The sequence below is a fragment of the Herbaspirillum sp. RV1423 genome (assembly GCF_000577615.1).
Classification (GTDB): domain Bacteria; phylum Pseudomonadota; class Gammaproteobacteria; order Burkholderiales; family Burkholderiaceae_D; genus Herbaspirillum.
In genome coordinates this window covers 1-56882 of record NZ_CBXX010000034.1, presented here as the reverse complement: position 1 = coordinate 56882, position 56882 = coordinate 1, and the positions used below count along the sequence as shown (strand labels likewise).

Below are 56882 nucleotides of genomic sequence, written 5' to 3'. Positions count from 1 at the left end.
TTCGTTGGATACCTGGACGCGGCGGGTGATATCCCGCACGGTTGCGATGATGATTTTCCTGCCGTCGGAATGGAGAGAACTGAGATAAACCTCGACCGGCAGGTGTACGCCGTCCTTGCGCAGATAGACGCATTCATGCGTCATGGATTTGCCGTCGCTTTGAAGCTGCGCGTAGGCGCCCTTCGCCACCGCGTCCTCGTCCAGATCCAGGCGAAGATCCTGCACGCTCAGCGACAGAAGTTCATCGTATCGGTAACCCAATATCCTTGACGCGGTGGCATTGGCGTCAAGAATACGCATGTCGTCGGGATTGAAGAGCAGGATGGCATCGACCGAACTGTTCAAGGCCGTGCGGAAGCGGCGCATTTTTTCCTGTGCAAGGATATGCTCCGTGACATCCTGTATCGTCAACAGCAGGATATGCGCCCCCGCCATCCTCGTGCGCGCGACATGGAATTCAAAGTGGCGCGTGGCGGCATTGATCGACAACGGCACGGGCAGTTTATGCAGCGGCGACCCGGTGACGAGGACCTGTTTCAGCCGGTCAAACAAGTCGCTGCTATCGATCAACGCGGAAAGCGGTTTGGCCAGCGGCGTATCCCCACCCCGCAAACCAAGCATCGCCATCGCCAGGGAATTAACCGACAAGACATGAAAATTTGCATCCACCACGATCAAGCTGGTCGGAAGGCCCATGATGAGCTGTTCACAATGATTCATATCTTGCTGCCTGTTAAGCATGGGTGAAGGAAATCGCGGAACGATCCGAGCCATTCTGAAAGATGGCGCTACGCGATAAACACCGCACCCTCCCCCTGATCTGTTTTTGCCGCTACCCCCGGGAATTCATCGTTGAATAAGTTGCCGTTTTCGTGTCGCAGCTTATGTCAATATTTTTCTCAGGATAAATTGATTTGCCTCATGTGGGTATCAGACTCTGCTGATTCTGAGCAGGAAAAATCTGACAAAGCCGGCCACAAAAAATCAGGCGGCGGACCGGGAAGCGAGGCCATTCCGAAAACGCCCGGGAACGCTCTATGCGACGGTGCTTTTGGGCAATCGTCCTTGCGACCGCCATCACCTCCGCCCATCCGTCTCTCCCCCGCCACAAAATTGATAAACGATTTTCAGCAACCGGCCATGAGCACCACTCACCCATGCGCCCCGAAGCCAGCCCGCCCCTCAGGAGTATGATCACGCCATACATCCCGATTTGCGGCTTTTCACGGAAATCGGGTACGGTATAAAAACAATATCGAGACACTGCAAACAACACAGGCGACATGCCGGTCTCGGATCTTCAAGCGGGGTGGGGTTATATTGCAGCAGCCGGCGTTACCAGACGGAACTGCGCTCCATATCAATGTCAGTCATCACATCGCATGGAAAGGAAGAGTCATCATGGCGACGAACACAATCCGGCTTCATCGCGTGCTCCGCGCACCCCAGGAGAGAATCTACCGGGCGTTTCTTGACGCCGACGCACTGACGAAATGGCTTCCGCCGCACGGCTTCACCTGCAAGGTCCACCATATCGACGCCAGGGTGGGCGGCACCTACAAGATGTCGTTTACCAACTTCTCGACGAAAAACAGTCATTCCTTCGAAGGCAAGTATCTCGAACTCATCCCCGCCCAACGCATCCGGCATACGGACAAATTCGACGATCCCAACCTGGCGGGTGAAATGCAGACGACAATTACTTTGCAGAAAGTCTCCTGCGGCACGGAAGTCAACATCGTGCAGGAAGGCATACCGGAAGCCATTCCGCCCGAGGCTTGCTATCTTGGATGGCAGGAGTCGCTGGTGCTTCTCGGGCAACTGGTGGAGGCCGAGATTCCTGGTTGATGGATTGGCGAGTTGAGGCCTAATCCTGAAATCCAGCGAACGGTTGGCGATTCAGTTTTCATATTTTTTTACCTCAATTCATGTGCGAAATTTAGGTCTCACGTGTGCCATCTTTGGCGATATCTTTGTTTGGATATCCTGGAAAATATTTCTGACTTCACTCAGATTTATCAACGCCGTGCAGGCGAGATTTTTCCGTTCATAGAATTGGCATACATTGACCAACCCGGTACATGTCTCAGCCAGTATGGCTGAATCGCCTCTCTGGATATCAATACCCAGCCGTTCGAAATGAAGCAGCAGATTCGACAGGAGCAGACATTTTCTTGATACCTCCTGGTCTTCATCCCGCAAACCATCACCGTATTGACGAAGGGCGCCGCCAATGCGGCCGGTAAATCTCATCAGCCTTGCCAGATCCAAAGTTAAATCTATGTGTTCGTTCATTTATCCTCTTTAATTTGGTTGAATGGTAAGAAACGGCGTAATTAACTGAGCGAACACAATAGAACATTAAGCGCCTATACTAGGCATATCGAGATATTACATAAATCTGTGCTGTGAGACAGCATAAGTTGCTTCAAATATGCAAATTAGCCCTAGTCCCATGAGCAACGATATTGCGGTTCGAATTGGTAGAAATATTGCATCTGCACGCAAGGCGCAGCAACGCACTCAGGCCGATGTCGCAGAAGCGGTAGGAGTCGATACGGTATCGCTGTCACGTATAGAGCGCGGAGTAGTTACTGCGGGAATTCCTACGTTGGACAAGATTGCGGACGAATTGGGCGTGCCGCTGGGGAGATTGTTTGACGGGGCATCTGCCAATTCTTCTGCCTTGGCAGACAACATCATTGCGCAGTTGGAGCCGTTGAAAGACGCGGATCGGCTGTTCTTGGTGGAGCAGTTTCAGGTATGGGCGAAGAAGCTGGCCAGCAAAAAGTGAGTTCGCTCCGCAACTCAACCGCTCATCGTACGCTTGGGACGCTTCTGCTTGAGAATGCCGCTTCTATTTCCTGGAACCACAAGCCGCCGCAAAAAGTATCCTCTATCGACAGCACACCTCAGCCCTCACGCCCCCGGACGATCGACCGAAACGAAAAACTCGCTCGGCGGAAGTCCGAAGTGCTTTTTGAAGGCGACGGCATACGCGCTATGACTCTCATACCCGCTGCTTAACGCGACCTGCGTAATGGGCGCGCCTTTGAGGAGAAGGGTCATGGAGGACATCAGTCGCATCTGCTGGCGCCACCGTCCGAATGTCAGTCCCGTGCTTTTCTGAAAGTGGCGATGGAATGTCTTGGCGCTCATGGCCAGCGTCGCCGCCCAATCGTCTGCCATGGCAGGATGGGCGGGATCGTGAACCAGCGTGCGGCACACCCGCTGAATTTGTGCGTCGGACGGCCAGGGCAGATGAAATGGCAAAGGACGTTGCAAGCCCAATTCCTCTCTGAACAACTCTCCCAGAAGTTTTTCGCGTGTTGAATGCGCGGATTTGAGATCCAGGGAGGTCAACGCGCCGATCAGCTCCCGCAACAAGGGAGAGACATGGAGAACACTGTCCTGCGCCGGCAGGTGCTTCGCTGAATCTTCGTGGATGAAGATGCCGTGGACCTCCGCGGAAACCGGTACGACCAGGCGATGCGGTATGCCAGGCCGCAACCAGACGGCAGCCGTGGGGGGAACGAGCCAGCGTCCCGTGGCGGCCTCCACCAGCAGGACGCCTTCGGCGGCATAAAGCAGATGCCCCCGGCGGTGCGAATGCTCAGGCACCACATGGCCCGCCGGGTATCGTGTCACCACGCCAGTAACGGCCAGGTCGGCAGATTCGTGATCGTTGAGGTCGAGTGCGCGCGCACCTTCCGCCGGAGAAGCGAATCCCATGACGAGTCAAATGTCCATTTTGATAAAGAATATGTCCATTGTTATGTAGATGGACATCGTGGTCAAGCCTATACTCCCATCAGAACATCATGTCTTACGACCCGCTCATGCGCACTTCCCTGCTTCTTTCGCGACTGCCGCTACGTCTGATGCCCGGTCGGGGTCCGGACGCATTCGACTGCGTCGCGACCCATCCTGATTCCCCCTGACCCCGACCTCGGCCAGCTTCCTCCAAGCAGGGGAATCAGGTGTTTTTAATCCCCTATTCGAGGTTTATATGCTGGCAAATCCCTCCGCCAAATATCGTGCGTTTCCGATCATCGACATGCCGGATCGGCAATGGCCGTCGCGCACATTGAGCAAGGCCCCCATCTGGCTTTCGACCGATCTGCGAGACGGCAATCAGGCTCTGTTTGAGCCGATGAATCGCGAGCGCAAGCTGCGCTTGTTCGACGAACTGGTGCGCATCGGTTTCAAGGAAATCGAGGTGGGCTTCCCCGCTGCGTCCAGAACCGACTTCGAAGTCGTGCGTCATTTGATCGACGCCAATCTCATACCGGATGACGTGACCCCCATGGTCATGACCCAATTGCGCGAAGACCTGATCGAGGAAACCGTACGCAGTGTCCACGGTGCGCGCCGAGTGATCGTACATTTCTACAATGCCATCGCACCGGCATGGCGTGAAATCGTCTTCGGCATGAGCGTGCCGCAGATCATCGAGATGGTCGAACACCATATCGCCCTGTTCAAAAAACTGATCGCCCAATATCCGCAAACGGAATGGGTGCTCCAATATTCTCCCGAGACCTTCTGCATGGCGGAGCTGGAAGTGTCGCTCGCCGTGTGCAATGCCGCCATCCGGGCATGGGATGCCGGACCGCAACGGCCCATGATCGTCAATCTCCCCACGACGGTCGAGGTTTCCACGCCCAATGTCTTTGCGGATCAAATCGAATGGATGCATCGCCAACTGGAGCGCCGTGAGCATATCGTGCTGTCCGTGCATCCGCATAACGACCGCGGGACGGGCATAGCATGCGCCGAGCAGGCGATGCTGGCGGGCGCGCAGCGGGTCGAAGGCTGCCTGTTCGGCAATGGCGAGCGTAGCGGCAACCTGGATGTCGTGACGCTGGCGCTGAATCTGTATACGCAGGGCATCGCGCCGGGACTGGATTTCTCCGACATTGCCGCGGTCGCGCGCATTGCCGAGGAATGCACCGCCCTGCCTATTCATCCGCGCCATCCCTACGTCGGCGATCTGGTGTTTACCGCGTTCTCAGGTTCGCATCAGGATGCCATCGCCAAAGGCTTTGCCGCACAAGACCCCGACGGGATCTGGCGCGTTCCCTATCTGCCGCTTGACCCGCACGACCTGGGACGCACCTACGACAGCATCGTGCGCGTCAACAGCCAGTCAGGCAAAGGCGGCATTGCGTTTCTCCTGCAACGCGAACACGGCGTCGCGATGCCGCGCCGCATGCAGATCGAATTCAGCGCCATCGTTCAGCGATTGGCCGATGCCAGCGAGACTGAACTGACCAGCGAGCAGATCTGGGCGGTCTTCGAAAAAACCTATCTTGTCCGTGCCGAGGACGGGAGAGGCTATGCCTATCGGCACCATCGTCTGTTCGATATGCCTGATGGCCAGGGCATTGAACTGGAACTGGCGTTGCCGGATGGAACCGTGCATACGCGCCAGGGCGTCGGCAATGGCCCCATCGCGGCAACGGTAGCAGCCCTTGGCCTGCCATTGCGGATCGACAGCTACGAGGAGCGCAGCCTCAGCACGGGTGCAGATGCTTCGGCAATGGCGATCGTGGAAGCGGTGTGGCCCGGTGTGCCGGGTTCCCGTTTCGGCGTGGGAAAACATCCGAACATCATTACCGCGTCAGTACTTGCGGTACTCAGTGCCACGGCGAGATTTTCCGACGCGGTCGAAACGGGTGCGGATCGCTGATCGGGTGCATCCTTCAACATGCGTTCAGCATGCCGACTGTCGCTTAGGCATAGCCGGAGCAGACTCAAAAGCCATACCGGCTTTGCCTTGTCGACGGCGGTAGCTGGCGTCAATCACGCACTTTTCCGCGCATCGACTTGATCTCGCCGCGCTGTGTCTTGGTTTGCAGCCGTCTGCGCTGCGAACCACGGGTGGGACGGGTCGGCCTGCGCACTACCGGCACCCGGGCGACAACCGCTACCATTTCGTGCAAACGCTGCAAGGCGTCCGCCTTGTTTTTTTCCTGACTGCGGTGCGCCTGGGCCTTGATGATGATCACCCCCTCCTTGCTGACGCGATGATCCCGCAGCGCCAGCAGGCGCTGCTTCACATCGTCCGGCAAGGACGAAGCGCGGATATCGAAGCGCAGGTGTATCGCGCTCGATACCTTGTTGACGTTCTGCCCGCCCGCGCCTTGTGCGCGGATGGCAGTCAGTTCGACTTCTTCGTCGGCGATGAAGAGTGTGAGAATGGCAGCGGCCCGTTGTGGCAAAGCGCTATTTTAACGGCTGGCGCGATGACGGCATGCGAATATGGCGTGCATCACCTCGCACGCATCACCTCGCGCTTTCGCCGGCATGCCGGAAATCATATTGATGACCTTATGTCGATGAAAGAGTCTTCATCCTTCTTTGCCCCAATTCATGTACGAAATTTAGGTGTCATGTGGGCCATCTTTGGCGATATTTTTAGCTGGATATCCCGGAAAATATCCCGTGCTTCGCTCAAATTTATCAACGCTGTGCAGCCGGGATTTTTCCGTTCATAGAATTGGCACACATTGACCAACCCGGTACATGTCTCAGCCAGTATGGCCGAGTCGCCTCTCTGGATATCGATACCCAGCAGTTCGAAATGAAGCAGCAGATTCGACAGGAGCAGACATTTTCTTGATACCTCCTGATCTTCATTCCGCAAACCATCACCGTATTGACGAAGGGCGCCGCCAATGCGCCCGGTAAATCTCATCAGCCTTGCCAGGTCCAAAGTTAAATCTATGTGTTCGTCCATTTATCCCTCCTATAATTTAGAACAGTTTCAATGTGAAGATCGCCAAATTTTTCCTCCCGCGAATTTTTCGTCGCAAGAAGTGTTGACCACAGTTTTGTGTTTCCCCAGATCACCAGTACACTTCCATCGTTACGTTTTTAGGACTGACGCTGAGTCACGATCCCTCATTCTTACGTAACTCGATTTCCCTGCGTTATGTTCTTAAAGTGTTCCAAAAACGTTCCAATGTTGTTCTCTTTCATTTTAGTTGTCAATAACACAATATTGCCAGTATGAAAAAAATTGCCAGCGTCACCGAACGCATCCATCAGCTACTTAGGGAACATGGCGTCGCAGAACGTGAGCACATTAAAACTGTCGCTCAGATCATCGGACTTCAGTACATCAGCACGCAGCAAAAATTCAGCGGTAGAAAGTCATGGACGACTGAACAGCTAACAAGAATTTGTCATTATTTTGACGAGCCACTGACAGCATTGATCGAGCACGATCCGTCAATTTCAGCGCACAGAGCCGTGCTATTGGGCAAAGGGGCTCCACAACGATGCTTGGTCAGGCTGGGTAAAACTCTCGCTAAGCCCGCCCTCGAAAATCTGGCGATTACAAAAAATGACGACGAATGGTATGTGCTACCGGGGAAAGACGTCCCCGAGGGAAAATTAAGCTATGCCGTGTTGAATATGGAAGTGCTGCCACCACCCTGCGTGGCACTGTTGGACGACGAAGAAGACAGCATGCTAGCCCTCGCCAGCATATTTGAAGACCACGGCATTGAAACGCGATTGTTTCAAAAACCGACAGAAATATTGGCTGCTTCTCAAAAGCAAGTCTTCGATGCCTACCTGTTGGATTGGGTTCTTGGCGCGGGTAAAACGGCGGAAGAAGTCGTCAGCAAAATTCGTGAACTCTCCAAAGAATTGCTGATTGTGATTCTCACCGGAGAAATCAGAACCGGCGTCGTCAAAGACTCTGAGCTTGCTTACATGATGCGCGCGTATGACGTCACGGTGTGTGAGAAGCCTGCCCTGTCAGAAATTCTGGTGACGATATTTTTTAAACGTCTGTTTTTTTCTTAGTCAAGAAACCTACGGGAATCTGCACAGTGAAGGTCGTGCCCTTACCTTCCTTGCTTCTCACAGAAATATCTCCCTTTAACAAGGTGGTCATTTGTTTCACCATCGTCAGCCCGAGGCCGCTTCCGGCATTGTTTAGATTGTTATTGATCTGAAAAAACGGATCAAATATCTTGGACAAATCAGAGACACCAATGCCCACGCCCGTATCAGCAATATCGAACACAAGCACATCACGTCCATTCTTTTTCCCGGTCATCGCCGATACGACAATTTCTCCCTCGTTGGTAAATTTAATGGCATTCCCAATCAGGAGCGCCAATATCTGTTGAATGTGCAATCGATCAGCATTGACCTCGTCCTCATCGCAAGCATTCTTGACATTAAAATCGATGCCCTTTGCGGTGGCGGCATGAGAAAAATTTTTTGATGCGTCATCGAGAAGATCAGACACCAGGAATTTTTCATTCGAGGTCTCTATTTTGTTGATTTCCAGTCGCGAGTAGTCACCAAATTCCCGCATCTTCAAAACGATCTTCTCGGTCGCACGATTCAGAATGTCAATGAGTACGGTGTCCTTTTCGCTTACCTTCATCGACAAGGCTTTTGCTGCATGGACCAATGATTGAATCGGTGGGCGCAACTCATGATTGACGGCGGAAACGAAGAGGTTTTTCATTCGCACAGTCTCGGCCGACTCTTTCGCAATCTGCTTATAGCGCATGCCTACGAATAGCAATATCCCCGAACATATGACGGTCACAACATAGATCGCCAATGCCATCGCCCTGTTCCAGAACAGATGATTAAGTGTTCCCTGGTATTGATTTATTTGCGTCTCATACGCCACATTGCTTAAATTGAGCATCCTCCCTCGCATGGCCAATATCTCTTCAATGATCTTAGTTTTTTCTTCCGCTGTGACGCTTCCCAAGGGACTCATATTTTTCTGGAAAAATTCCACATCCTGAATAAGTGCAGCCATCACGTCCCGATATGCTTTGCCCTTTAGAAAATCGTGGCTGCGCGGAGACTCGTAGGCCTGGAGCACGAATTTTGAGTAAAAGATGTCGAACTTTTCTTGAATGTCTCGTTTGTCTTTTTCTTGTCCACTGGCCATTGCGAAGAAAAATTGCTCAAGCGTGACGTGCATTTGGTGAATCGCAGAATAGTTATCTAATTCCGGCAGAGACTTCGTTGCAGATAAAAGATTGATGAGCACGACAAATATCGTGCTGGAGATGGCCGCAAACAGGCAATAAACAACGACAACGCTTTTCTTCTTAAGAAAATTAAAGATCATTTGATGATGATTTGTGCCGCATACCGATGCATAACAATACGCCAGAACAAACAACCGCGGCAATGTAAATAGCCAACGCCAACCTGTTCCAAAATAAGTGATCGAGCGTCTTTTGATATTGCTCTATTTGTATCTCGTACACGATATTGCTCAGATTGAACATCATGCTTCGCATGCCTAACATCTTCTCAATGATCTGTGATTTTTCTGGTACTGCAAGGTCTCTTAACGTCGCAATATTTTTTTGGAAAAAATCCACATCCTGAATAAGCGTCGCCATTACGTCGCGATACTCTTTGCTTTTCATAAAGTCGTGACTGCGTGGAGAATCGTAGGCATGAAGCGCGAATCTCGAGTAAAAAATGTTGAACTTGGTTTCAATCTCTTGCTTGTCTTTTTCTCGGTCACTGACTACGGCAAAGAAAAATTGCTCAAGCGGGAGATGCATCTGCTCAATCGTCGAATAGCTATCCAATGAAGGGAAGAATTTTGTGGCCGAACAAAAATTGACAAGCACGACAAATACCGTACTGATCGTGAATAGGTAGTAAGCAGCAACGATGCCTTTTTTCTTGAAGAGATTAAGTGTCATTTGACGATGATTTTCGATACTTGCCAGGTGAATTTTGCATCGGTGGCGGCATTATTTAATTCTGCCGGATATTGATCTTTGGGATAGATCAATCCAAGCGGCCCCAATTCTTTGACGCCCATACGCTTTCCTTGACGTTCATACGCAAGAATGAGCTTGTAGCGCGCGACGTCCGAAACAGGAATCGTGTATTGATAGCCGTCCAGGCAATGGATTTCCAGGTTGCTGCCAGTTGCACCAACCTTGTCCAATAGATCTGCAAGCAAGAACCCGTCAAACTTTTCGACACCAGTCCAGTTCGTGGAAGTGCGAATACTGTATTTCTTCATGGAGAGCAGATCACGCTCGTTGAAATGGTAGAGCTTGCTTTTTTGATCGGTGTAATTCGTTATTTTTCCCGACACATCCAAAACCAGCTCTGCACCAAAGGCAAGACTAGAACTGAAAGCCAACAATATAGCGGCGATGAAGTGCTTCATGATGAACGGCCCTGTTCTACGCAAGAGAAGCGAATGTCGTAAATCTCTGGTGTAACGGTGGGCTGTAATTTTCGGAAGGTGAATTTATTCAAGGGCATTTCTGGTGGGAGAAATTAATGAAGGAGAAAGCTGTTTCATGTAATGCGCGGCGGACAAAAATTATACCGGGTAGAGATGCACATTTGTACACAAGCTGGGCATCCAGTTGCGTAGTATGTGCGACGCTTTAACATGAAGCGCATACACTTGATCAAGTCCATTGAGGACATTTCATTCGTACTATGGGCACACAATAGCAATGAATTTTCTGGTACCCAATAGACTCGAATCAAGACTGTCGCGATACAAAAGAGACCCGTTCGATTGCCACTTATTTTCCCTCGCTGATTCTCGCACTTCACATCGCTATATGATGAGCTTCAAGAGAATAGCGTTGTGATAAAGAATGAATGCTGAAAAAATTGAATTGTTTATTTTCTTCTTCTACTTGCCTTACAATCTTTCCTTGCAAAATGCTTTTACGCTTTTCACCTCCGGACACCACAGAAAAAGCGGTCATAACCAGAGGAATCTAACAATAACCAAAACTATCGAAAGGTCGTGCATATGTTGGAAGCATTAGGGAATGTATTAGGGAACGCTCATTTTGAAGCTTATGTCGGCGGTCCATTAGTTGGTTTTATTGTCGCAGTCATTTTCTCTAGTTTAGGGAAGAGACTGCCACCAGACAGCGGAATTAGTCGTAAGTCACCCAAGGAAATTTGGGATCGACTGGAGCGCCCTACTCGTGATATTCACCACCATCACTATCATGCTCCACAGTCGTCGAAATCAAACGGCAGCTCAGGAGAACTACTGATCTTCGGCGGCATTTTTCTGCTTGTCGTGTTATTTTTGTTCTCAGCCTTTTTACCTCAAATTGCGAATTTACTCTCCTTCTTCATCTTAGCTGTTGCAATGTTTTCTGTGACAGCGTCAATCCTTGCCGTCGTTACAGGACAATTCACAAATCAACAATGGTGGTTGCATGCCATTTTTCCATCGCTAGTATCTATAATTTGCTTTTGGTTGACGGATATGGCCTACAGAGCAATCAATCCAACCGTCGTTAAATATGCCCATGATTTATTGGATAATGGCCCGTTGAGTTTGAATCTCGTTCTTACAGGAGCGTTTTCATTTTTTAAGGCATTGGGCAATGAATATGTGTCTTGGCTCTTGTTTGATATGACTGCGTTTTTATGTATTTTAATTTGCTCAGTAATTTCTCTATTGCAGTGCGTCTTCTATGTGTCACTTTCCAATACACGAAATGCTGACGGTCGATTTTGGATGAGATTAGCATTAATCACAGAACGTTTTAGCACTATAGGAAATACATTTTTTGTCATTTTTTTCCTCGGATTGGGATGGGCATTTTCTTCCGGTTATCTCTACAAATTAATCCATTAAACAAAAGTAGTGTGAAATATACATATTTCACAAAGATTGAAAATTCGCAGATTGAAAATTAATTGGGGGAAATATGCAACTAACATCCGTAAGTATCCATAATTTTCGCTCTATTAAATATGAGCACATTCAATTTACACAGGATCGAGCTCGAGTACTCGTCGGCATAAATGAATCAGGAAAATCTAATGTCCTGAAAGCACTAGCACTTCTTTCCAAGGAAGAAAAAATTGACGTCGCAGATAAACGAGTTGAAAAAAATGATGAAGAACCAATACAAGATAGTGATGTCTTTTTTAGGTTTAGTTTAACGGAAGAAGAGATTAGAAAAGTTTACGAACTTGTTGCCATAAAATTTAACACCAAGGATTTGGTCAATCCTATTATTATTTTTGAAGGAAGAACTCTGACGCTTAAGGAGTTCTGTGATCTAAAAAGCGGGGATGGTCTCTATTTAGTTGATATTATTAATTCAAAGAGATACAGCTCGTTCTACTCTACTTACAATTCGGAAATTAAAATTCATGATGGCTGGAGGAAGAGAAATACTACTTCGGACAATGACAGTACACTCGAAAATTCTCCCATTTTCTTTCATTCGAAATCTGAACTAGCCTCTCCGACCGAATTCACTGATTTGTTATTCGACGATATTGAAACAGAGATCGGTCGTGAAATTGGGAAAATGGTAGCGGCTCAATTGCCTGAGTGTTTATATTGGCGTTATGAAGAACAGAATCTCCTTCCTGGCCAAGTCGATATGGAATCGTTTCAATCGAATCCAGATAGTTGCATCCCGCTAAAAAATTGTTTTGAAATGGCTGGCTACGCAAATCCTGGCGAAGTACTACAAAAAGCCAGGCAAAAAACTCGACAAAATTTACTAAATCTGCTGCAAAATGTTAGCCAAAAAACTACCTCATATGTTCGCTCTGTTTGGAAGGATCACAAGGATATATCTATTGAATTTCATCCAGATGGAGGATTGATTCTTCCGATAGTAAAAGATCAAAAAATCAACTTTGATTTCTTGCAAAGAAGCGAAGCGTTTAAACGATTCATCAGTTTCTTGTTGCTAATTTCAACTAAAGTAAGCACAAAGAAAATATCAAATACATTAATTCTTATTGACGAACCAGAAATCGGTTTGCACCCCACTGGCGCCAGAAATCTTATGGGAGAATTGATAAAAATCTCTCAATCGAATTATGTAGTGTATAGCACTCACTCAATCTTTATGATTGATAAAGAAAACATTGGTAGACATTTGATAGTCGAGAAAAAAGAAGAAATTACTACACTAAGTGATGCTGAAACATCGAAAATCCAGGACGAGGAAGTCATATACAAAGCTATCGGATTTTCATTGATGGAAATTCTTAAGCCAAAAAATTTGCTGTTTGAAGGCTGGAGAGATAAAAAATTATTTCAAATTTCAAAAGAGAAATATTTGAAACAGCACGCTAGTAACAAAGACATCCTTGAAGCCGATAAAAATATCAGCATCTGCCATGCCGAGGGTGTAAAGGATGTTCGAAATATAGCTCCGCTTATTGAGCTTGCACTACGAAAACTGCTAATAGTTACCGACTCCGATGCTCCTGCGAAAGAGCAAAAGAAGAGACATATGGAAGCTAAGATGTATGGAGAATGGTTAACTTATGAAGACCTAACTGGAAACTCTAGTTTTATAACGTCTGAAGATTTTATAAATTCAGAAATTATTATAGAAAAATTGAAAATACTAAAGAATGAATTTCCAAATTTGCCAGAACTAACACTACAAGATTTATCCGATCGAAAAGGGAAGCTACATGCCATTGAGAAATGGATTAATTCAAAAGTCCAACTCGAAGAAAAACCCCGTGTTTTAAACCAAAGTAAAGCACTTCTTTTCGACAATCTACTGGCCAGCGAAATTTTAGATGAATACCAACTTGTATTGGATCATATATATAAGTTGGCACACGCATAATCGTATTCTCTGGAAGTTCGTGATGTAGTTATATGAAGCACAGGAATTAACAATGGATGATTTTCGAGTGCGGGCACAACATGGTTATGGGCTCATTAATCTATTTGATGCCTGCATGTGATTTCCTTCGTGACCGTGGAGGGGGGGTACCATCATCGAGAAATCTGGAATTGACAACAAAGTATTCTGGTTATTGATTTTATATTTGACCAAGGTTTCAACGAGGTAATTTCTATCTGGGCTAATATAAAAAACATAAGTTTATGAAAAGTAGATCTCAAATTTCAAACAAAGGGGATATATGGATATTTCATTTGGGAAGCATGCGAGAAAATCTGTCGAAGAAGTGATAATTCAAGACCCTAAATATGTATTGTGAGTTGCCGATCCATCTGCCATTCGAAGAGAAACAGGATTCTTGGCGTTTTCTAGTTTTATGAGTTGACTGTCGGAAATGACGGAAGTCTTGGCTAGATATATAGACAGCTTTTCTTTGCGCCTAAGGACTTGTTGCATTTCCCCCTCCATAATATGAATCCGTCAGTACCAACGATTCATTTCTTTTTTGTATTATTACTTACTTAATAAAAAAATAAATACAATAAAAAAGATACCGGCGCGTACGTTTCACGTCGGAAAAACAAAACGATATGAACGTTTGCGTTGTAGCTGAAAGTACATCGCCAACTTTATTTTCAATGGCGCACGGCCATACCAGTAACGCCCCCAGCAATTTCCAACGTCAGAAATAACCACCCGTAACCCGGTATAATCCGTACCCAACGCGGGTGTAGCTCAATGGTAGAGCAGAAGCTTCCCAAGCTTACGACGAGGGTTCGATCCCCTTCACCCGCTCCAGAGTGCTAAGGCGCCGGGCGATTTCCCGGCTGCCTTACTGACACTCCATAACAACACATTCCGCCTCCCGATTCACCGCTTCAGAGTCATTCATGTCAGAAAACAAGTCCGGCAAACCGCTTTTTTACGATCCGACCGAACATCGCATCCGCAGCTTCGTCACGCGTGCCGGGCGCTTGTCCGGGGCGCAGGCGCGCGCCATTGAGGAGCTCGGTCCGCAGTTCCTGTTGCCGTATGCGAAGGAGACGCTGGATATCGATGCGGCTTTCGGACGCGCTGCGCCGACGGTGTTCGAGATCGGTTTCGGCATGGGCGACACCAGTGCGAAGATTGCGGCGGACATGCCGGAGAAGAATTTCATCGGCGTCGAAGTACACACGCCGGGCGTGGGCAGTCTGCTCAAGCAGATCGGCGAGCAGAGCCTGACCAATATGCGCCTGATCCAGCATGACGCGGTGGAAGTGCTGACCAACATGATCGCGCCGGGATCGTTGGCGGGCGTGCATGTGTTCTTCCCCGATCCCTGGCACAAGGCGCGCCACAACAAGCGCCGCCTGATCCAGGGGCCGCTGGTGAGCTTGCTGGCGTCGCGCATTGCGCCGGGCGGTTATCTGCATTGCGCGACCGATTGGGAAGAGTATGCGGTGCAGATGCTGGAGGTGCTGAGCGCGGAGCCGGCTTTGAAGAATACGGCGGACGCCGCCGAGGGGTATGCGCCGCGTCCCGATTACCGTCCTGTGACCAAGTTCGAGAACCGCGGCCTGCGGCTGGGCCACGGCGTGTGGGATCTGGTGTTCACCAAAATCTGATCATAGCGCCGCCTGCTGCAGAGCAGGTCACGCGGACAATTCCTGAATCAGGCTGATGATCTCGGCGCCGTAGGTGTCGAGTTTCTTTTCGCCAACGCCGGTCACGCCGCGCAGGTCGTCGAGCGACGACGGTCTGGCCTTGGCGATTTCGCGCATGGTGGCGTCGTGGAAGATGACGTAGGCCGGCACGTTGTGCTTGCGCGCGGTCTCGACGCGCCACCAGCGCAGTTTGTCGAAGATGACTTGTTCTTCGGCGGTGAGGCCGGTTTCGACGTAGTTGGACCTGGACGAAGTGCGCTTTTGCTTGACCGGCTTCTGGTACTGGCGCAACTGGATCTTTTGTTCGCCGCGCAGCACCGGACGCGCTTCTTCGGTCAGCTTGAGCGCGCTGTAGTTCTCATGGTCGACGGTGAGCAGGCCGAGCGCGATGACCTGGCGCAGCACCGCACGCCATTCGGCTTCGCCCTGCTCGCTGCCGATGCCGAAGACCGACAACTGGTCGTGGCGCCATTGCTTGACCTTGTCGGTATCGATGCCGCGCAATACTTCCAGCACATGACCAGGCGCGAAGCGCTGCTCGACGCGATAGACGGTGGACAGCAGCTTTTGCACCATGACCGTGCCGTCGAACGATACCGGTGGGGTCAGGCAGATGTCGCAGTTGCCGCAGGCCGTTTGTCCGTGCTGGCCGAAATAGTCGAGCAGGCGCACGCGCCGGCAATGCAGGGTTTCGCACAGGCCGAGCATGGCGTCGAGCTTGACGCCGAGCACGCGCTTGAAGGTGTCGTCGGCTTCCGACTCGGCGATCATGCGGCGCTGCTGCACCACGTCCTGCAAGCCGTAGGCCATCCAGGCGTTGGCGGGGAGGCCGTCGCGGCCGGCGCGGCCGGTTTCCTGGTAATAGCCTTCGATGCTCTTGGGCAGGTCGAGGTGGGCGACGAAGCGCACGTCGGGCTTGTCGATGCCCATGCCGAAGGCGATGGTGGCGACCATGACGATCTTGTCTTCGCGCAGGAAGCGCGCCTGGTTGGCGCTGCGCTTGGCGTAGTCCATGCCGGCGTGATACGGCAGCGCGTTGATGCCGTTCTGCACGAGGAATTCAGCGGTCTCTTCGACCTTCTTGCGCGACAGGCAGTAGACGACGCCCGCGTCGTCGGCATGCTCGCTCTCGATGAAGTCGAGCAGTTGCTTGCGGCCGTTGGCTTTTTCGACGATCTGGTAGCGGATGTTGGGGCGGTCGAACGAGGAGACGAACTGGCGCGCGTCTTCGAGCTGCAGGCGGCGGATGATTTCTTCGCGGGTCTGCTGGTCGGCGGTCGCGGTCAGCGCGATGCGCGGCACGTCGGGGAAGCGCTCGTGCAGCACCGACAGCTTGATGTATTCAGGACGGAAGTCGTGGCCCCATTGCGATACGCAATGCGCCTCGTCGATGGCGAACAGCGCGATGTGGGCGGCTTCCAGCAACTCCAGGCAACGCGGCGTCATCAGGCGTTCCGGCGCGACGTACAGCACGTCGAGGTCGCCGCTGCGCACGCGCCGTTCGATCTGCATCGCTTCGTCGAAGGTCTGGGTGGAATTGAGGAAGGCGGCGCGCACGCCGACTTCGGCCAGCGCGTCGACCTGGTCCTGCATCAGGGCGATCAGCGGCGACACCACCACGCCGACGCCGTCGCGCACCAGCGCTGGCACCTGGTAGCAGAGCGACTTGCCGCCGCCGGTCGGCATCAGCACCAGTGCGTCGCCGCCCTGCACCACATGCTGGACGATGTCGGCCTGCTGGCCGCGGAACGAGGAGTAGCCGAATACGGTTTCGAGTATGTGCAGTGCCTTGCCCTGCTGCCCCTGAACGCGCTCTGACACGATTTTTGACATTTATTGCAGGTATCCCTTGCTGACCGCGACCAGCAAAAACACGCCGAGCGCGGCGCGGTAGACGATGAAAGGCCAGGTCGAGAAACGTTCGAGGAATTTCATCAAACCCCAGATCGCGCAAAATGCCGACACGCTCGCCACCACCAGGCCGAACAGCAGCAGCGACCAGGCTTGCAAGGGGATATGCGCATGCAGCAGCACCGCCAGTTCTTTCAGCCCGGCCAGCGCGATCGCCGGCAAACCCAGCAGGAAGGAAAAGCGCGCGGCTTCTTCGCGCTTGAAATTGAGGAACAGCGCCGCCGTCAGCGTCGATCCCGAGCGCGACACGCCGGGGATCAACGCGCCGACCTGGGCGATGCCGACGATCAGCGCGTCGCGCAAGCGCATGTCGCCGACGCTGCGGCGGTGGCGGCAGGCCAGTTCGGCGATCGCCAGCAGGATCGCCATGGCGATGCACGACCAGCCGATCACCGACAGGCCGCGCAGCGGCGAACCGCAGGCGTTCAATACATGCGACAGGGCGAGTCCGGCGATGCCGATCGGAATGGTCGCCAGCACGATGGCGACCGCGAGGCGGAACATGGGGTTGTTGAAATCGCGCCGTTTCCACGCGGCGATACTGCCGCCGGTCACCGCGCTGACGTCGCGCCAGAAGTAGCTGACCACGGCGGCCAGCGCCGCCAGTTGCATCGCCGCCGAAAACGCCGAGCCCGGATCGTGCCAGCCCAGCACCGCCGGCACGATGCGCATGTGCGCGGTCGATGAAATCGGCAACAGTTCGGTGATGCCCTGGATGATGCCGAGGAAACCGATCTGCAAGTAGTCGAGAGACGCGAAACCGATATCCAGACCGGCGCTGCATGCATTTGCCATGATTGTTCCTTTGACTTATTCCACCCAGGCGACCACGCCGGTGTAGGCGGTGCCGAGGATCACCAGGCCGAACAGGATACGGTACCAGGCAAACACGGTGAAGTCATGCGAGCTGATGTAGCGCAGCAGCCAGCGTACGCACAGGAAAGCCGAGACGAAAGCGGCCGCGGTGCCGACCGTGAACAAGGGTGCGTCGGCGGCGCTCAGCAGGGCGCGCTCCTTGTACAGCGAATAAATAGTGGCGGCGAACAGCGTCGGGATCGCCAGGAAGAACGAAAACTCGGTGGCTGCCTTGCGCGACAGGCCGAACATCATGCCGCCGATGATCGTCGCGCCGGAACGGCTGGTGCCGGGGATCAGCGCGAATGCCTGGGCGCAGCCGACCTTGAAGGCGTCCAGCGGCGTCATGTCGTCGACCGAGTCGATGCGCGTGTAGGAAAAGCTCATGCGGTCTTTGTTGTGGCGTTCCACCCAGAGGATGATCAGGCCGCCGACGATGAAGGCGATCGCCACCGGTACGGGGGCGAACAGCACCGCCTTGATCTTTTTGCTGAACAGGAAGCCGAGCACCGCCGCCGGCAGGAAGGCGATGATCAGGTTGATCACCAGGCGTTGCGCCTTGCGGTCGGAAAACAGGCCGGCCAGCACCGCGGCGATGCGCGCGCGGTATTCCCAGCAGACGGCGAGGATGGCGCCGGCCTGGATGACGATCTCGAAAACGTCGACTTTCTCTTTGGGGAAGGTGGGGCCGGCGAAGCTGAGCAGGCTGCCGGCGAGAATCAGGTGTCCGGTGGAAGAAATTGGCAGAAATTCGGTCAGGCCTTCTACGATGCCCATGATGAGCGCTTTGAGCGCGAGAATTGTGTCCATGCTGAGGGAGTAAGTGTGTCAAAACCAGTGGCTGCCGGCTGCGAGGCCGGACGAAGTCAGCATTTTACTGGCTTGGCGGGGAAGATGGCGTTTTTTGCGTCAAAGTCCTCACCTCACTCAGGGATATCATGGTGGGCCATGAAGAAACGCCGTCCGTGGCTGGAATGCCGTTCTGTTCAGACAATTCCTCTCGATCGCCGTCGTCCCGGTGCGTGCCGGGGTCCGGTGTCCTGGCACGGCCGCCAAGACGCTGGGTCCTGACTTGCGTCAGGACGACAGACAATTTGGCGACGACGTCCTTGAGTTTGGCAGCGTCGGTGCCGCACACTTCGGTCGGCGCGATATAGACCTCGAAGAAATCGCGCAGGTCAGCCAATTTCTCTCCCCTCATCGTCGTCCCGGCGCACGCTGGGACCCAGCGTCTTGAAACGGCCGCCAAGACACCGGGTCCTGACTCGCGTCAGGACGACAGACAATTTGGCGACGACGTCCTTGAGTTTGGCAGCGTCGGTGCCGCACACTTCGGTCGGCGCGATATAGACCTCGAAGAAATCGCGCAGGTCAGCCAATTCCTCCTCCCTCATCGTCGTCCCAGCGCACGCTGGGACCCAGCGTCTTGAAACGGCCGCCAAGACACTGGGTCCTGACTTGCGTCAGGACGACAGACAATTTGGCGGCGGCGTCCTTGAGTTTGGCGGCGTCGGCGTCGCACACTTCAGTCGGCGCGATATACACCTCGAAGAAATCGCGCAGGTCAGCCAATTTCTCTCCCCTCATCGTCGTCCCAGCGCACGCTGGGACCCAGCGTCTTGAAACGGCCGCCAAGACGCTGGGTCCTGACTTGCGTCAGGACGACAGACAATTTGGCGACGGCGTCCTTGAGTTTGGCGGCAGCGTCGCACACTTCGGTCGGCGCGATATAGACCTCGAAGAAATCGCGCAGGTCAACCAACTCCTCCCCTTCATCGTCGTCCCGGCGCACGCTGGGACCCAGCGTCTTGAAACGGTCGCCAAGACACTGGATCCTGACTTGCGTCAGGACGACAGACAATTTGGCGGTGGCGTCCTTGAGTTTGGCGGCGTCGGCGTCGCACACTTCAGTCGGCGCGATATACACCTCAAAGAAATCGCGCAGGTCAGCCAATTTCTCTCCCATCATCGTCGTCCCAGCGCACACTGGGACCCAGCGTCTTGAAACGGCCGCCAAGACGCCGGGTCCTGACTTGCGTCAGGACGACAGACAATTTGGCGGTGGCGTCCTTGAGTTTGGCGGCGTCGGCGTCGCACACTTCAGTCGGCGCGATATACACCTCGAAGAAATCGCGCAGGTCAGCCAATTTCTCTCCCCTCATCGTCGTCCCGGCGCACGCTGGGACCCAGCGTCTTGAAACGGCCGCCAAGACACCGGGTCCTGACTCGCGTCAGGACGACAGACAATTTGGCGACGGCGTCCTTGAGTTTGGCGGCAGCGTCGCACACTTCGGTCGGCGCGATATAGACCTCGAAGAAATCGCGCAGGTCAACCAACTCCTCCCCTTCATCGTCGTCCCGGCGCACGCTGGGACCCAGCGTCTTGAAACGGTCGCCAAGACACTGGATCCTGACTTGCGTCAGGACGACAGACAATTTGGCGGTGGCGTCCTTGAGTTTGGCGGCGTCGGCGTCGCACACTTCAGTCGGCGCGATATACACCTCGAAGAAATCGCGCAGGTCAGCCAATTTCTCTCCCCTCATCGTCGCCCCAGCGCACGCTGGGACCCAGCGTCTTGAAACGGTCGCCAAGACACTGGATCCTGACTCGCGTCAGGACGACAGACGTAACAGGGATGGCATCAGACCGACGTCGACAACGGCTTGTCCAGATCGATACCCAGTGTGGCGGCGGCGTCCTTGAGTCTGGCGGCGTCGGCGCCGAACACTTCGGTCAGCGCGGTGTAAGCAATCCAGCGCGCATCGACCTCGAAGAAGTCGCGCAGGTTGGCGCGCGTGTCGCTGCGGCCGAAACCGTCGGTGCCGAGCGTGACGTAGCGCGCCGGGACGTGGGCGCGGATGCTTTCGGACAAGGCGCGCACGTAGTCGCTGACGGCGATGACCGGGGCCTGGCTCGATTGCAGTTGCTGCGTCGCGTACGGCAGGCGCGTGGTCTCGCCGGGATGGAGGCGATGATGGCGTTCCGCGGCGATACCGTCGCGCGCCAGTTCGGTGAAGCTGGTGACGCTCCAGACTTCGGCCGTCACGCCGAACTGCTCCTGCAATGTGCGGGCGGCGGACAGCGCTTCCTTGAGCATCGGACCGGCGGCCAGCAGGCGCACCTGCGCGCCGGCTTTCGCTTCGAGGCAGTACATGCCGCGCAGGATGCCTTCCTTCACGTCGCCGCTTTGCGGCATGCTCGGCTGCGCTTCGTTTTCGTTGGTGACGGTAATGTAATAGAACACGTCTTCGTTGCGCTCCAGCATGCGGCGCATGCCGTCGTCGACGATCACCGCCATCTCGTAGGCGTAGGCCGGGTCGTAGGACACGCAGTTGGGAATGCCGGCGGCGATGATGTGGCTGCTGCCGTCCTGGTGTTGCAGGCCTTCGCCGCCGAGCGTGGTGCGGCCGGAGGTGGCGCCGATCAGGAAACCGCGCGCGCGCTGGTCGGCCGCCGCCCAGATCAGGTCGCCGATGCGCTGGAAGCCGAACATCGAGTAATAGATGTAGAACGGCAGCATCGGCAGGCCGTGCACCGAATAGCTGGTCGCCGCCGCCGTCCACGACGAGATCGCACCGGCTTCGGTGATGCCTTCTTCCAGTATCTGGCCGTCCTTGGCTTCGCGGTAGGACAGGATGGAGCCGATGTCTTCCGGTTCGTACAACTGGCCTTGCGAGGAATAGATGCCGACCTGGCGGAACAGGTTGGCCATGCCGAAGGTGCGCGCTTCGTCGGCGACGATGGGCACCACGTATTTGCCGAAGTCGGCGTCCTTGAGCATGCTGCTGAGCATGCGCACCAGCGCCATGGTGCTCGACATTTCCTTGCCTTCGGCGTCGAGCGCGAATGTGGCGTGGGTCTCGATGGCCGGCACGCTGAGCCTGGCTTCGTCCGCGACGCTGGAAATCCTGCGCGGCATGCGGCCGCCGAGCGCGGCGCGGCGCGCCAGCAGGTGCTTCATCTCGGCGCTGTCGGCGGCCGGCTTGTAGAAGGCCAGGTTCTTGCATTGCTCGTCGCTGATCGGCAGCTTGAAGCGGTTGCGGAAGGCGATCAGCACTTCTTCGTCGAGTTTCTTTTGCTGGTGCGTGGTCATCTTGCCTTCGCCGGCGGCGCCCATGCCGTAGCCCTTCTTGGTCTGCGCCAGGATCACGGTCGGCTGGCCGCGATGGTTGGCGGCGGCGTAGTAGGCGGCATGGATCTTCTTCATGTCGTGGCCGCCGCGGCGCAGGCGGTTGATCTCTTCGTCGGTGAGCGTCTCGGCGATCTTGCGGGTACCCGGCGTCTGGCCGAAGAAGCGTTCGCGGTTGAAGGCGCCGTCGTTGGCGGCGAAGGTCTGCAACTGGCCGTCGACGGTGCGGTTGAGCGCGTCCAACAATTCGCCATCCTTGTCGCGGGCGAACAGGCCATCCCAGTCCGAGCCCCACAGCAGCTTGACGACGTTCCAGCCGGCGCCGGCGAACAGGGTTTCCAGTTCGTCGACGATGTGGCCGTTGCCGCGCACCGGACCGTCCAGGCGTTGCAGGTTGCAGTTGACCACGAAGATCAGGTTGTCGAGTTTTTCGCGCGAGGCCAGGCTCAATGCCGCCAGCGATTCCGGCTCGTCCATTTCGCCGTCGCCGAACACGCCCCACACCTTGCGGTCCTGGTCTTGCAGCAGGCCGCGATGTTCAAGGTAGCGCAGGAAGCGCGCCTGATAGATCGCATTGATCGGGCCGATGCCCATCGAGCCGGTCGGGAATTGCCAGAAGTCCGGCATCAGCCACGGATGCGGATACGAGGACAGGCCTTGCTTGCCGTGTTTCTTGGCTTCGATCTCGCGGCGATAGAAGCCGAGGTCGTCCTCGGTCAGCGCGCCTTCGAGGAAAGCGCGCGCATAGATGCCCGGCGCCGAGTGCGGCTGGAAGTACACCAGATCGCCGGCGAACTTGTCGTCGCGCGCGCGGAAGAAATGGTTGAAGCCGACTTCAAACAGATCGGCGGCGGAGGCGTAGCTGGCGATGTGGCCGCCGAGTTCGCCATAGGCGCGGTTGGCGCGCACCACCATCGCCAGCGCGTTCCAGCGCATCACGGAAGCCAGGTGTTCTTCGATCGCCTGGGCGTCGGAGCCGCCCGGGAAAGGCGGTTCCTGCTCGGGACGGATGGTGTTGATGTAGGGCGTGTTGCGGGCGTCGCGCCAGTTGATGCCCCACTGCTGGGCGGCAGCGGACAGGCGCGACAGCAGGAAGCGCGCGCGGTCCGGGCCGACTTCCTGCAATACGCCCTGCAGCGCCTGCAGCCATTCCTGGGTCTCTTGCGCATCGATATCGATGTCTTTGGCAATGCCGCTGGCTGATGACATATCCACTTTCCGGTCTCCTCCTGGTCAATCTCATGAATGTACGCCGGATGGCGCGGCATGAGTTACTGAAATGCGAGGTTTGGCCTACAATGAGCAGCAGAATATACCGTCAATGAAAATTTAACGGAGATAAATTTCGCATATGGAACTCGACGCCATCGATTTACGTATCCTGAAGATGCTGCAGCAAAACAGCGCCATCAGCAACCTGGAGCTTTCCGCCAAGATCAACCTGTCGCCGTCACCGACGCTGGCGCGCGTCAAACGGCTGGAAAACGAGGGCATCATTTCGCGCTATGTCGCGCTCGGCAATCCGCATCTGCTCGGGTTGAAAGTCAATGTCTTCATCAAGGTCAGCCTGGAGAAACAGGAGTCGGCGGCGCTGGCGCGGTTTGAAACAGCGGTCAGCGCGTTTGACGAAGTGATGGAGGTTTACCTGATGACCGGCGACGAGGATTATCTGCTGCGCGTGGTGGTGCCCGACTTGCAGGCGCTGGAGCATTTCGTGCTCGATCACCTGACCAAGATTCCCGGCATCAAGAACATCCGCTCCAGCTTTGCGCTCAAGCAAGTCAAATACAAGACCGCGCTGCCGATCGACAACATGCCGCACTGATCGCGCCAGACGGGCAAGCACGGACCGCAAAAAAAAAGCGGCCCGCATTGCTGCGAACCGCCTGAACGCCTGCGCTCATCACGCCGGCTAATGAGGCCATACTGCACCTCGTTCCCTCACCCCACTACCACTACCCCTCTAACAAATTCATCCTCAGCTTTTTCCGGTACTTCAATCTGATGAACGGATTCTCCGGTAAATCAGACTGCGCGAATATCGGGGTTTTCCTGATGAGATGAATCGACATGTTTTTGCCGTGAGGCAAGCATGCCGTGCCAGGTTCTCGCGAACCGGCGTGCTATCGGGGAATGGGGCGGCGGGAGCATTCCCCGCCTAAATCAGCTAAGTCAGAACCGCTGCGCGCTGAACGGCGCCAGATCGATCTCGGGAGCTTGCCGCGCCAACAGTTGCCCGACCAGCCGGCCGGTGCGAGCAGACGAGCCCAACCCGATGTGGCCGTGTCCGAACGCGTGGATGATGTCGGGACTGCGCGTCGACGGGCCGATGCATGGCAAGCCGTCGGGTGTGCTGGGACGGCGCCCCAGCCAGTAGCGCACGCGGCTGGCCGGAAGGTCGCGCGGCAGCGCGGGGAACAACTGCAAGGCGATGTCGCGCATGATCTCGGCGCGGCGCCAGTCCGGCGCCGCTTCGAACGAGGCGATCTCGACCTGGCCGGCAACGCGCAATCCCTGTTCGGTCTGGGTCGCGATGACCTTGCGGTCCATGATCATCATCGGCGTGCGCGGACGGCCTTCCGGCGCCAGCACCATGGCGTGATAGCCGCGCTCGGCTTCCAGCGACACCTTGTCGCCGGCTTGCGCGGCCAGTGCTTTCGACTGTGCGCCCGCAGCGATGACGGCGGCGTCGCAGGCGATGTCGCCGCCATCGGTCAGCACGGCTGCAAGCCGTTGTTGCTCAAAACGAAAACCGCTGGCGGTGGCCGTCGTCAGCCGGGCGCCGCGCGCGCAGGCATGCGCCGCCAGCGCCGCGATGTAAGCGCCGGGATTGCGGCAATGTCCCGCCTCCGGGATCAGCACGCCGAAACCGTAGCCCGGGTCCAGGTCCGGTTCGCGCTCACGCAACTCCTGCGCCGACAATTCCTGCCAGGCGATGCCCAGATCGCGGCGGATGCGCCAGCCTCTGGCGTCCGCTTCAAAATGCCGGCGCGAGCGATAGACGTGCAGCAAACCGCCGAGATCGATCAGATGGGAGATCCCGGCCTGTTCCGCCATCCGCTGATGGAGCTGCGCGGCGCCGTGAAGCAGGGTACGCAGCGCCGCGGCGGTGGCGGTGATGCGCGCTTCGGTGGAGCCTGCAACCAGATAGCGCATGAGCCAAGGCAAGGTGCGCGGCAGATAGCGCCAGCGGATGGACAAGGGGCCGAGCGGATCGGCCAGGAAACCGGGGATTTTTTTCCACACGCCCGGCTCCGAAGGCGGCAGCACCGAGTGCGACGACAGCCAGCCGGCGTTGCCGTAACTCGATGCATGTTCGCCGCCGGGCTGGCCGGGATCGACAATGGTGACTTGCAGGCCCTGGTCGAGGGCGTTCAGTGCGCTCATCAGGCCGATGGCGCCGGCGCCGATGACGACAACGTGACGGGAGGCGGAGGAAGGGGAAGTTTGGGAGGTCATGCCCTCAAGTATAAGAGCTTCGCGGCACATTCACACCGACAGATAGGCGTGGCGCACCGCTGCGTCTGCCGCCAGTTCGTCCATCGTGCCCTGATAGCGGACGTGGCCGTTCTCCAGCACATAGGCGCGGTCGCTGACCAGTTCGGCGAAATGAAGATTCTGTTCGGACAGCAGGATCGACATGCCTTCGCGCTTGAGCGTCATGATCATGTCGGCCATCTGCTCGACGATCACCGGCGCCACGCCTTCGGACGGCTCGTCCAGCAACACCAGATAGGGATTGCCCATCAGCGTGCGCGCCACGGTCAGCATTTGCTGTTCGCCGCCGCTCATCCGGCCGCCCAGGCGTTGCGGCATCTCGCCGAGATTGGGAAACAGCGCGAACAGCTTTTGCGGCGTCCATGCGACCGCGCCGGGACGCGGCGGCTGGCGGCCGACTTCAAGGTTTTCCAGCACGCTCAGGTCGGCGAACACGCGCCGGTCTTCCGGCACATAACCCATGCCCATGCGCGCAATCTGGTGCGGCCTGGCGCGGCTGATGTCCTTGCCGAGAAAATCGACCTTGCCTTGCGCGCGATCCATCAGGCCCATGATCGCCTTCATCGTGGTCGACTTGCCGGCGCCGTTGCGTCCCATCAGCGCCACCACCTCGCCGCGCCGCACCTCGAGGGCGACATCGAACAGGATGTGGGCGCGACCGTAAAAAGCATTAAGGCCTTCCACCCTGAGCAGGACGTCCTGCGTCGCGGCGTTCACGACAGGTCCTCCGTTTTGCCGCTTCTTCGTTTTTCGAATGTCTTGCCGGAGCCGAGATACACCGCCTGCACCTCGGGATGGTTGCGGATGGCCTCGCCATCGCCTTCGGCGATGATGCGGCCGCGCGCCAGCACGATCATGCGGTCGGCGAAGGCGAACACCACATCCATGCTGTGTTCGGTGAACAGCACAGAGACCTTGCGCTCGACCACCAGTTTTTTGATCAGCGCCATCAAGTCGTTGCGTTCGCCGGGTGCCATGCCGGCGGTGGGCTCGTCCATCAACAACAGGCGCGGGCGATTGGCCAGCGCGATCGCCAGCTCGACGCGCTTGACGTCGCCGTAGGCCAGCACGCCGCAGGGACGCTGCGCCTGCGCCGCCATGCCGACCTGGTTGAGCAGCTCCATCGCCTCGTCGCGGAAGAATGAAGCCGCCAGTCGCCACAGCCGGAACAACTTGCGCTCGCGCGAGATCAGCGCCATCTGCACGTTTTCCACTACGGTCATCGAACCGAAGGTCGCCGAAATCTGGAAGGTGCGGCCGACGCCGAGACGCCAGATGTCGCGCGGTTTCATGCCGCCGATGTCATGGCCGTCGAAACGCACCGATCCGGCATCGGGCCGGTATTGGCCGTTGACGATATTGAAGCAGGTCGACTTGCCAGCGCCGTTGGGTCCGAGCAGCGCCAGCAACTGGCCGGCAGGAAGGTCGAACGACACGCCGTCGAGCGCCTTGACGCCGCCGAAGGCTTTGCTGATATCGCGGACTTGCAGCAGGCTCATGCCGCCTCCTCCCCGCGATCGGCATGGCGGCTGAAAAACCCGGCGATGCCCGCCGGGAACAACAGCACCAGCGCCAGGATCGTCAGGCCCAGCAGCGCGCGCCAGTAATCGGTCTCGCGCGCGACGACATCCTGCAACCAGGTGAACACCGCCGCGCCGACCACCGGTCCCAGCAGGGTCTGCAAGCCGCCCAGCATGACCATCACCAGGCCGTCGACCGAACGGCCGACGCTGATCGCTTCGGGAGAAATGCTGCCTTTGGAAAACGCAAACAACGCACCCGCCACACCACAGAACAGGCCCGCCACGACGAACGCCATCCACTGCACGCGCCTGACGTCGATGCCAATGGCTTCGGCGCGCAACGGCGAATCGCGGCCGGCGCGCATGGCGTAGCCGAACGGCGAGAACAGCACGCGGCGCAGCAGCCACACGCCGATGACGCTCAAGGCCAGCGCCAGGTAATAGAATGCCGTCGGCGCAGCCGCCCAGTCCGACGGCCAGATCCCGACCAGGCCGTTGCTGCCGCCGGTGACGTCGTCCCACTGATAGATGACGGCCCAGACGATCTGCGCGAATGCCAGCGTCAGCATCGCCAGATACACGCCCGACAGGCGCACGCAGAACCAGCCGAACAACAGCGCGCCGCCTGCCGCCGCCAGCGGTCCGACGATCAGCGCCGCTTCCATCGGCAATTGCAGCCTGGTCAGCGCCAGCGCCGCCGCATAGGCGCCCAGTCCGAAATAGGCGGCGTGGCCGAATGAGTGCATGCCGCCCGGCCCCATCATGAAATGCAGGCTGGCGGCAAACAGGATGGCGATCAGGATTTCCACCAGCAGCACGGTGAGATAGGGAAAGCTTGCCGACAACAGCGGCGCGGCCAGCAACAGCGCAAGCCCGGCCAGCAACAGCTTGCGCTGCGTCGCGCCAGCCGGACGCAGGGGCGCTTCCGGCGGTCCGGCGACGCGGCTGGCGGCCTGCGGCTTGCCGAGCAGACCCCAGGGACGCACCACCAGAATGCAGGCCATCACCAGGAACTCCGCCACCAGTGTCAGCTTGGAGAGCGAGAACGCGACGCCGCCGATGGACACCTGCCCGAACGCGACGCACAGCGCCTTGATTTCGGCGATCAGCAGGGCCGCCAAAAAGGCGCCGCCGATCGACCCCATGCCGCCGACCACGACGACCACGAAAGCATTGCCGATGGTTTCCAGGTCGAGCGCCAGATTGGCGGGAATGCGCGGCCCTTGCAGCGCGCCGCCCAGTCCGGCGAGAAAGCAGCCGAGTGCGAACACGCCGGTAAACAGCCGCGACTGATTGATGCCAAGCGCGCCGACCATGTCGCGGTCCTGCGTGGCGGCGCGGATCAGCGTGCCCCAGCGCGTGCGGTTGAGCAACAGCCACAGCAGGCCGAGCACCGCCGGGCCGATGCAGATCAGCGCCAGATCGTATTGCGGCAGGCGGCGGCCCAGCAGTTCCACCGAACCGGCCAGGCCGGGCGCGCGCGGGCCGAACAGATCTTCCGGCCCCCATACATACAGCGCGGCGTCTTTAAGCACCAGCGCCAGCGCGAAGGTGGCCAGCAACTGGAACAATTCCGGCGCGCGATAAATGCGGCGCAGGATCGCGATCTCGACTACCGCGCCGAGCAGCGCAACGGCGCAGGCCGACAGCAGCACCGCGCTCCAGAAACCGATGCCGCTGGCGCCGATCAGGCTCACCAGCGTATAGGCGATAAAAATACCCAGCATGTAAAACGAGCCGTGGGCGAAGTTGACGATGCGCGTCACGCCGAAGATCAGCGACAGCCCGGCCGCCACCAGGAACATGGCGGAAGCGTCGGCGAGGCCGTTGATCATCTGTACTATGAGGCTGGAGAGAGTCATGCCTTGTCTATGCCTGGGGCGGGTTGCCGCGCTGGGTTGCCGTGACCTTGTGCGTGCCGCCGTGAATGATTCCGGCTAGAGTATACGATGTCGCTGTTATCCGCGTCCCGTCCTATCCTCATTCCGACAAAGGAGCTTCTATGTTTCTGGATTTTTCTCAGGTCGATCCGCGTCAGGCTTATAGCTGGCTGGCTTCGGCCGTCATCCCGCGGCCGGTCGCCTGGGTCTCCACCATCTCCGCCGCCGGCGTCAGCAACCTGGCGCCGTTCAGCTTCTTCCAGATGATTACCGGCAAACCGCCGACGCTCATGATCTCGCCGCTGGTGCAGCGTGACGGCGGCATCAAGGACACCGTGCGCAATGCGCAGGAGACCGGGCAACTGGTGGTCAATCTGGTCAGCTTCGAGATGGCCGACGCCATGAACGAAACCTCGTTTTCGTATGACGCCGACATCAGCGAGTTCGAACAATGCGGCATCGCCGCCGCACCGTCATCGCTGGTCCGGCCGCCGCGCGTCGCCGCCGCACCGGTCAGCCTGGAATGCGAACTTGTCAGTTGCACGCCCTACCCCGCCGATGCGCCTTCGTGCCACATCCTGCTGGGCCGGGTGCTGGCCGCGCATTTCGACGAGAGCATCCTGAACGACAAGCAATTGCCCGATCCCGTCAAACTGAATCTGCTCTCGCGCATGGGCGGCGACTGGTACGGACGCACGCGCAGCGACGCCAACTTCGCATTGTCGCGGCCGCGCGGCTGGGAGAAATAAGTCCGCGGCCAACATGGTGAGCCGCCCCGCAAACGGACATCGCCCGGGAAAAGAGGAATCATTCGATGAAATTGACTTTGGTTGTCTTTGACGGCGTGCAAGCGCTTGACGTGGCCGGCCCCCTCGACGTTTTCGCGGAGGCCAATCTGTTGCTGCCCAAGAAGGACCATTACGAGATTACGCTCGTTGGCGAGCGCTCCGACAGCGTCATGTGTTCAAGCGGAATAGAGTTCAAGGTCCATGTCGACTATCCGAATTTTGATTCGGAAAGCGACCTGCTGCTTGTTGCCGGCGGACCAAGGGTGCCGGAATATCGACCGGACGGCGCCTTTCTGACCTGGCTGAACGCACGGGCGCGCAGCGCCGCGAAGTTTGGCGCCGTATGCAACGGCGTGTTTCTGCTGGGCCACGCCGGACTTCTCGCGGGCCGCGAAGTGACGACGCATTGGGACCATGCAAAGCGGCTTGCCAAACAGTTTCCCGATCTGAACGTCAGGCCCGACAAGATATTCGTCCGCGACGGCAACCTCTTCACGTGCGGCGGCGTCACCGCCGGAATTGACCTGTGTCTGTCGCTTGTCGCCGAGGATTGGGGACACGAACTCGCGATGAAAGTCGCGAAACGCCTCATCGTTTACATCCGTCGCGATGGCGGCCAGTCGCAATACAGTCCTTATCTTGCGGTCGGCCCGGACGAAGACTCGCTGGTCGCCAAGGTCTTGAAGCATGTCACCGACCATATCGGCGATGCATTGACCATTGAAGAAATTGCCGACGCGGTAGGCGTCAGCCGGCGCACCTTCTCGCGCGCTTTTGCCAAGCATGCGCACGTCACGCCGTCTGTTTTTGTTGAACAGGTGCGTATCGATTTTGCGCGGAAGCTGCTGGAGGAGACGGACGTTCCGCTCAAGACCGTCGCCTTCCGATGCGGATTCAACAATGCGACGCAGATGCGAATGATTTTCTCGCGGCGATTGAACACCACGCCAAAGCACTACAGGGAGCGCTTCCGTGCGGATGACATCCCCCGGACCAATGCGTCGGAGCCGATATCGTCAAGCGCTCAATAGGCGGCCGGTGAGCAACGCATGTACCGTGCGACATGAAAGCACTGCAATCGACGCCGTGAGCAAGAACAGCAGCAGCGCGGCAATCAACGCCAGGCCTTTGCCGCCGACGGCTGCGGAATACATGAATGCAGCGTTGCTCAATGCCGCCATCGGGAAACCGATTCCCCACCACGCCGGCGAAAACGGCGCCGGTTTCACCAGAAGACGATAGAAGATAATGGCGAACAAAAACAAACCGAAGTAAAACAATAGCGCCGCAAACATATCGACTCTTTGCACCAGATTGACGTAAGCAATAAAGCCGACCGCAAACGGCGCAACCAATATCATCTTGGACGGGCGCATGGCCGCCGCGAGAGGTTCATGATGAATCAACCGGGAAAGAATCAGAATAAAGAACACGACCGCGCTGACGCCGCCCACGGCTGCGGCGAACAGATTCACTTCGTGCGTCCATCCCGATGCAAGCGCGCCGCCCGTCACCACGATGTCGAGACTGCCGACACCTGCAATCAACCAGGCAGGAACCATCGTTGCGGGTGCTGCATTTCCATTCAAGAGCCGCGACATCATGACCACGCTAAGAGCCAATGTCGCCACCGTTCCGATCGTCCACACGACCAACTGTGCGGAAGTGCTGTAGCTGCCGATCACGCTCGACAGCAGCAGGATACTGATGCCTACCGTGCCAAAGAAACTGCCGATGACGGGATGTGAAAACTCGAGCTTCACCACGTCGGGAAACCTGACGAGCTTGTTCAGGTAGGACAGGGTCAAGACAACGAACAGCGCCAGCGCAACGACGCCTATGGTGTTCGACACCGCGATGTGTGCATGATCGCCATAGGCCTTGTTGGCAAGACGCCACGCCAGGGAGAGCCCGGCGACGCTCATGACAGAGCCGAAGAGGCCGATCGGCAAATGGCGGACGGATGATGCACGCGCTGTCATTGCGCGGCTCGCTTGGGCAGATTCCATACAGACTCCATTGTTCAGGTACAGCTTGTGGTTGGACGTTTGGATTCTGCCCCGGCGGCAGCGGCGTGTGTGCGATCTGTTCCGGTTTGTCCCAAAAGGAACGAGAGTTGTCCCCAAAACGGCTCACGAGATGGAGTAATGCGCCACAGATTTTTTCCTGCTCATGCCCGGCAAGCGCCGACCATCGCATCAGCGTGAAAGACGCCTAGACGTTTTCCTCATGAGAACTCTATTCGGATGCTGTTTGCCGCCTTGTCAGCCTTATCAGCCGTAACTGGATCGCTGAACGGCAACTCACCTGCTATGCAATGCAGGCGGCCTGAATAGTCAGGCCTCGGTTATGGCGCACCATGAGACAAATTTCAAGGTTTAACTCACAATCGATGCGCTTTTTATTGCCGCTCAAGCGGCAAAATCCGGGGAAGACAAGCTCATGCAGCTTGCGCCGACGCCAGTTCATCAAATATTTCGCTGGTCGCATTTTGATAAATTCCATGCGCGCCCAACTGCGCTGATAACTCTTGCGCAAAGGCCAGCAGCTTGGCTCGCATCAGTTCGCTGGTGGCCGGATCGAAGCGCAGCGACAAGCCGAAGATCGTCAGCGCGCCAATGAAAGCATTGCCCGCTCCGAACACCGGCGCCGACATCGACGACGACAGCGGATTGTTGATGCCAGCAGAAATACAGACATAGCGGCCGTCCGATCTGGCGGCATTGCCCGGCACCGAAAAGAAGCGCAGCACCTGCGAACTGGATGTCTTGTCGATCTCAAACAGCGACCCCGCCTTCACAGTCGCCTTCACCGACTCCGCAGATTCTGCAGCATACAGACACAGGCGCTTATCCAGTTGTCTGATATAGAAAGCGGCGCTTTCGCCGGTTTCTTTTACCATCTTTTGCAGCGCCGGCAGGATAAAGTCCGCGTAATTGAATTTCTGTTCGAATGCCTTGCCAAGCTGAAAGGCTTTCGGTCCCAACTGGTAAGAATTGTCTTGCCGCTGCACCACATAGCCGTGTTTGATGAATGACAGCATGTAGCGGCAAATGACGCTTTTGAATAATCCGGTTCTTGCTTCCAGCTCTTTCAGACCCAGCGATTCCGGCGCATCGATAAATGCGCTCAGGATCGCCAGGCTGCGTTCTGCGCCTAAAACGATGCGATCCGGCGGGGCTTCTTTCTCTTTACTCATAGGTTATTTTTAAATTGAAGAATGGTTTGAGCGTACCATTTTTTATGGTCTGACGCGTCGCACCAATCTGGTGTCGGATGTCGATTTTTTGCACTCGTCCGGCGCAATTATTGCACTCTCGCGATGATTTTGCACTGCGGCAGGGAGCGTTCTAAGTGTATGAAAATAAAAAGAAAATTATGCTTGTTTAAAAATCATAATGACATTATGATTTATTTCATGCTTTATCCGATGGTTCAAAAAATGAAAGGGTTGACGATGACTTTGGCTCCGAAAATGAAAGCGCAGATCGCTCTGGCTGCGACAGTTTTATCCTTTGCTGTCTGTACCTCCGCATACGCGGACAGGCTGGCCGATATCAAGGCGCGCGGCACCTTGATCTGTGCGACCTTGACCAGCAGCGAACCATTGGGATTTCAAGACCCCGAAACCCGCCAAGTGGTCGGTTTCGACGTCGACATGTGCGGCGCGGTTGCCAAGCAACTGGGTGTGAAGCTGGAGCACAAAGGTGTATCGGTCGAGGCGCGTGTGCCGGAACTGGCGTTGGGCCGCGTCGATCTGGTGTCAGCCGCGCTGGGTTACACCAAGGAGCGCGCGGAGCAGATCGACTTCACCTCATCCCACTATCAGACGCCGATCAAGCTGATTGCGCACAGCAATGGCGGATTCAACAAAGTGGAAGACCTGGCTGAAAAGCGCATCAGCGCCAACAAGGGATCGACTCCCGAACTGTTCGCCCGCCGCGCCTTGCCCAAGGCAACCATTCTGACCTTCCAGGATACCCCCGCAGCCTTCCTGGCGCTGGCGCAGAACAAAGTGCAAGGCCTGGCCTTGTCGCAACCGTCCGGTGTGCGTTTCGTCAACGAATCCAATGGCCAATACAAATTTCTCGACGGCAGCCTGGCATGGGAACCGACCGCATTGGGCGTGAAGAAGAACGAGCCGGCTTTGCTGAAAGCGGTGAACGAGGCCTTGGATAAGATGGAAAAGTCCGGCGAAATCGATGCTTTGTGGACTAAATGGTTCGGTCCAAAAACCAAGTTCAACATTGTGCGCGAAAAGAAACTGACTCCTATCTCGACATTCCAGTCCTGATCGGTTTCGTTCGACAGGTTCTGCGGATTGGAGCGCTCATGCAGCTTGTCAGCGCCCATGCACTGCAGAGCCTCCCTTGATTTCCTGTTGGCGAAAGCAACCCAGATGCTTAACCTCGATTTTGGCGTTGTCCTGCATGGGCAATACCTCAAATGGCTGATCGGCGGCGTCGTCAATACGCTGACGCTGTTTGTATTGGCATGGATTGCTGCATTTACGCTGGCGATCATGCTGGTAGCCTTGCGTTCGCTGGCGGTGCGCCCGCTCGAATGGGCGATTGCCGCCTATGTCAATTACCATCGCAACGTGCCGGGACTGGTGCAAATTTTCGTCTGGTACTTCGGCGTGCCGGAGCTGCTGCCAGATTCCATCACTCAGTTCATCAACGAGCACAACGGTGAATTCATCTTTGCCCTGATCGCTCTGTCGCTCAACTCCGCCGCATACATGTCGGAAGACTTGCGCAGCGGCTTGCGTTCGGTGGCGCGCGAGCAAATGGAAGCGGCGCGCGCGCTCGGCCTGAACTATGCGCAAGCCATGCGCGACGTGCTGCTGCCGCAAGCGATACGCATCTCGGTGCCGCCGCTGATCAATCAATCGCTGAGCCTGTTCAAATCGACCAGTCTGGCAATGGCCATCGGTGTGGGCGAAATGACATACGCCAGCCGCCAGATCGAAAACGAAACCTATCGCACTTTCGAAACCTTTGCACTGGCATCGGCATTCTATTTGCTGCTGTCGTTCGGCATCATGGCGCTGGGCGCGTATTACAACAGCAGGCATCTGCAGGTAAAGGAGCGCTGACATGTTCGGCATTTTCGATATTCTAAAAACCTACGGCCTGCAACTGCTGATCGGCGAATTTCCGCACGGTCCGCTGGGAGGTCTTTCGCTGACGCTGATTCTGGCCGTCGCCGGTCTGGTCTGTGCTTTTCCGCTGGCGGTCCTGTTCGGCATTGCGCGCACCAGCAGCATCCGCTGGATCGCCTTGCCGTCGGCCGCCATCGTGCACACCTTGCGCGGCTTGCCGGTGCTGATGCTGATCTTCTGGGCCTATTTCATCGTACCGCTACTGACCGGCAAGTCGATCTCCGGCACCACCACCGTCATCTGCGCGTTAGTGGCTTATGAAACTGCATTTCTGGGCGAAGTCATCAAGGCCGGCATTCAGGCCATTCCCAAAGGACAGGTTGAAGCGGCGCGTTCGCTCGGCATGGGCTATTTCAGGACACTGTCGGACATCGTGCTGCCGCAGGCGCTGTTCAACATGATTCCGAGCATTTTGAATCAGTTGATTTCGCTGATCAAGAATACCTCGCTGGCCTACATCATCAGCGTCAACGAACTGACCTATTCGGCCTATCAGGTCAATGCCCAATTGCTGACCAAACCGTTCCAGGTGTATTTCATTCTGGCGATGACTTATTTCGTCATCTGCTACAGCCTGAGCACGGCAGTCGGCAAGATCGAGAAGAAGATTACAAAAAAACGTCAATTGAGAATTCAGCCGAGGGCCATGTCATGATCCGATTCAACAATGTCAATAAATGGTACGGCGATTATCACGCGCTGCGCGACGTCAACGAAACCGTCAAGCGCGGCGAAGTGGTGATCGTTTGCGGGCCATCCGGTTCGGGCAAGTCGACCCTGATCCGCACCGTCAACCGGCTGGAACCGATCAACGACGGCAATATTTACGTCGACGGCCAGGACATTTACGGCAACGGCGTCGATGTCAACAAACTCAGAAGCCGCATCGGTTTCGTGTTCCAGCAATTCAATCTGTTCCCGCACATGAGCGTGCTGCGCAATGTGATGCTGGCGACTATCCGCGTCTTGAAGACGGATGAAAAAGAGGCGAAGGAAGTCGCGCTCGGCCTGCTGGACAAGGTCGGCCTGTCAGTCAAGGCCGAGGCCTATCCCGGGCAGTTGTCCGGAGGGCAGCAACAGCGCGTGGCGATTGCGCGCGCGTTGGCGATGAAGCCGCCGGTGATGCTGTTCGACGAGCCGACCAGCGCGCTTGACCCGGAAATGGTCGGCGAAGTATTGCAGGTGATGAAACAACTGGCTGGCGAGGGTATGACCATGATCTGCGTCACGCATGAGATGGGTTTCGCCCGCGAAGTCGCCGATCGACTGATTTTCATGGCCGACGGCGAAGTGCTGGAACGCGCCACGCCGCAAGACTTTTTCGAGCGGCCGCAGCATCCGCGCGCGCAGAGATTCGTGGCCGATATCCGGCACGCCTGATTTTTTCGAACATTATTTTTCAATGAAAGCTGATCCATGTCTTTTCTTTCCGCATCGTTAGCGCGTATAAAACCTTCCGCCACCATCGCCGTCAGCCAGAAAGCCCGCGAACTGAAAGCGGCCGGGCGCGACATCATCGCCCTCAGTTCCGGCCAGCCGGATTTCGATACGCCGGACAACATCAAGCGCGCGGCGATTGCCGCCATCGGCAGAGGCGAAACCAAATACACCGCAGTGGCCGGCATTACCGAATTGCGCGAAGCGATCGTCGACAAATTCAAACGCGAAAATCAACTGGATTACACGGTCGCGCAAACCATCGTTTCCAACGGCGGCAAGCAAGTGATCGCCAATGCGTTGATGGCAACCGTCAATCCCGGCGACGAGGTCATCGTGCCAGCCCCGTATTGGGTGTCTTACCCGGAACTCGTCTCGCTATGCGGCGGTACGACGGTATTCGCACAGGCATCACGGGCCAGCAATTACAAGCTGACCGCCTCTGAGCTGGAGGCAGCCATCACGCCGCGCACCAAATGGCTGATGTTCAATTCACCGTGCAATCCCAGCGGTGCTGCGTATACCAGAGAAGAATTGCAAGCATTGGCCGAGGTGCTGCTGCGTCATCCGCATGTCTGGATTCTGAGCGACGACATCTATGAACATCTGACCTATGGCGATTTCAAGTTCACCACGCCGGCTCAGTTGGCGCCTCAATTGTACGAGCGTACGTTGACCATGAACGGGGTGTCCAAAGCCTATGCAATGACGGGCTGGCGCATTGGCTATGCCGGCGGTCCGCTGGCGCTGATCAAGGCGATGGAAAAAATTCAGGGGCAGACTACTTCAGGCGCCAGTTCGGTATCGCAATGGGCTGCCGTAGAGGCATTGACCGGCCCGCAGGATTACATAGCCATGAGCCGCGAGGTATTCCAGGAGCGCCGCGATCTGGTGGTGTCGATGCTGAACGCGGCGCCGGGTCTGGATTGCCCGACGCCGGAAGGCGCATTCTACGTCTTTCCGTCGTGCGTCGAGTTGCTCGGAAAACGTACCGAAGACGGCGCTGTGCTGAACACCGATGAAGATTTTGTATCTGCCTTGCTGCAGGCGGAAGGCGTGGCGCTGGTGCATGGCAGCGCTTTCGGGCAGGCGGGGAATTTCCGTCTGTCTTATGCGGCGGCGACCGAGCAGTTGCGCGACGCTTGTGCGCGCGTGCAGCGCTTTTGCGCAACGCTGCGCTGATCTTGCAGCGAATTCTGAAAAACAACGGAGTACATCATGACTGCAGGTTTTCGAATCTTTGAACGTCGCCGGAAGGTCAGCGACGAAGACGTCCGCCGCTTCGCAGAGATACCGGTCGCGAACATCAGCGACTCGATGTCTCGCATGACTGCAGCAGGAACCCGTTTGCGGCCGCTGCATCTCGGCGGCAAGCTGGCCGGCGCGGCGATCACGGTGAAGTCGCGTCCCGGCGACAATCTGATGGTACACAAGGCGCTGGATCTGGCTGAGCCGGGCGACATCGTAGTGGTTGATGCCGGCGCCGACATGAGCAATGCGATCATCGGCGAGCTGATGGTGGCGCATGCGATTCAGCGCAAGCTGGGCGGCATCGTGGTCAATGGCGCGGTGCGCGATCTGGCGGCGATTCAGGCCGGCAGTTTCCCCGTCTTCGCGGCCGGAGTGACGCATCGCGGACCTTACAAAGACGGCCCCGGCGAAATCAATGTGCCGATCGCCATCGACGGCATGGTGATCGCGCCCGGCGATCTGGTGATCGGCGACAGCGACGGCTTGCTGTGTGTGCCGTTTGCCGATCTGGCGACGGTGTATGCTGACGCCAAGAAAAAGAACGATGCGGAAGCGGCACAAATGGCCAACATCGTTGCCGGTCATAGCGACCGGCGTTGGGTCGACGCCGCACTGCAAAAACTGAATTGCGAACAAGTTGCACGCCAAGGCTAAACATGCAGAGCGAGCATAAGCCGGGGCATTCGCCGCATCTGGCCATCCGCGAAGACTGGCTGGCGCTGCACACGGAGCCGGTGCTGCTGCCGGACCTGCCGATCGTCGATGCCCATCATCATTTGTGGGACCGGCCGACCGGACGCTATCTGTTCGACGAGCTGATGGCCGATCTTAATGTCGGGCACAATGTCGTCGCGACCGTATTCGTGCAATGTCGGACCATGTACCGGGAGAACGGTCCGGAAGCATTGAAACCGGTCGGCGAGGTTGAGTTCATCAACGGCGTGGCCGCGCAATCGGCATCCGGCTTGTATGGAGCCGCAAGAGCGTGCGCGGCGATCGTCGGTTGCGCCGATCTGCGTCTCGGTGCGAACGTCGCACCGGTACTGGAGGCATTGCAGCATGCCGGCGGCGGCAGGCTGCGCGGGATTCGCAATTCAACCGCCTGGCATGCCGATGAACGAATTCGTTCCAATCCGATTCAGCCTCCGCCGGGCTTGCTGTCCGATGCCGCGTTTCGACAGGGAGCGGCGCAACTGAGCCGCTTCGGATTGTCGCTGGACATATGGGCTTATCACACGCAATTGCCGGAAGTGTATGCGTTGGCGCGCGCTTGCCCGGAAACCGTCATCGTGTTGAATCACGCCGGCGGCCCGCTCGGCGCCGGTGCGTATGCCGCACAGCGTCGCGAGGTATTCGCCATTTGGCGGCGCGACATGGCGGCGCTGGCCGGCTTGCCGAATGTGTTCCTGAAGATCGGCGGTCTGGGCATGCCGGTCGGCGGTTGGGATTTTCATTTGCAAGCCTTGCCGCCATCGTCGCAGCAGTTGGCAGACGCCTGGAAACAGTATGTGGCAAGCTGCCTCGATCTGTTCGGTGTGCAGCGCTGCATGTTCGAAAGCAATTTCCCGGTGGACAAGGGCATGTTCAATTATCTATGCGTCTGGAACGCATTCAAGCGGCTGGCGGCCGGCTGTTCTCCCGACGAGCAGGACGCGCTGTTCAGCGGCAATGCGGCCAGACTCTATCGGATTGTTTTTCCGGCCTGAGGGCGCACGGAAAAATTTTCGATTTGATGAAATACTTCGTCGCGACACGCGTGTCGGCGTGGCGATTTCAGAGAAAGAGAACAGAGTGCAAGTTCCGATAAGAGATAAAAAGGACAAGGCCGGGGTCGATGGCGTCGACGGTTTGCCGGAAGAAAGACGCCTGTTGGCGATTGTCACGATAGTGCTGGCAGTGGCAATTGCGGTGATGGACGGCTCGATTGCCAATCTGGCCTTGCCGTCGATCGCCACCGACATGCGCGCCACTGCATCCGAGGCGATCTGGATCATCAACAGTTATCAGATCGCGATGGCAGTCTGCCTGTTGCCGCTGGCGTCGCTGGGCGAAGTGATCGGCTATCGGCGTATTTATCTGGTTGGATTGGCGATGTTTACCGTGGCCTCGCTGGCCTGCTCGATTAGCGACAGCATGCTGCAACTGAGTCTGGCGCGCGTGCTGCAGGGTGTGGGCGCGGCGGGCATTCTCAGTGTCAATACCGCGTTGATCCGTTTCATCTACCCCAGCCGTCTGCTAGGCAGGGCGATCGGTTATAACGCGCTGGTGGCCGGCACCGCGACGGCGCTGGGACCGACAATTGCCGGCGTGATTCTACATGTCGCTTCCTGGCACTGGCTGTTCTTGATCAATATTCCGCTCGGGCTGATATCGCTGGCGATCGGCTTGCGTTCCTTGCCATTCAATGCCCTTTCCGAGCACCGGTATAGTCTGCGCAGCGCCGTGCTGTGCATGGTGTTCATCGGCATGCTGCTGTACACCGTGGATGCGGTCGGCCATTTGCAACACTGGCTTATCGCGGTAGTCTGCGCATGCGTGACCGCGATTGCATTGACGCTGTTGCTGCGCTTGCAATCGAAAACCGCGCCGATGCTGCCGCTCGATCTGTTGCGGATCCCCTTGTTTGCGTTGTCGATCGGCACCTCGACTTGTTCGTTTGCGGCATCGACCGCCGCTTTCGTGATGTTGCCGTTCTTCTTGCAGAATCATCTGGGCATGAGTGCTCCACATGCCGGTTTGCTGCTGACAGCGTGGCCGATCGCGGTGGCGCTGACCGCACCATTGGCCGGCAAGATGTCGGACCGCGTTTCGGCCGGTTTGCTGGGCGGCGTCGGCCTGGCGATCATGGCGCTCGGCCTGCTGTCGTTGCTGACGGTCGATGCCGCTACTGCGGATACCATGCTCGCATTGCAACTGGCGGTGTGCGGCTTCGGATTCGGTCTGTTTCAGTCGCCCAACAATCGCACCATGATCAGCGCAGCGCCGCGTTCACGCACCGGCGGCGCCAGCGGCATGCTGGGGACCGCTCGCCTGGTCGGACAAACCACCGGCGCATCGGTGGTGGCGCTGGTGCTGGCGGCGTCGTCCACGCCGTTTTCGACGGTGCTTTGGTGCGCCAGCATCTTGTCCGGCATGGCTTGCATCGTCAGTCTTGGTCGGGTGCGTTTTCATCTGCAATAGCGGGCTGGATATCGCGTAGATAAAAGCAGAAGATGCAAATATTTTGACGAACCTGACCGCCGCGTCAGGCGCAAAATGAAGCAGAGGCGGCATCTGACCAGCCAATGCTTCGCGAAATAAATCCCAGGCTGTCTGACAGTCGTAGAAGATTTCCACATCGTCGTCTGCACGTTTTACTAGAACTCAATTCATAAATAGGCGTGAGTGCGAGCTGGCCCTGTTTGGGTGCAGGCCGCGTCGCGCTCCTTGCGCCTGGCATGCCTTGCCAGCGCCTTTTCTGGGAGGAACGCATCTCACACCTGTTTATGAAATGAGTTCTAATTTTCAGCACTTGGAATACCAAGAACCAGACTCCATGCTCCAAGGCGCAGGTAAAAAACACTCTGGCTCACAGTGACGCGCCGACGCGAGCGCGCGCCTGCGCATATTGTTCGGCCAGTTGCCGCACGATCTCCGCCGCCGGCAGGATGTCCCGGATGGCGCCGATGCCATGGCCGCTGCCCCAGATATCTTTCCAGCGTTTTGGCTTGCCGAAATCGGCCGCCGATTTGTCTTGCGGCTGCAGGTTGTCCGGATCGAGACCGGCGGCGCGAATGCTGGGTTTCAGATAATTGCCGGGAACCCCCGAAAAATAGGGCGTGTAGATAATATCGGCGGCACTGCCGTCGACGATCATTTGTTTATGCAGCGGCTGCGCCGCAGATTCTTCGGAGGCAATGAAACGCGTGCCCATGTAGGCCAGATCGCAACCCATGACTTGCGCCGCCAACACGCCGGCCCCGTTGCTGATGGAGCCGGCCAGCACCAGCAGCCCGTCAAAGATGGCGCGCACCTCCGCCGCCAGCGCGAACGGACTGAGCGCTCCGGCATGGCCGCCGGCTCCGGCGCACACCAGTATCAGGCCGTCCACGCCGGCGGCGATGGCCTTCCTGGCGTGGCGCAGCGTGGTCACATCGTGCAGCACGATGCCGCCGTAGGCATGCACTTTTTCCACCACCAGATCCGGCGCATGCAGCGAAGTGATCACGATGGGCACACGATGTTTCACGCATGTGGCCAGATCATCCTGCAGGCGGGTATTGGATTGATGCACGATCAGGTTGACCGCATACGGCGCAATGATGCGATCAGGCTCGGCCGCATGACAGGCCTGCAGCGCTGTCTCGATCTGCGTGAGCCAATTGCCCAGTTCTTCCTGCGGGCGCGCATTGAGCGCCGGAAACGAACCGACGATGCCGGCGCAGCATTGGGCGATCACCAGGGCGGGGTTGGACACCAGGAACATGGGCGAGGCGATCACGGGGACGCGTAGTCTGCCGGGCAGGCTAGCAGGGCTGGTAAGCAATAGATCGGTCATGAACGTCATCGATACATTGGAATGAGTGGATTATTTGCATGCTTCGGACCAAGCCGAGCTTGCGGCATGGCGCCGGCTACTTCTTGCCGAAGGCGGCGATACGCTCCTGCATATCGGGCCCTTTTCCGGCGTTGCGGAACACTTCATGCGCCAGTCCGGCGTCGAGTGACAGGCCATCGGTCTCCAGCAGCAGGCGCTTGTTGGCGCGATGCGAGAACCATGAACCGGCCAGCAGTTCACGCGCCAGCGCCGCGACCTCGCCATCGAAATCCGCATCCGCCACGCAGAAATTGGCCAGCCCCATGGCCTGTGCCTGGACGCCGCTATAAGTGCGCCCCAGCAGCATGATCTCGCGCGCACGGGCGGCGCCCACGCGTCGCGGCAGGCGCTGGCTCATGCCCCATAGCGGCGTCAGTGCCCACTTGGCATGGGTATCGGCAAATCTGGCCGAGGCTGATGCAATGATCAGATCGCCGGCCAGCGCCAGTTCCAGCGCACCGGTATAGCAGTGCCCATGCACCGCCGTGATCACAGGCTGGGGCAAACGCGCCAGGCGATCGATGGTACGCGCCTGCAGATGCGGCTGCGGCAATGGCTGACCGGCCGCCAGATCGTGCAAGTCGTTGCCAGCCGAAAAGCAGCGGCCTGCGCCACGCAAGACCACCGCGCCTATGCTGTCGGCTTGTTGTTCCAGTTGCGCCAGATGCTGGTTCAGCTCGACAAACATCTGCACGGTCAGCGCATTCATTTTCTCCGGCCGGTTCAGGCTCAGCGTCGCCAGACCGTCGTGGTCGCTGCGGGTCACCAGTTGCGTCATGTGCATTCCTTGTCAGGCCGGCTTGGCGGCATCAGCCTGCCGGCGAGCGCCTTCATGGGTCAGCACCAGCACTTCGCTGTCGCCTTCCTGGGCGATCTCGCCGCGTTGGTTGATCAGATGAAAGCGCCGCTCCAGCTTGCCGCTGCGGCCGCTCTTGCCGGCTTCGACCGAGGTGATGTGCAGTTCCAGGTGAACCGTGTCGCCGATCAGCAGGGGCTTGAGAAAATTCCAATTGCGCAGGCCCAGCATGGCAATTACCGATTTCTCGAAGATGCCGATCTGATGCAGCATGCCCGTGCAGATCGCAATGCCCAGCGCGCCATGCACGACACGCTGCTGATAACGGGTCTGGCCGGCAAATTCGGCATCGGCGTGGATCGGATTCCAGTCGCCTGAAATCATGGAAAAGAAAGTCAGATCGGCTTCCGTGATGGTGCGTCCGCTGCTGACAAAAACCTGGCCCGGTTTGAAATCTTCCAGGTAGTAGGAACTCATGCTGTTCTCCGATTCGTTGGACTCATTGTTCTGATGCGGCGGGATTCCCACGCCGCGCATTTCTATCGATGCCGCCCTGCCGTTCAGGCTGCCTGCGCCAGTCGCTGCATGGCCATGTCGCGCAGTTTGACGCGTTGTATCTTGGTGCCGTTGGAACTCTGGGTGGTCGGAAACTCATCCACCTGCCAGATGTGCGCCGGCACCTTGAAAGGCGCCAGCACCGCTGCCGCCGCGCGCTTCATCTCGGCTTCCTGCAACGTGTTGCCGGGCGCACCGATGGCGAACGCCACCGGTCGTGTCTGGTCCCCGATTTCGACGGCCACTACCTGCACATCCACCACGCCAGGCAGGGTCTTGAGCATATCTTCGATTTCCGCCGGACTGACCAGATAACCGCCCAGGCGCATGGCGTCGCCTTGGCGCGTTTGATACACGAAGCTGCCATCCTCGCGCAGAAAGCCGACATCGCCGGTACGGAAAAAGCCGTCGGCATCGATGGCCTTGGCGGTGGCTTCAGGGTTGTTCAAATAACCGCTGAAATTGGTGTCGGCACGGATCTCGATGGCGCCGCTCTGTCCCGGGCCGAGCAGCTTTCCGCTGTCGATATCGCGGATACGGATCTCTGCCCCCTGCCCCAGACTGGCGGGTCTGCCGCCGCCCTTGATACGTTCCTCCAGCGGCAGATCGCGCGATTGCAATGAAAACAAGGCTTGCACTTCGCTGGAACCGTACAGGCCTATCATGGGGATACCGCGTGTCCAGGCCATTTGCGTGTACTCGACGATGCCTGGATGAAAACTGGCGAAGCCGAATACCCGGGCGGAAGGGAACGGCGGCTCGCCGCTGCCGTTTTCGATGATGCGGCGGAACAGTTCGTCGCTGCCGAATACATGCGTGACGCGATGCCGGTTGATCAGTTCGGCGGCGGCAGGACCGTCGAAGGTATCCATCATGACCACCGGCTTGGCCGCCGTGAAAGCGGCCATCATGGCGTTGAAACCGAACACGCCGCAAAACGGCAGACAGGCCAGCAAGCGCGTTCCTTCCTCTTCGAAGCCATAAGCCGGCGCCACGCGCTGGCCGTGGAGCGTCACCGTGCGTTGCGGATGGATCACCAGTTTGGGGCCACTGGTGGTGCCGGAGGTGGTGAACAGAATGCTGTCGGCGTCGGCATGGGCACGATCGGCGACGGTGCGCTGCGGCAGGTTGTCCAGATCGAAGCGTACCGTCGGTTTGCCCAGTACGGTCGACGGCATGTCCGCCGCGGCGTCGACCAGCGCCACCTGACGCAGCGCGCGCGCCGACTCCAGCGGTACATCGCGCAGCACAGCCGGAAAATCGATCTTGCGGAAATTGAGCTGCAAAATCAGCATGCAGGCTTGCGAACGTTCCAGGATGTAGGCCAGCTCATGCGAACGGTAGCGCGTGTTGACCGTCATCAGCGACGCGCCGATACGCGCCAGCGCGAAATATAGCGCCAGCCACTCCATGCGGTTGACCAGCCACACGGCGACACGGTCGCCGGGGACGATGCCCTGCTGCTCCAGCCAGGCTGCGCTGCGCTGGACCAGTTGATCGAACTCCCGATAAGTGACGGTACGGTCGCCGTCAATGAAGGCAATGTCATCACCGTGCCGAGCGACGTTGCGCGCCAGCAGCGCCGACATGGTGGTCAGCAGCGGCGAGGCGCCGGCGATGGACGGAATAGCGGAATGGATGGCGGACATATCAATACAGCTCCATGAGCTTGGCGTTGTCATTCAATTCTTCGGGTAGGGCTTCGCGGATGATGGCGCCCGATTTCATCACCACCACACGATCTGAGATTTTCAAGGCTTCCTTGACGTTCTGCTCCACCAGCAAGATCGACATGCCGGTATCAAGCTGCAATTGCCGGATCGGTTGCAACAAATCCTGGAACAGCTTGGGCGCCAGACCGATGGACGGTTCATCCATCAGCAGGCAGCGCGGCCGACTCAGCAGCGCGCGGCCGATCGACACCATCTGCTGTTGTCCGCCGGACAGATTGCCTGCGCGCCGGTCATAGAATTGCTTGAGCGCGGGCAGTACCGACAACACCCAGTCCAGGCGTTCGCTGCGTTCCTGCTGCGGCACATCGGCGGCCCACAAGCCCATCTTCATGGTCTCGGCCACCGTCAGTCCGGGGAAAATGCCGCGCCCTTCCGGCACCAGCGCCACGCCGGCCGCCGTCAGGCTGCGCGGCTCCACCGCGTGCAACTGGCCGCCGTCCAACAGGATGTCGCCGCCCTGGCGCGCCACGAGTCCGAACAAGGTCTTGAGCAAGGTCGACTTGCCGGCGCCGTTATGGCCGATCAGACATAGCACCTCGGCAGGACGCAAGGAAAAGTTGAAATCCTGCAGCACCGGTCTGCCGCCATAGCCAACCACCAGGCTGCGCGTCTCCAGTACCAGCGTACTGGTTTGATGTTGTATTTGAGCTGCTGCATTCATGCCGACATATCTCCGAAATAGATGGCTGCCAGATGCGGGTCTTTGAGTACGACATCCGGCAGGCCGTCGGCCAGCAAACGTCCCTGGTCGAGAAAGGCGATCCGGTCCGAAATGGCGAGCACGATGTCCAGGTTGTGCTCGATGATGCATACCGTGACGCCCTTCCCGACTTCACTGCGCAACAACTCGACAAACAGTTCATAGGAACCGCGATCCAGTCCGGAGGCCGGTTCGTCAAGCAGCCATATCTTGGCGTCGGCGGCCATGATGCGCGCCATGCTCAGGAACTTGCGTTCGGCATAGGCCAGATCGATGGCGCGCATGTGCGCCTTGGCCGACAACCCGGTGCGCCGGAGGATGTCGTTGACCTTGTCGCGCCGCTCGCTGCGGCCGCTGCGCCCTCCCGGTTGCCAGATCCACGATATCGGCTCCATCACGGTCAGGATGTTTTCTTCCACGCTCATGTGACTGAACAGGCGCAAATCCTGAAAGGTGCGCGCCACTCCCAGACGGCTGATCTGGAAATGCTTCTTGCCGATGAGAGGCTGGCCTTGCCACAGGATCTGGCCCGAATCCGGCACCAGATGGCCGGTGATCTGGTTGAACAAGGTGGTCTTGCCGGCACCGTTGGGACCAACCAGCGTGGTCACGATGCCGGCGCGCAAATCAAGCGAGACATCGTTGGTGACCTTGAGGCCGCCAAAACTCTTGTGCAGATTGCGGATGCTCAGCAACACTTCTCCGCCGGCCTGGACCGGCCGTTCTGCGGCCGTCATCTGATCTAAGCTGGACAATGCGTTCATGCTGTTTTTCCTTTTCCGGAACCGACAATGCCGCCGGGACGATAGATCATCAGCAGCACCATCGCCAGACCGTAGGCAATCTGCTGGATGGAACCGATTTCCGTTTGCGGCAGGAAGGACATGTAGCTGAACAGGCCCGGCAATACCATCAGCAGCACCGCCCCGACCAACGGGCCGAGCAGCGTGCCGGTGCCGCCGATGATGACCATGGCCATGAGCAGCACTGAAGTATCCAGCATGAAACTCTCGACATTGATGAAACTCATGTAAAACGCATACAACGTGCCGGCGACCGCCGCCAGCGCCGCCGAGATCACCACCGACAGGGTCTTGATAAAGGCCACGTTCTTGCCAAAGGCATGCGCAGCCGATTCGCTATCGCGGATGGCTTTCAGATTGCGGCCGAAACTGGTGCGCAGCAGCCAGGTGGTCGCCGCCAGCACCGGAATCAGGCAGCATACTGCCAACAGCAGGAACTCGACCGGGTCGGTGATGGCATGACCGAACAGCTCTGCCGGCGGAATGCCGATCATGCCGCCCAGACCGCCGGTCACCGACTTCCATTCGGAAAACACGGTCACGCCCAACACCTGCAGGCCCAGCGAAGCCGCCACGAAATACTCGCCGCGCACCCGCAGCGCCGGCAGCGCCAGCACCAACGACAGCAGCCCCGCCACGATCATGGCCGCCGGTATCGCCAGGAAGATCGAGGCACTGACATGCAGCGCGAAATAGGCCGCGGTGTAGGCGCCGACGCCAAAGAAGATGGCGTGCGCAATCGAGAAGATGCCGGCATAGCCCATGATGAAATTGAGGGTGATCGCCAGCACCGCATTGATGCAGATCAGCGTCGCCAGATTGAGTAGATAAGCAAGCATGTTTTCCTCTGAAACTAGTGCGCGGCGGCGCGGCCGAACAAGCCCGATGGCCGGAACAGAATGAACAGGAACAGCACGATGAAGGTGATCGCTTCGCTCCACTGCGGCTCGAAATAGACCAGGGCCAGATTTTCCGCCAGGCCCAGCACCAGTCCCGCGCAGGCGGCGCCGCGCAGACTGCCGACTCCGCCGACGATGGTCGCGGCCAGGCTGATGAGCATGACGTGATGGCCGATGGCCGGGTTGAGCCCTGTGCTGGCGGCCGACAGCAAGGCCGCCGGCACCACCAGCAGGGAACCCAGCGCAAACACGGTGTTGGACAGACGGCGCGGACTCATGCCATAGGCGCGCACCAGTTCCGGATTGTCCGACAATGCGCGCAGCGCCATGCCGGTGTGCGTGCGCATCAGGAACATTTGCAGGCCAAAATAGAACAGCACGGCAATGGCGATGGCAATGCCCGAGAGCGGAGAAACAAACAGTCCGGGCAGCAGTTCCATGCTGCGGCTGAGCGGCGTGTTGACCGAGACGAAACTGCGTCCGAACAACATGCCGCACAGATTCTGCACAATGATGCCAATGCCGAAGGAGGCCACGAACACCGTGAAAAACGAGCCTTCATGCTTCTGGATAGGCACATAGACAAAGCGATTCAATGCCAGCCCGAACAATACCGCTGCCGCAGTGGCCGCCAGTACCGCAAACAACCAATGTGTTTGCAACACCGACAGCGCATAGTAGAACGTGTAGGCGGCGATGGTGAAGGTTGACCCGTGCGCGAAGTGGAAGATGCGGGTCGAGCCGAAGATCAGCGAGAACCCGACCGCAATGAGTGCGTACAACGCTCCCACCTGAACGCCATTGATTAACAACTGTAACAGCAGCATAGATGTGTCCTTCCGCCTGGCTGCGGTTATTTCGCAGCGGCAGTACTGACAACCTTGCCGCCCTTGCCGTCGATTTCGTTGATCTGCATGGCCATCGTCACGGTGCCGTTTTCCGCAATCGTCACCTTGCCGCCCACCAGATCAAAGGTCTTGGTTTCAATGCGTTGCTTGAGCAGGTTTTCGCCGGTCACCGGCAAACCCTTCTTGATCAACTGCTGCGCCAGCAAGGCAAACACGCGCACCGCATTGTAGTAATTGGCAATGTAGGCGGTCGGCATCTTGTTGTACTTCTTCTTGTAGTCGTCGACAAAACGCCTGGTGACCGGATCCGGCGACGACCAGTCGATATTCTGCGAGGTATAGACCGAACCAGCCGCTTCCGGCAGGGCATTGATTTCCGGAATCGAAAATGCAGTGTAGCTGGCGAACTGCTGCTTGATGCCGTTGTCACGGAACTGCTTGACGATCTGCGACTGTTGCGAACCGTAAGACGCGACATAGATCGCATCAGGATTGTCCGCCCGCACGCGTGCCGCGATGCCGCCGAACTGCTGCGCGCTGGCAGGTACCGACAACGCCTCCAGCAACTGTCCTCCGGCCGCCGGCAAGGCGCTTTCCATTTCCTTCTTGATCGACTGGCCGAGCGGATCGTCCACATAGACCAGGACGATGCGTTTCAACTTGCGCTCGTTGACCAGATAAGGAATCATCGCGCGCACTTCATAGTTGGCCAGCGGGATGATGTTCCAGAAATAAACGCCCAGTTCGGCCAGATCCGGACCGACGCCGCCGCCGTTGACCGCCACAGTCCTGGTACGCATGGCAATGGTGGAAATCGCCTTGGATACGCCGGTGAAGGCCGACAATACGTACGGCACCTTCTGCACGTTGACCAGCTTGTTCATGCCGATCACGCCTTGCTGCGGCAGCGCCTGGCTGTCTTCATACTGGATCGTCAGCTTGCCGTTCAGCAGATTGTCGGCATTGACATGTTCCGCAGCCAGATTGGCGCCGGAACCGAAGATGTCGCCGTACGACGCATTGAGTCCGCTCATCGGAAACAAGGCGCCGATGGTGACGTCGGCCGCCTGCGAGGCCGAAGCTGCAAGCATTGAGCAGGCCAGGATGCTGGCGCTGAGAACCTTCTTGAACTGTGACATCGTGATCTCCTTTTCATCTTATCGTTAGCGCCATGCTGAGCCGGCGCCTTTATGATTGATCGCCGCGGCGAATGCCGGACCATCCTTGCTGTGCGACTGATGCGGTACTGCCTGATGCTTTGTGTGCTGCCCTACCTGAATCCGCAAGTTCAGGTCCGATTCACATTCCCTGGAATGCTGCTGCGCGCTTTTCCAGAAACGCCGACGCGCCTTCCAGATAATCTTGCGTGAGGCCCAGTTCCCGTTGCGAGCGGATTTCCAGATCCAACTGGCGCGTCAGCACATGGCTGGATGCTTCATAGATCGCCAGTTTGGTCAGCGCCAGGGCACGCGTGGCCGCGCGCGCCAGTTGCGCGATGAGCGCGGCGCTGGCCTGCTCGAACTCGGCATCGTCCACGCAGCGCCAGATCAAGCCCCATTCGGCGGCTTGCGCGGCCTCCAGTTTCTCGTTCAGCATGGCCATGCCGATGGCCCGCGCAGGACCGACCAATTGCGGCAGAAACTGGGTGGCGCCGCCGTCCGGCATCAGTCCGAGTTTGGTGAACCCCTGGATGAAGTAGGCGGAACGTTTGGCTATGACGATGTCGCATGCCAGCACCAGCGATGCGCCGACGCCGACCGCAAGTCCGTTCATGGCGCACACCACCGGCGCCGGCAAGGCGCGCAGGCGCAACACCAGCGGTTTGTAGTATTGCTCCAGCGCCTGCCCCATGTCGCGCCGCTGGCCGGGAGGCAACGGCTTGCGGTCGCTCTGGTCCTGACCGGAACAGAAGGCGCGCCCGGCCCCGGTCAGCACCAGCACACGCAACTCCGGCGCGGCTTCGATGCGATCGAGAAACGCGGCAATCTGCCGATGCATCTGTTCGTTGAGGCTGTTGAGCTTGTCCGGCCGGTTCAGCGTGATGCTGGCCACGCCGTCGGTAAAGCTGCACAGGATGGAATCGTCGTTCATGGTCATGGTCTCTTTCTATCGCGGACTCAATCGCGCAGATGAGCGCTGGCGCGCGCCTCGACGTCGTGCCAGATCGCATGTGCCATCGGCGCCTGCGATTCTTCAAGAATATGACCGACCAGACCGATGGCGCGCGCCATGACGCCGAAGCCGCGCACGATCTTCCAGGGGAAACCGAACTCGCAGCAGATCGCGCCCAGCGCGCCGGTGGCATTGATCGGCAATACCTTTCCAGAGACACGCTCGGCCTCGGCGCCGATCAGCTTGAGCAGCTCCACATGCTTGCCGCTCATGCCATTTTCTTCGGCGATCTGAAACAAGCGCGGGGTACGCGGATCGATCGGCTTGTGCAACGGATGACCCAAACCCGGAATGATCTGTTTGCGATCCCGGTAGGCGGCGACGGTTTGTTGCGCCAGCGCTTGCAGATCGGGATTGTCGCCCGCTCCCGCGAAGGCTTCATACAACATGCGCGCCGAGCCTTCGGTGGTGCCGACGAAGACGGTGCCAAGTCCGCACAGGCCTGCCGCGACAGCCGCCTGCAGGGATTCGGGCGCACCGGCATAGGTCATGCGCGCAGCGATGGCGCTGGGCGTGATGCCGTGCTCGACCAACGTGATCAGCACCGCGTTGAAGACGCGCGACTGTTCCGGCGTCGCGGTCTTGCCGGTGAGTTGGAAATAGGCGAAGTCGCCCAGGTTCATTTTGCCCAGAATCTCGCTGGACAAATTCTTGCCGCGCACCATGATGCGATCCGGGGTGCTGTAGGCGATATCGGATCGGATGCTTGAAGTCTTGTCTGTCATGTTGTCTCCGCAAATCGTGAGTCGATGCAATTGTTGCTGTCCATATTTCCGTAATCGGTACCGATACCGTGATGTCTTCAGTCGCTGACCTGCGCGCTGCCGTTGCTCAACACCAGTTTGGCGCGCTCCAGCACGCGCGACTGGAAACGCACATGACCGCCGTCGCGCCAGATTTCCGTACGGATGGTTTCGCCCGGAAAGACCGGCGCCGAAAACCGCGTGGCCAACGACCGCAGACGTTCCGGACGGTAGTCGCAGCAGGCTCGCAGCAGCGCATGACATGCCACGCCGTAAGTCGCCAGGCCGTGTAGTATCGGTGCCGGAAAACCAGCCTGCCTGGCTGTTTCCGGATCGGCATGCAAAGGATTGCGGTCAGCCGAGAGCCGGTAGATCAAGGCGCCTTCCGGCCGGGTCGGCAGATCGCAAATCAGATCGGGAGAACGATCCGGCAACGGACTGTTGTCCGATGCCGGTGCTGCATCGCTCAATTGCCCGTGTTCGCTGAATCCGCCGTCTCCACGGCAAAAACTGGTCTGTTCCGCGGTGGCCAGCAATTCACCGCTTTGCTTGTCCCGGATCTCGCGCTGGACCACCAGCAAGGCGCCCTTGTCGCGGCCCTTGTCGACCACGGCGATCACGCGTGAATGTCCGGTGACGCAGCCGGCCACGGGAAGCGGCCGATGCAATTGCAGCTTCTGCTCGCCATGCACCACTTTCAGCAGATCCACACCGGTTTCCGGATGACCCATCCACAGGCCGGGATGCGCCATGATCACCGCCATGCATGGCAGCGTCTTGAGTTCAGGTTCATAGACAAACTGCAATTGACCGGCGCAGGTCGGTTCCGCGCCGACACCTACGCCGAGCGCGTACAGCATGCTGTCCTTCTCGGTATAGCTGTGTTCCAGCACCGGGAAGTTCCAGTTTTTCAGCTTGTGATAATCGATGGCCATGAAAACTCTCTTGAGATGCTGATGTTCGCTGCCGACAACTTAGATCGGGTCCCACTGGAACACGTCGGCGGAACGGTCCAGTGCAATGAAGCTGGCCTTGAGCGCCGGTATCGCGTGTTCGGCGACCGTTTGCGGCGACCAGCCCTCGGAGCGATGCACCGAACGCAACGGACGCGGTTGACTCATCAGGAATATCTCGTTATTGCGCACGGTGAACACCTGGCCGTTGACGTCGGCGGCAGCATCGCCGGCCAGATACACCGCCAGCGGTGCGATCTTGTCCGGCGTCATGCGCTTGATCTTGTCGACGCGCTCCTGTTGTTCCTGCGTGTTGACCGGAATCGAACTGATCATGCGGCTCCATGCAAACGGCGCGATGCAGTTCGAGCGCACATTGAATTTCTGCATGTCCAGCGCAATCGACTTCGACAAGGCGGTCAGCCCCATCTTGGCGGCGGAATAATTGGCCTGCGCCAGATTGCCGATCAGGCCGGAGGTGGAAGTCATGTGCACCAGGCTGCCGGATTGTTGTTCCCTGAAATACCGCGCAGCGGCGCGACTGACGTAGTAGGCGCCATAGAGATGCACCTTCAGTACCGCATCCCATTCATCATTGCTCATCTTGTGAAACAGCGCATCGCGCAGAATGCCGGCATTGTTGACGACGCTATCGATGCGGCCGAAGTTCTGCAACGCGCATTCGACGATCTGCCCGGCACTGGCGGCATCCGCCACGCTATCGGCATTGGCCACGGCGATGCCGCCGCTGGCCTTGATCGTTTCCACCACCTGTTGCGCCGGCCCGGCATTGGCGCCTTCGCCGGATAGCGAGACCCCGATATCGTTGACCACCACGCTGGCGCCATGCTGGGCCATCATCAGGGCGATCTCGCGACCGATGCCGCCGCCCGCGCCGGTAACGATAACAACTTTCCCTTCCATCATTTTTTGAGTGCTCATCGTGCTTTCCTGTGTTGCCCCACACTTGATTGCGCAGGGAATGCCATCGGGCAGATCCATCAGCGGGACAACATGAAACCGGTTCATCCCGATGGACGGAACTGCAATGACCGCTTGTATCTGACGGCATCGCGCACCCGCCCGGCGATAGGCGTGTTGCTCCAATTGCAGCCGGAGCATGCCCATTCGTCCTGTCGTATCAACTTGATGCCGCTGTCGTTTTGTCCTTGTCTCCGCTCGGAAACAAGCACACGTCTCTTTGTCTTGTGATTCTTGTTGCGATTCCTGATGAATCCTTTTCGCTGGCTGGTTTGACTTCCACGGGAGCCGTTACTGTGCTTCCGTTGCTGCGATGTCCGTATAGTCTGGAAGTGCCGGATCAGTGTCAAGCGAACATTTTTCGCGTTCCGTATTTTGGAATTAGTGCACGCTTTCCATTTTCTGCATCGGCACGCTCTGGCGCGGAAATGATTTTTTTGCGCTGCACGATGAATCTGCCGGTGATGACCGCAACCACGCCGTCATCATTGACAGGAAAACCGTTTTCCTCCTGCATGACAAGCACCGAAGAGAATTCCAGCCAGCCTGGAATCAAGCTCTCATGCGCTGCAGCACGGAAGAACAATTTCCAAAACACATTTGCAAATTCCACTATACGGAACATAAAATGGAACACGATTGACCGCCTTTCGCGGCTACCGCATCTTGTCGTCGTCAGTTGAATCAACCATGCCAGACAATACCGGTGCGCAACACAGGATTCACCAACCTGAGTTCCTTCATGATTGGTGGACGGGCGCATCGGCAAGGAGACCGAGTGCATATGTATTCCGCTTTGCGCGTTGCGACGCGCCTGCTTTGTTCGCCCAACACACACTGCCCCTATCCTGCATGCGATGAATTTTGCGCATTCCCGCCATGAACGTCGCGCCACGCAAACCGGCCCGACGCGCCAAGGATGTGCGCATCGTGCTGCGCGCACCCAATCCGCCGGACTATCCGAACGGTGCGCACAATGAATCCAGAGGCCTGCCGATCAAACCGGTGGAGCGTGGCTTTACCGTACTCGATGCCTTTCTTGGCGATGCCGACTGGCTCGCCAATCAGGACATTGCAACCCGCACCAATCTGCCCAAGGCCACGGTCTCGCGCATGTCGCAGGCGCTCACTCAACTGGGCTACCTGACCTATTGCGAACGTCGGCGCAAATATCGTCTGGCGGTGTCGGTACTTAGTCTCGGTTATGCGGCCAATGTCGATACCGATGTCATCCAGCAGGCGCGGCCGCTGATGCAGAAACTGGCCGACGACAACGGTGTGTTCGTGGCGCTAGCCGGGCGCGACGGCCTGGATATGATCTTGTTCGAAAACCGCCACAGCGCGTCCAATCCGGCCACCGTCGGACTCGGCGTGGGCGAGCATATGCCGATGGCGGCGTCACCGGTCGGCTGGGCCTTGCTGGCCTGCCTGCATCAGAATGAGCGCAGCTATTTGCTTGACCATATGCGCGGTTATTACAAGCGGGACGACTGGATGGTTGTGCGCCAGAAGATCACCGACGCCGAACTGCAAATCGCCGAAAAGGCATATTGCATTTCCACCGGCGACTGGGGGCCGAACATCACCGTGGTGGCGGCGCCGTTGACGCTGAACCAGCGCACGCCGATGGTGCTGCTGTGCGCCGGGCAGGAAAAAACGCTGAGCAGGGCGCGCATCGAACAAAAGGTCGGCCCGCAGATGCTCAAGCTGATGCAACACCTGCGACGGACGGAGGCGAGCCGTGCTCAAGGGTGACAGGAAATCATCGGCAAACGCAACGGAAGGCACCCGCAATACAGCCACACTGCGCAAGCGGACGACGCCAGCCACCGCCGATGACGGCAAGCCTGCACAGGAACTTGCGGCGGCGTCTGCATCGGGACCGCGCACCGGTGGCGACAACGTGGATGCGGACACGGCCACGGCGACCCATACCCTGGAACGTGCGCTGAAACTGCTCAAGGTATTTTATGGCAGTTCCAAACCTCTCACGCATGCTGAACTGGTACGGCGCACTGGCTATTCGAAGGCGTCGGTGTCGCGGCTGATCTCGACCCTGGTTGCGCTGGGTTATCTGAATCGCGCACTGGATGGCGTACGGGTGCAGATCGGCGTGCGCGGTTTGCGGCTGGGGCAGAAATATCTGGCCAACAGTCCGCTGCCGCGGATCGCGCGCCCTGTCATGCAGGCCTTTGCCGATAAATACGATATGTCGGTCGGACTGGCGATGGCCGATCAGCTCGACATGATTTACGTACAGTACTGCAACAGCAGCAAGATCGCGACGCTGCGTCTGGGCGTGGCGCGCGCCGTCCCGATGGCGCTCAGCTCCATCGGCCGTGCCTACGTATGGGCGCAACCGGCGGCGGTACGACAACGCCTGCTGTTCGGCATCTGGAAAAAGAGCGGCACCGATGGCCCGCAGGTCGTAGCCAAGATGGAGCGTGCTTTCGGTGAATTGGATAGCTATGGTTATTGCCTGGCGGCGGGAGAATACCAGCGCGATACGTTTGCTGTCAGCGTGCCGCTGGCAGTCGGCAATCCAGCCGTCGTGATGGGACTGAACTGCAGCGCCGTAGGGTCGATTCCTGATAGCGCGGTGATACGTGATGAACTCGCCCCAGCGCTCATGAAGATGGCCCGGCTGCTGACGCTGGAACTGGAGCTGATCGACAGCAGTCTGTTCTGACCCGAAGCCCGGATGAAAACTGTGCGTCCGCCTGCAGATGCTGCGCGGTGCACGCGTCGAGATTTCAACAACCTGGAAAGCTACACATGAAAGTATTAGTCCCCGTGAAGCGGGTAGTAGATTACAACGTGAAAGTACGGGTCAAGAGCGACGGCAGCGGCGTGGACATCGCCAACGTCAAGATGTCGATGAACCCGTTCGACGAAATTGCGGTGGAAGAAGCCACGCGGCTGAAGGAAGCGGGCAAGGTCACCGAAGTGATCGCTGTTTCCTGCGGCGTGACGCAATGCCAGGAAACCCTGCGCACAGCCATGGCCATCGGCGCCGACCGCGGCATCCTGGTGGAAACCGCCCCTGATCTGGACCTGCAACCGCTGGCCGTGGCCAAGTTGCTGAAAGCCCTGGCCGACAAAGAACAACCGCAACTGATCATCCTCGGCAAACAAGCCATCGACGACGACAGCAACCAGACCGGCCAGATGCTGGCGGCGCTGCTGGGTTGGCCGCAAGCGACGTTCGCCTCCAAGGTCGTGCTGGAAGACGGCAAGGTCTCCGTGACGCGTGAAGTCGACGGCGGCCTGGAAACACTGGCGCTGACTTTACCTGCCATCGTGACCACCGACCTGCGCCTGAACGAGCCACGCTACGTCACCCTGCCCAACATCATGAAAGCCA

60 protein-coding genes and 1 tRNA gene (1 of these 61 running past the window's edge) are annotated in these 56882 nt (G+C 57.7%); 23 read left to right on the top strand and 38 right to left on the bottom strand.

Going from position 1 to position 56882, the window contains the following annotated elements; all coding sequences use genetic code 11:
- On the bottom strand, positions 1–720 hold the start of the coding sequence (locus RV1423_RS28680) for an EAL domain-containing protein (RefSeq protein ID WP_051516855.1). 1755 nt of this gene lie to the left of the window's left edge; 720 of the gene's 2475 nt are visible here — the first part of the coding sequence; its start codon is at positions 718–720; its stop codon lies beyond the left edge, outside the window.
- A 681-nt stretch (positions 721–1401) separates the two neighbouring features.
- On the opposite strand from RV1423_RS28680, the gene RV1423_RS22390 reads away from it, so the two are divergent.
- Positions 1402–1848 (top strand): SRPBCC family protein, encoded by a 447-nt coding sequence (locus RV1423_RS22390; RefSeq protein ID WP_034301616.1) that lies wholly within the window; start codon positions 1402–1404, stop codon positions 1846–1848.
- Positions 1849–1926: 78 nt separating this feature from the next.
- Here RV1423_RS22390 and RV1423_RS22385 read toward each other — a convergent pair whose 3' ends face one another.
- Positions 1927–2295: a hypothetical protein gene (locus tag RV1423_RS22385; RefSeq protein ID WP_155835220.1), complete on the bottom strand. Its 369-nt coding sequence runs from the start codon at positions 2293–2295 to the stop codon at positions 1927–1929.
- 160 nt (positions 2296–2455) lie between these two features.
- Here RV1423_RS22385 and RV1423_RS22380 point away from each other — a divergent pair, with 160 nt between their 5' ends.
- Positions 2456–2794 (top strand): helix-turn-helix domain-containing protein, encoded by a 339-nt coding sequence (locus RV1423_RS22380; protein WP_034301610.1) that lies wholly within the window; start codon positions 2456–2458, stop codon positions 2792–2794.
- Between the two features lie 125 nt (positions 2795–2919).
- Here the strand turns inward: RV1423_RS22380 and RV1423_RS22375 are convergent, their stop codons facing one another.
- Positions 2920–3732: a helix-turn-helix domain-containing protein gene (locus RV1423_RS22375; RefSeq protein ID WP_034301608.1), complete on the bottom strand. Its 813-nt coding sequence runs from the start codon at positions 3730–3732 to the stop codon at positions 2920–2922.
- Positions 3733–4009: 277 nt separating this feature from the next.
- Here RV1423_RS22375 and RV1423_RS22370 point away from each other — a divergent pair, with 277 nt between their 5' ends.
- Positions 4010–5692, top strand: a complete 1683-nt coding sequence (locus tag RV1423_RS22370; RefSeq protein ID WP_034301605.1) for a 2-isopropylmalate synthase — start codon at positions 4010–4012, stop codon at positions 5690–5692.
- 109 nt (positions 5693–5801) lie between these two features.
- Here the strand turns inward: RV1423_RS22370 and arfB are convergent, their stop codons facing one another.
- A complete protein-coding gene (arfB, locus tag RV1423_RS22365) occupies positions 5802–6224 on the bottom strand; it encodes an alternative ribosome rescue aminoacyl-tRNA hydrolase ArfB (protein ID WP_051516854.1) in 423 nt (140 codons plus the stop codon).
- A 149-nt stretch (positions 6225–6373) separates the two neighbouring features.
- Positions 6374–6742, bottom strand: coding sequence for a hypothetical protein (locus tag RV1423_RS22360; protein WP_034301602.1), 369 nt, complete (start codon positions 6740–6742; stop codon positions 6374–6376).
- Between the two features lie 272 nt (positions 6743–7014).
- Between RV1423_RS22360 and RV1423_RS22355 the strand changes: the two genes are divergently transcribed.
- A complete protein-coding gene (locus tag RV1423_RS22355; RefSeq protein ID WP_034301599.1) occupies positions 7015–7818 on the top strand; it encodes a helix-turn-helix domain-containing protein in 804 nt (267 codons plus the stop codon).
- Here RV1423_RS22355 and RV1423_RS22350 read toward each other — a convergent pair.
- The 3 genes from RV1423_RS22350 to RV1423_RS22340 all read right to left on the bottom strand — a co-directional run bounded on the left by RV1423_RS22350 (position 7796) and on the right by RV1423_RS22340 (position 10189).
- Positions 7796–9037, bottom strand: coding sequence for a sensor histidine kinase KdpD (locus tag RV1423_RS22350; protein WP_197034988.1), 1242 nt, complete (start codon positions 9035–9037; stop codon positions 7796–7798). The genes RV1423_RS22355 and RV1423_RS22350 overlap by 23 nt on opposite strands.
- A 70-nt stretch (positions 9038–9107) precedes the next feature.
- A complete protein-coding gene (locus RV1423_RS22345) occupies positions 9108–9710 on the bottom strand; it encodes a hypothetical protein (protein WP_034301593.1) in 603 nt (200 codons plus the stop codon).
- Positions 9707–10189 carry a molybdopterin-dependent oxidoreductase gene (locus tag RV1423_RS22340; RefSeq protein WP_051516853.1) on the bottom strand — a complete coding sequence of 161 codons (483 nt, stop codon included), beginning with the start codon at positions 10187–10189 and terminating at the stop codon, positions 9707–9709. Before RV1423_RS22340 ends, RV1423_RS22345 begins: the two co-directional genes overlap by 4 nt.
- Before the next feature lie 606 nt (positions 10190–10795).
- On the opposite strand from RV1423_RS22340, the gene RV1423_RS29280 reads away from it, so the two are divergent.
- From RV1423_RS29280 to trmB, 5 genes are all read left to right on the top strand, one after another.
- Complete coding sequence (locus RV1423_RS29280; RefSeq protein WP_231502480.1) at positions 10796–11641, top strand: hypothetical protein; 846 nt, start codon at positions 10796–10798, stop codon at positions 11639–11641.
- A 73-nt stretch (positions 11642–11714) separates the two neighbouring features.
- Positions 11715–13616, top strand: a complete 1902-nt coding sequence (locus RV1423_RS22335; RefSeq protein WP_034301587.1) for an AAA family ATPase — start codon at positions 11715–11717, stop codon at positions 13614–13616.
- Positions 13617–13917: 301 nt separating this feature from the next.
- Positions 13918–13995: a hypothetical protein gene (locus RV1423_RS30965; protein WP_373419978.1), complete on the top strand. Its 78-nt coding sequence runs from the start codon at positions 13918–13920 to the stop codon at positions 13993–13995.
- 405 nt (positions 13996–14400) lie between these two features.
- A tRNA-Gly gene (locus tag RV1423_RS22330) sits at positions 14401–14474 on the top strand.
- Between the two features lie 92 nt (positions 14475–14566).
- Positions 14567–15283: a tRNA (guanosine(46)-N7)-methyltransferase TrmB gene (gene trmB / locus RV1423_RS22325; protein ID WP_034301584.1), complete on the top strand. Its 717-nt coding sequence runs from the start codon at positions 14567–14569 to the stop codon at positions 15281–15283.
- Between the two features lie 27 nt (positions 15284–15310).
- On the opposite strand, the gene recQ is transcribed toward trmB, so the two are convergent.
- From recQ to mdeB, 10 genes are all read right to left on the bottom strand, one after another.
- The gene (gene recQ / locus RV1423_RS22320; RefSeq protein ID WP_034301581.1) at positions 15311–17155 is read right to left on the bottom strand and encodes a DNA helicase RecQ; all 1845 of its coding nucleotides are present in this window, start codon (positions 17153–17155) and stop codon (positions 15311–15313) included.
- Positions 17156–18028, bottom strand: coding sequence for an undecaprenyl-diphosphate phosphatase (locus RV1423_RS22315; protein WP_034301578.1), 873 nt, complete (start codon positions 18026–18028; stop codon positions 17156–17158). It abuts the gene before it with no gap.
- A 15-nt stretch (positions 18029–18043) separates the two neighbouring features.
- Positions 18044–18898: an undecaprenyl-diphosphate phosphatase gene (locus RV1423_RS22310; protein WP_034301575.1), complete on the bottom strand. Its 855-nt coding sequence runs from the start codon at positions 18896–18898 to the stop codon at positions 18044–18046.
- Positions 18899–18962: 64 nt separating this feature from the next.
- A complete protein-coding gene (locus tag RV1423_RS22305) occupies positions 18963–19274 on the bottom strand; it encodes a hypothetical protein (RefSeq protein WP_034301573.1) in 312 nt (103 codons plus the stop codon).
- Complete coding sequence (locus RV1423_RS22300) at positions 19267–19467, bottom strand: hypothetical protein (protein WP_155835219.1); 201 nt, start codon at positions 19465–19467, stop codon at positions 19267–19269. Before RV1423_RS22300 ends, RV1423_RS22305 begins: the two co-directional genes overlap by 8 nt.
- Positions 19460–19660 (bottom strand): hypothetical protein, encoded by a 201-nt coding sequence (locus RV1423_RS22295; RefSeq protein WP_034301569.1) that lies wholly within the window; start codon positions 19658–19660, stop codon positions 19460–19462. Before RV1423_RS22295 ends, RV1423_RS22300 begins: the two co-directional genes overlap by 8 nt.
- On the bottom strand, positions 19653–20042 hold the full coding sequence (locus RV1423_RS22290; RefSeq protein WP_034301567.1) for a hypothetical protein: 390 nt from the start codon (positions 20040–20042) through the stop codon (positions 19653–19655). Before RV1423_RS22290 ends, RV1423_RS22295 begins: the two co-directional genes overlap by 8 nt.
- Positions 20035–20235, bottom strand: coding sequence for a hypothetical protein (locus tag RV1423_RS22285; protein ID WP_034301565.1), 201 nt, complete (start codon positions 20233–20235; stop codon positions 20035–20037). Before RV1423_RS22285 ends, RV1423_RS22290 begins: the two co-directional genes overlap by 8 nt.
- Positions 20228–20617: a hypothetical protein gene (locus tag RV1423_RS22280; RefSeq protein ID WP_155835218.1), complete on the bottom strand. Its 390-nt coding sequence runs from the start codon at positions 20615–20617 to the stop codon at positions 20228–20230. Before RV1423_RS22280 ends, RV1423_RS22285 begins: the two co-directional genes overlap by 8 nt.
- 113 nt (positions 20618–20730) lie before the next feature.
- Positions 20731–23427, bottom strand: coding sequence for an alpha-ketoglutarate dehydrogenase (gene mdeB / locus RV1423_RS22275; protein WP_034301559.1), 2697 nt, complete (start codon positions 23425–23427; stop codon positions 20731–20733).
- Positions 23428–23569: 142 nt separating this feature from the next.
- Here mdeB and RV1423_RS22270 point away from each other — a divergent pair, with 142 nt between their 5' ends.
- Positions 23570–24043 carry an Lrp/AsnC family transcriptional regulator gene (locus RV1423_RS22270; RefSeq protein WP_034301556.1) on the top strand — a complete coding sequence of 158 codons (474 nt, stop codon included), beginning with the start codon at positions 23570–23572 and terminating at the stop codon, positions 24041–24043.
- A 347-nt stretch (positions 24044–24390) separates the two neighbouring features.
- Here the strand turns inward: RV1423_RS22270 and RV1423_RS22265 are convergent, their stop codons facing one another.
- The 4 genes from RV1423_RS22265 to RV1423_RS22250 are packed head-to-tail and all read right to left on the bottom strand — an operon-like array spanning position 24391 to position 29101.
- On the bottom strand, positions 24391–25677 hold the full coding sequence (locus tag RV1423_RS22265; RefSeq protein ID WP_034301553.1) for an FAD-binding oxidoreductase: 1287 nt from the start codon (positions 25675–25677) through the stop codon (positions 24391–24393).
- A gap of 30 nt (positions 25678–25707) precedes the next feature.
- Complete coding sequence (locus tag RV1423_RS22260) at positions 25708–26433, bottom strand: ABC transporter ATP-binding protein (RefSeq protein ID WP_034301551.1); 726 nt, start codon at positions 26431–26433, stop codon at positions 25708–25710.
- Complete coding sequence (locus RV1423_RS22255) at positions 26430–27215, bottom strand: ABC transporter ATP-binding protein (RefSeq protein WP_034301549.1); 786 nt, start codon at positions 27213–27215, stop codon at positions 26430–26432. The genes RV1423_RS22260 and RV1423_RS22255 overlap by 4 nt, the downstream gene beginning before the upstream one ends.
- Positions 27212–29101 (bottom strand): ABC transporter permease, encoded by a 1890-nt coding sequence (locus RV1423_RS22250; RefSeq protein WP_034301543.1) that lies wholly within the window; start codon positions 29099–29101, stop codon positions 27212–27214. Before RV1423_RS22250 ends, RV1423_RS22255 begins: the two co-directional genes overlap by 4 nt.
- A 140-nt stretch (positions 29102–29241) precedes the next feature.
- On the opposite strand from RV1423_RS22250, the gene RV1423_RS22245 reads away from it, so the two are divergent.
- Together RV1423_RS22245 and RV1423_RS22240 are read left to right on the top strand one after the other, a co-directional pair.
- Positions 29242–29868 (top strand): flavin reductase family protein, encoded by a 627-nt coding sequence (locus tag RV1423_RS22245; protein WP_034301541.1) that lies wholly within the window; start codon positions 29242–29244, stop codon positions 29866–29868.
- Positions 29869–29933: 65 nt separating this feature from the next.
- On the top strand, positions 29934–30938 hold the full coding sequence (locus RV1423_RS22240) for a GlxA family transcriptional regulator (protein ID WP_034301533.1): 1005 nt from the start codon (positions 29934–29936) through the stop codon (positions 30936–30938).
- On the opposite strand, the gene RV1423_RS22235 is transcribed toward RV1423_RS22240, so the two are convergent.
- Both RV1423_RS22235 and RV1423_RS22230 read right to left on the bottom strand, forming a co-directional pair.
- Complete coding sequence (locus RV1423_RS22235; protein ID WP_306410728.1) at positions 30924–32033, bottom strand: SLAC1 anion channel family protein; 1110 nt, start codon at positions 32031–32033, stop codon at positions 30924–30926. The genes RV1423_RS22240 and RV1423_RS22235 overlap by 15 nt on opposite strands.
- 314 nt (positions 32034–32347) lie before the next feature.
- Entirely contained in the window at positions 32348–33106 is a 759-nt protein-coding gene (locus RV1423_RS22230; protein WP_034301521.1) for an IclR family transcriptional regulator, read from the bottom strand.
- A 276-nt stretch (positions 33107–33382) separates the two neighbouring features.
- Between RV1423_RS22230 and RV1423_RS22225 the strand changes: the two genes are divergently transcribed.
- From RV1423_RS22225 to RV1423_RS22190, 8 genes are all read left to right on the top strand, one after another.
- Positions 33383–34201, top strand: a complete 819-nt coding sequence (locus RV1423_RS22225; protein WP_231502479.1) for an ABC transporter substrate-binding protein — start codon at positions 33383–33385, stop codon at positions 34199–34201.
- 105 nt (positions 34202–34306) lie between these two features.
- Positions 34307–35005, top strand: coding sequence for an amino acid ABC transporter permease (locus RV1423_RS22220; protein WP_034301519.1), 699 nt, complete (start codon positions 34307–34309; stop codon positions 35003–35005).
- 1 nt (position 35006) lies between these two features.
- Positions 35007–35726 (top strand): amino acid ABC transporter permease, encoded by a 720-nt coding sequence (locus tag RV1423_RS22215; protein WP_034301514.1) that lies wholly within the window; start codon positions 35007–35009, stop codon positions 35724–35726.
- Positions 35723–36451, top strand: coding sequence for an amino acid ABC transporter ATP-binding protein (locus RV1423_RS22210; protein WP_034301510.1), 729 nt, complete (start codon positions 35723–35725; stop codon positions 36449–36451). The genes RV1423_RS22215 and RV1423_RS22210 overlap by 4 nt, the downstream gene beginning before the upstream one ends.
- Positions 36452–36487: 36 nt before the next feature.
- Positions 36488–37690: a pyridoxal phosphate-dependent aminotransferase gene (locus RV1423_RS22205; protein ID WP_034301507.1), complete on the top strand. Its 1203-nt coding sequence runs from the start codon at positions 36488–36490 to the stop codon at positions 37688–37690.
- Between the two features lie 36 nt (positions 37691–37726).
- Entirely contained in the window at positions 37727–38413 is a 687-nt protein-coding gene (locus tag RV1423_RS22200) for an RraA family protein (RefSeq protein WP_034301504.1), read from the top strand.
- A gap of 2 nt (positions 38414–38415) precedes the next feature.
- Positions 38416–39465: an amidohydrolase gene (locus RV1423_RS22195; RefSeq protein WP_034301501.1), complete on the top strand. Its 1050-nt coding sequence runs from the start codon at positions 38416–38418 to the stop codon at positions 39463–39465.
- 85 nt (positions 39466–39550) lie between these two features.
- Positions 39551–40939 carry an MFS transporter gene (locus RV1423_RS22190; protein WP_231502477.1) on the top strand — a complete coding sequence of 463 codons (1389 nt, stop codon included), beginning with the start codon at positions 39551–39553 and terminating at the stop codon, positions 40937–40939.
- Positions 40940–41327: 388 nt separating this feature from the next.
- Here RV1423_RS22190 and RV1423_RS22185 read toward each other — a convergent pair whose 3' ends face one another.
- From RV1423_RS22185 to RV1423_RS30020, 14 genes are all read right to left on the bottom strand, one after another.
- Positions 41328–42296, bottom strand: coding sequence for a nitronate monooxygenase family protein (locus tag RV1423_RS22185; protein ID WP_034301707.1), 969 nt, complete (start codon positions 42294–42296; stop codon positions 41328–41330).
- A 76-nt stretch (positions 42297–42372) separates the two neighbouring features.
- Positions 42373–43113, bottom strand: a complete 741-nt coding sequence (locus tag RV1423_RS22180) for an enoyl-CoA hydratase/isomerase family protein (protein ID WP_034301499.1) — start codon at positions 43111–43113, stop codon at positions 42373–42375.
- Positions 43114–43125: 12 nt separating this feature from the next.
- A complete protein-coding gene (locus tag RV1423_RS22175; protein ID WP_034301704.1) occupies positions 43126–43608 on the bottom strand; it encodes a MaoC/PaaZ C-terminal domain-containing protein in 483 nt (160 codons plus the stop codon).
- Positions 43609–43691: 83 nt separating this feature from the next.
- Positions 43692–45335: an AMP-binding protein gene (locus RV1423_RS22170; protein WP_051516852.1), complete on the bottom strand. Its 1644-nt coding sequence runs from the start codon at positions 45333–45335 to the stop codon at positions 43692–43694.
- A gap of 1 nt (position 45336) precedes the next feature.
- A complete protein-coding gene (locus RV1423_RS22165) occupies positions 45337–46080 on the bottom strand; it encodes an ABC transporter ATP-binding protein (protein WP_051516851.1) in 744 nt (247 codons plus the stop codon).
- Entirely contained in the window at positions 46077–46883 is an 807-nt protein-coding gene (locus RV1423_RS22160; protein WP_081768948.1) for an ABC transporter ATP-binding protein, read from the bottom strand. The genes RV1423_RS22165 and RV1423_RS22160 overlap by 4 nt, the downstream gene beginning before the upstream one ends.
- The gene (locus RV1423_RS22155) at positions 46880–47761 is read right to left on the bottom strand and encodes a branched-chain amino acid ABC transporter permease (RefSeq protein WP_034301497.1); all 882 of its coding nucleotides are present in this window, start codon (positions 47759–47761) and stop codon (positions 46880–46882) included. Before RV1423_RS22155 ends, RV1423_RS22160 begins: the two co-directional genes overlap by 4 nt.
- Before the next feature lie 14 nt (positions 47762–47775).
- Positions 47776–48648: a branched-chain amino acid ABC transporter permease gene (locus RV1423_RS22150; protein ID WP_034301494.1), complete on the bottom strand. Its 873-nt coding sequence runs from the start codon at positions 48646–48648 to the stop codon at positions 47776–47778.
- 26 nt (positions 48649–48674) lie between these two features.
- Positions 48675–49808, bottom strand: a complete 1134-nt coding sequence (locus tag RV1423_RS22145; protein WP_034301491.1) for an ABC transporter substrate-binding protein — start codon at positions 49806–49808, stop codon at positions 48675–48677.
- A 160-nt stretch (positions 49809–49968) separates the two neighbouring features.
- On the bottom strand, positions 49969–50760 hold the full coding sequence (locus RV1423_RS22140) for an enoyl-CoA hydratase-related protein (RefSeq protein WP_034301691.1): 792 nt from the start codon (positions 50758–50760) through the stop codon (positions 49969–49971).
- Positions 50761–50786: 26 nt separating this feature from the next.
- On the bottom strand, positions 50787–51566 hold the full coding sequence (locus RV1423_RS22135) for a citryl-CoA lyase (protein WP_034301487.1): 780 nt from the start codon (positions 51564–51566) through the stop codon (positions 50787–50789).
- Positions 51567–51643: 77 nt separating this feature from the next.
- Positions 51644–52519, bottom strand: coding sequence for a MaoC/PaaZ C-terminal domain-containing protein (locus tag RV1423_RS22130; protein WP_034301484.1), 876 nt, complete (start codon positions 52517–52519; stop codon positions 51644–51646).
- A 39-nt stretch (positions 52520–52558) separates the two neighbouring features.
- Entirely contained in the window at positions 52559–53464 is a 906-nt protein-coding gene (locus tag RV1423_RS22125; protein ID WP_034301688.1) for an SDR family oxidoreductase, read from the bottom strand.
- 400 nt (positions 53465–53864) lie between these two features.
- A complete protein-coding gene (locus tag RV1423_RS30020; RefSeq protein WP_155835217.1) occupies positions 53865–54302 on the bottom strand; it encodes a hypothetical protein in 438 nt (145 codons plus the stop codon).
- 95 nt (positions 54303–54397) lie between these two features.
- On the opposite strand from RV1423_RS30020, the gene RV1423_RS22115 reads away from it, so the two are divergent.
- From RV1423_RS22115 to RV1423_RS22105, 3 genes are all read left to right on the top strand, one after another.
- Positions 54398–55273 carry an IclR family transcriptional regulator gene (locus RV1423_RS22115; RefSeq protein ID WP_034301478.1) on the top strand — a complete coding sequence of 292 codons (876 nt, stop codon included), beginning with the start codon at positions 54398–54400 and terminating at the stop codon, positions 55271–55273.
- Positions 55260–56207 (top strand): IclR family transcriptional regulator, encoded by a 948-nt coding sequence (locus RV1423_RS22110; RefSeq protein WP_231502475.1) that lies wholly within the window; start codon positions 55260–55262, stop codon positions 56205–56207. Before RV1423_RS22115 ends, RV1423_RS22110 begins: the two co-directional genes overlap by 14 nt.
- 86 nt (positions 56208–56293) lie before the next feature.
- A partial coding sequence (locus RV1423_RS22105) for an electron transfer flavoprotein subunit beta/FixA family protein (protein ID WP_034301682.1) occupies positions 56294–56882 on the top strand: 589 nt, incomplete at its 3' end.

Bases quoted from the DNA above. Each gene is read 5' to 3' on its own strand.
- RV1423_RS22200 (WP_034301504.1), top strand. From the start codon at position 37,727: ATGACTGCAGGTTTTCGAATCTTTGAACGTCGCCGGAAGGTCAGCGAC.
- RV1423_RS29280 (WP_231502480.1), top strand. From the start codon at position 10,796: ATGTTGGAAGCATTAGGGAATGTATTAGGGAACGCTCATTTTGAAGCT.
- RV1423_RS22210 (WP_034301510.1), top strand. From the start codon at position 35,723: ATGATCCGATTCAACAATGTCAATAAATGGTACGGCGATTATCACGCG.
- RV1423_RS22335 (WP_034301587.1), top strand. From the start codon at position 11,715: ATGCAACTAACATCCGTAAGTATCCATAATTTTCGCTCTATTAAATAT.
- RV1423_RS22250 (WP_034301543.1), bottom strand. From the start codon at position 29,101: ATGACTCTCTCCAGCCTCATAGTACAGATGATCAACGGCCTCGCCGAC.
- RV1423_RS22225 (WP_231502479.1), top strand. From the start codon at position 33,383: ATGAAAGCGCAGATCGCTCTGGCTGCGACAGTTTTATCCTTTGCTGTC.
- RV1423_RS22375 (WP_034301608.1), bottom strand. From the start codon at position 3,732: ATGGGATTCGCTTCTCCGGCGGAAGGTGCGCGCGCACTCGACCTCAAC.
- RV1423_RS22265 (WP_034301553.1), bottom strand. From the start codon at position 25,677: ATGACCTCCCAAACTTCCCCTTCCTCCGCCTCCCGTCACGTTGTCGTC.
- RV1423_RS22195 (WP_034301501.1), top strand. From the start codon at position 38,416: ATGCAGAGCGAGCATAAGCCGGGGCATTCGCCGCATCTGGCCATCCGC.
- RV1423_RS22255 (WP_034301549.1), bottom strand. From the start codon at position 27,215: ATGAGCCTGCTGCAAGTCCGCGATATCAGCAAAGCCTTCGGCGGCGTC.
- RV1423_RS22165 (WP_051516851.1), bottom strand. From the start codon at position 46,080: ATGAATGCAGCAGCTCAAATACAACATCAAACCAGTACGCTGGTACTG.
- RV1423_RS30020 (WP_155835217.1), bottom strand. From the start codon at position 54,302: ATGCACTCGGTCTCCTTGCCGATGCGCCCGTCCACCAATCATGAAGGA.
- RV1423_RS22345 (WP_034301593.1), bottom strand. From the start codon at position 9,710: ATGACACTTAATCTCTTCAAGAAAAAAGGCATCGTTGCTGCTTACTAC.
- RV1423_RS22315 (WP_034301578.1), bottom strand. From the start codon at position 18,028: ATGGCAAATGCATGCAGCGCCGGTCTGGATATCGGTTTCGCGTCTCTC.
- RV1423_RS22185 (WP_034301707.1), bottom strand. From the start codon at position 42,296: ATGACCGATCTATTGCTTACCAGCCCTGCTAGCCTGCCCGGCAGACTA.
- RV1423_RS22385 (WP_155835220.1), bottom strand. From the start codon at position 2,295: ATGAACGAACACATAGATTTAACTTTGGATCTGGCAAGGCTGATGAGA.
- mdeB (WP_034301559.1), bottom strand. From the start codon at position 23,427: ATGTCATCAGCCAGCGGCATTGCCAAAGACATCGATATCGATGCGCAA.
- RV1423_RS22215 (WP_034301514.1), top strand. From the start codon at position 35,007: ATGTTCGGCATTTTCGATATTCTAAAAACCTACGGCCTGCAACTGCTG.
- RV1423_RS22135 (WP_034301487.1), bottom strand. From the start codon at position 51,566: ATGACAGACAAGACTTCAAGCATCCGATCCGATATCGCCTACAGCACC.
- RV1423_RS22360 (WP_034301602.1), bottom strand. From the start codon at position 6,742: ATGGACGAACACATAGATTTAACTTTGGACCTGGCAAGGCTGATGAGA.
- RV1423_RS22175 (WP_034301704.1), bottom strand. From the start codon at position 43,608: ATGAGTTCCTACTACCTGGAAGATTTCAAACCGGGCCAGGTTTTTGTC.
- RV1423_RS22170 (WP_051516852.1), bottom strand. From the start codon at position 45,335: ATGTCCGCCATCCATTCCGCTATTCCGTCCATCGCCGGCGCCTCGCCG.
- RV1423_RS22240 (WP_034301533.1), top strand. From the start codon at position 29,934: ATGAAATTGACTTTGGTTGTCTTTGACGGCGTGCAAGCGCTTGACGTG.
- RV1423_RS22160 (WP_081768948.1), bottom strand. From the start codon at position 46,883: ATGAACGCATTGTCCAGCTTAGATCAGATGACGGCCGCAGAACGGCCG.
- RV1423_RS22145 (WP_034301491.1), bottom strand. From the start codon at position 49,808: ATGTCACAGTTCAAGAAGGTTCTCAGCGCCAGCATCCTGGCCTGCTCA.
- RV1423_RS22155 (WP_034301497.1), bottom strand. From the start codon at position 47,761: ATGCTTGCTTATCTACTCAATCTGGCGACGCTGATCTGCATCAATGCG.
- RV1423_RS22150 (WP_034301494.1), bottom strand. From the start codon at position 48,648: ATGCTGCTGTTACAGTTGTTAATCAATGGCGTTCAGGTGGGAGCGTTG.
- RV1423_RS22340 (WP_051516853.1), bottom strand. From the start codon at position 10,189: ATGAAGCACTTCATCGCCGCTATATTGTTGGCTTTCAGTTCTAGTCTT.
- trmB (WP_034301584.1), top strand. From the start codon at position 14,567: ATGTCAGAAAACAAGTCCGGCAAACCGCTTTTTTACGATCCGACCGAA.
- RV1423_RS22125 (WP_034301688.1), bottom strand. From the start codon at position 53,464: ATGATGGAAGGGAAAGTTGTTATCGTTACCGGCGCGGGCGGCGGCATC.
- RV1423_RS22180 (WP_034301499.1), bottom strand. From the start codon at position 43,113: ATGACGCAACTGGTGACCCGCAGCGACCACGACGGTCTGGCGACGCTG.
- RV1423_RS22355 (WP_034301599.1), top strand. From the start codon at position 7,015: ATGAAAAAAATTGCCAGCGTCACCGAACGCATCCATCAGCTACTTAGG.
- RV1423_RS22245 (WP_034301541.1), top strand. From the start codon at position 29,242: ATGTTTCTGGATTTTTCTCAGGTCGATCCGCGTCAGGCTTATAGCTGG.
- RV1423_RS22270 (WP_034301556.1), top strand. From the start codon at position 23,570: ATGGAACTCGACGCCATCGATTTACGTATCCTGAAGATGCTGCAGCAA.
- RV1423_RS22370 (WP_034301605.1), top strand. From the start codon at position 4,010: ATGCTGGCAAATCCCTCCGCCAAATATCGTGCGTTTCCGATCATCGAC.
- RV1423_RS22205 (WP_034301507.1), top strand. From the start codon at position 36,488: ATGTCTTTTCTTTCCGCATCGTTAGCGCGTATAAAACCTTCCGCCACC.
- RV1423_RS22115 (WP_034301478.1), top strand. From the start codon at position 54,398: ATGAACGTCGCGCCACGCAAACCGGCCCGACGCGCCAAGGATGTGCGC.
- recQ (WP_034301581.1), bottom strand. From the start codon at position 17,155: ATGTCAAAAATCGTGTCAGAGCGCGTTCAGGGGCAGCAGGGCAAGGCA.
- RV1423_RS22310 (WP_034301575.1), bottom strand. From the start codon at position 18,898: ATGGACACAATTCTCGCGCTCAAAGCGCTCATCATGGGCATCGTAGAA.
- RV1423_RS22380 (WP_034301610.1), top strand. From the start codon at position 2,456: ATGAGCAACGATATTGCGGTTCGAATTGGTAGAAATATTGCATCTGCA.
- RV1423_RS22230 (WP_034301521.1), bottom strand. From the start codon at position 33,106: ATGAGTAAAGAGAAAGAAGCCCCGCCGGATCGCATCGTTTTAGGCGCA.
- RV1423_RS30965 (WP_373419978.1), top strand. From the start codon at position 13,918: ATGGATATTTCATTTGGGAAGCATGCGAGAAAATCTGTCGAAGAAGTG.
- RV1423_RS22220 (WP_034301519.1), top strand. From the start codon at position 34,307: ATGCTTAACCTCGATTTTGGCGTTGTCCTGCATGGGCAATACCTCAAA.
- RV1423_RS22130 (WP_034301484.1), bottom strand. From the start codon at position 52,519: ATGGCCATCGATTATCACAAGCTGAAAAACTGGAACTTCCCGGTGCTG.
- RV1423_RS22140 (WP_034301691.1), bottom strand. From the start codon at position 50,760: ATGAACGACGATTCCATCCTGTGCAGCTTTACCGACGGCGTGGCCAGC.
- RV1423_RS22390 (WP_034301616.1), top strand. From the start codon at position 1,402: ATGGCGACGAACACAATCCGGCTTCATCGCGTGCTCCGCGCACCCCAG.